General features: G+C 41.1%; 72 protein-coding genes, 1 tRNA gene, 2 pseudogenes and 1 riboswitch. Of the genes and pseudogenes, 20 read left to right on the top strand and 55 right to left on the bottom strand.

Annotation, left to right across the window (positions count from 1 at the left end):
• The coding region (locus LH47_RS04560) for a DMT family transporter (RefSeq protein ID WP_052585010.1) at positions 1 to 719 on the bottom strand (719 nt) is incomplete at its 3' end.
• 52 nt (positions 720 to 771) lie between these two features.
• Between LH47_RS04560 and LH47_RS04555 the strand changes: the two genes are divergently transcribed.
• The 3 genes from LH47_RS04555 to LH47_RS04545 all read left to right on the top strand — a co-directional run bounded on the left by LH47_RS04555 (position 772) and on the right by LH47_RS04545 (position 2,265).
• Positions 772 to 1,449, top strand: coding sequence for an MgtC/SapB family protein (locus tag LH47_RS04555; protein WP_043965058.1), 678 nt, complete (start codon positions 772 to 774; stop codon positions 1,447 to 1,449).
• 112 nt (positions 1,450 to 1,561) lie between these two features.
• Positions 1,562 to 2,146: an HD-GYP domain-containing protein gene (locus LH47_RS04550; protein ID WP_235341043.1), complete on the top strand. Its 585-nt coding sequence runs from the start codon at positions 1,562 to 1,564 to the stop codon at positions 2,144 to 2,146.
• Between the two features lie 46 nt (positions 2,147 to 2,192).
• Positions 2,193 to 2,265, top strand: a tRNA-Ala gene (locus tag LH47_RS04545).
• A gap of 33 nt (positions 2,266 to 2,298) precedes the next feature.
• Here LH47_RS04545 and LH47_RS04540 read toward each other — a convergent pair.
• Positions 2,299 to 2,478 (bottom strand): H-type small acid-soluble spore protein, encoded by a 180-nt coding sequence (locus LH47_RS04540; RefSeq protein ID WP_043965055.1) that lies wholly within the window; start codon positions 2,476 to 2,478, stop codon positions 2,299 to 2,301.
• 99 nt (positions 2,479 to 2,577) lie between these two features.
• On the opposite strand from LH47_RS04540, the gene LH47_RS04535 reads away from it, so the two are divergent.
• The gene (locus tag LH47_RS04535; protein WP_043965052.1) at positions 2,578 to 3,549 is read left to right on the top strand and encodes a potassium channel family protein; all 972 of its coding nucleotides are present in this window, start codon (positions 2,578 to 2,580) and stop codon (positions 3,547 to 3,549) included.
• On the opposite strand, the gene LH47_RS04530 is transcribed toward LH47_RS04535, so the two are convergent.
• The 3 genes from LH47_RS04530 to LH47_RS04520 form a co-directional block, all read right to left on the bottom strand.
• Positions 3,538 to 3,942 (bottom strand): YugN-like family protein, encoded by a 405-nt coding sequence (locus tag LH47_RS04530; RefSeq protein WP_043965069.1) that lies wholly within the window; start codon positions 3,940 to 3,942, stop codon positions 3,538 to 3,540. The two genes, LH47_RS04535 and LH47_RS04530, sit on opposite strands and share 12 nt — an antisense overlap.
• A gap of 77 nt (positions 3,943 to 4,019) precedes the next feature.
• Positions 4,020 to 5,369, bottom strand: coding sequence for a glucose-6-phosphate isomerase (locus LH47_RS04525; protein ID WP_043965050.1), 1,350 nt, complete (start codon positions 5,367 to 5,369; stop codon positions 4,020 to 4,022).
• Positions 5,370 to 5,479: 110 nt separating this feature from the next.
• Entirely contained in the window at positions 5,480 to 6,640 is a 1,161-nt protein-coding gene (locus tag LH47_RS04520) for an iron-containing alcohol dehydrogenase (protein WP_043965048.1), read from the bottom strand.
• 130 nt (positions 6,641 to 6,770) lie between these two features.
• Here LH47_RS04520 and LH47_RS04515 point away from each other — a divergent pair, with 130 nt between their 5' ends.
• Entirely contained in the window at positions 6,771 to 7,004 is a 234-nt protein-coding gene (locus tag LH47_RS04515; RefSeq protein WP_043965046.1) for a DUF378 domain-containing protein, read from the top strand.
• A 9-nt stretch (positions 7,005 to 7,013) separates the two neighbouring features.
• Here LH47_RS04515 and LH47_RS04510 read toward each other — a convergent pair whose 3' ends face one another.
• Positions 7,014 to 7,358, bottom strand: coding sequence for a CvfD/Ygs/GSP13 family RNA-binding post-transcriptional regulator (locus LH47_RS04510; protein WP_052585009.1), 345 nt, complete (start codon positions 7,356 to 7,358; stop codon positions 7,014 to 7,016).
• A 130-nt stretch (positions 7,359 to 7,488) separates the two neighbouring features.
• On the opposite strand from LH47_RS04510, the gene LH47_RS04505 reads away from it, so the two are divergent.
• On the top strand, positions 7,489 to 7,854 hold the full coding sequence (locus LH47_RS04505; protein WP_021093614.1) for a helix-turn-helix domain-containing protein: 366 nt from the start codon (positions 7,489 to 7,491) through the stop codon (positions 7,852 to 7,854).
• Between the two features lie 17 nt (positions 7,855 to 7,871).
• Here LH47_RS04505 and LH47_RS04500 read toward each other — a convergent pair whose 3' ends face one another.
• The 4 genes from LH47_RS04500 to LH47_RS04485 all read right to left on the bottom strand — a co-directional run bounded on the left by LH47_RS04500 (position 7,872) and on the right by LH47_RS04485 (position 10,393).
• Complete coding sequence (locus LH47_RS04500) at positions 7,872 to 9,038, bottom strand: aminotransferase (RefSeq protein WP_043965041.1); 1,167 nt, start codon at positions 9,036 to 9,038, stop codon at positions 7,872 to 7,874.
• The gene (locus LH47_RS04495; RefSeq protein WP_043965040.1) at positions 9,038 to 9,538 is read right to left on the bottom strand and encodes an Lrp/AsnC family transcriptional regulator; all 501 of its coding nucleotides are present in this window, start codon (positions 9,536 to 9,538) and stop codon (positions 9,038 to 9,040) included. The genes LH47_RS04500 and LH47_RS04495 overlap by 1 nt, the downstream gene beginning before the upstream one ends.
• A gap of 91 nt (positions 9,539 to 9,629) precedes the next feature.
• Complete coding sequence (locus LH47_RS04490; protein WP_043965038.1) at positions 9,630 to 10,142, bottom strand: superoxide dismutase family protein; 513 nt, start codon at positions 10,140 to 10,142, stop codon at positions 9,630 to 9,632.
• 53 nt (positions 10,143 to 10,195) lie between these two features.
• The gene (locus LH47_RS04485) at positions 10,196 to 10,393 is read right to left on the bottom strand and encodes a hypothetical protein (protein WP_043965036.1); all 198 of its coding nucleotides are present in this window, start codon (positions 10,391 to 10,393) and stop codon (positions 10,196 to 10,198) included.
• A 113-nt stretch (positions 10,394 to 10,506) separates the two neighbouring features.
• On the opposite strand from LH47_RS04485, the gene LH47_RS04480 reads away from it, so the two are divergent.
• The 3 genes from LH47_RS04480 to LH47_RS04470 all read left to right on the top strand — a co-directional run bounded on the left by LH47_RS04480 (position 10,507) and on the right by LH47_RS04470 (position 12,648).
• A complete protein-coding gene (locus LH47_RS04480; protein ID WP_043965034.1) occupies positions 10,507 to 10,935 on the top strand; it encodes an RING finger protein in 429 nt (142 codons plus the stop codon).
• 21 nt (positions 10,936 to 10,956) lie between these two features.
• Positions 10,957 to 12,282 carry an ArsB/NhaD family transporter gene (locus tag LH47_RS04475; RefSeq protein ID WP_043965032.1) on the top strand — a complete coding sequence of 442 codons (1,326 nt, stop codon included), beginning with the start codon at positions 10,957 to 10,959 and terminating at the stop codon, positions 12,280 to 12,282.
• A 69-nt stretch (positions 12,283 to 12,351) separates the two neighbouring features.
• The gene (locus LH47_RS04470; protein ID WP_043965030.1) at positions 12,352 to 12,648 is read left to right on the top strand and encodes a hypothetical protein; all 297 of its coding nucleotides are present in this window, start codon (positions 12,352 to 12,354) and stop codon (positions 12,646 to 12,648) included.
• On the opposite strand, the gene LH47_RS16415 is transcribed toward LH47_RS04470, so the two are convergent.
• Entirely contained in the window at positions 12,636 to 12,791 is a 156-nt protein-coding gene (locus tag LH47_RS16415; protein WP_167333766.1) for a hypothetical protein, read from the bottom strand. The two genes, LH47_RS04470 and LH47_RS16415, sit on opposite strands and share 13 nt — an antisense overlap.
• Before the next feature lie 105 nt (positions 12,792 to 12,896).
• Between LH47_RS16415 and LH47_RS04465 the strand changes: the two genes are divergently transcribed.
• Positions 12,897 to 13,481: a biotin transporter BioY gene (locus tag LH47_RS04465; protein WP_043965028.1), complete on the top strand. Its 585-nt coding sequence runs from the start codon at positions 12,897 to 12,899 to the stop codon at positions 13,479 to 13,481.
• Positions 13,482 to 13,499: 18 nt separating this feature from the next.
• Here the strand turns inward: LH47_RS04465 and LH47_RS04460 are convergent, their stop codons facing one another.
• The 4 genes from LH47_RS04460 to LH47_RS04450 all read right to left on the bottom strand — a co-directional run bounded on the left by LH47_RS04460 (position 13,500) and on the right by LH47_RS04450 (position 16,134).
• Positions 13,500 to 14,207 (bottom strand): 3D domain-containing protein, encoded by a 708-nt coding sequence (locus LH47_RS04460; RefSeq protein ID WP_043965026.1) that lies wholly within the window; start codon positions 14,205 to 14,207, stop codon positions 13,500 to 13,502.
• A 97-nt stretch (positions 14,208 to 14,304) separates the two neighbouring features.
• Positions 14,305 to 14,628 carry a YuiB family protein gene (locus tag LH47_RS04455; RefSeq protein WP_035020626.1) on the bottom strand — a complete coding sequence of 108 codons (324 nt, stop codon included), beginning with the start codon at positions 14,626 to 14,628 and terminating at the stop codon, positions 14,305 to 14,307.
• Between the two features lie 56 nt (positions 14,629 to 14,684).
• Positions 14,685 to 14,813: a YuiA family protein gene (locus tag LH47_RS16365; protein WP_161792573.1), complete on the bottom strand. Its 129-nt coding sequence runs from the start codon at positions 14,811 to 14,813 to the stop codon at positions 14,685 to 14,687.
• A gap of 94 nt (positions 14,814 to 14,907) precedes the next feature.
• On the bottom strand, positions 14,908 to 16,134 hold the full coding sequence (locus LH47_RS04450) for an NAD(P)/FAD-dependent oxidoreductase (RefSeq protein ID WP_035020625.1): 1,227 nt from the start codon (positions 16,132 to 16,134) through the stop codon (positions 14,908 to 14,910).
• Positions 16,135 to 16,427: 293 nt separating this feature from the next.
• Here LH47_RS04450 and LH47_RS04445 point away from each other — a divergent pair, with 293 nt between their 5' ends.
• A complete protein-coding gene (locus LH47_RS04445; protein ID WP_043965023.1) occupies positions 16,428 to 17,423 on the top strand; it encodes an NAD(P)/FAD-dependent oxidoreductase in 996 nt (331 codons plus the stop codon).
• Positions 17,424 to 17,438: 15 nt separating this feature from the next.
• Here LH47_RS04445 and LH47_RS04440 read toward each other — a convergent pair whose 3' ends face one another.
• From LH47_RS04440 to dapF, 3 genes are read right to left on the bottom strand one after another with little or no spacing between them, the layout of a single operon-like run.
• Positions 17,439 to 17,762 carry a LapA family protein gene (locus LH47_RS04440; RefSeq protein ID WP_043965021.1) on the bottom strand — a complete coding sequence of 108 codons (324 nt, stop codon included), beginning with the start codon at positions 17,760 to 17,762 and terminating at the stop codon, positions 17,439 to 17,441.
• 12 nt (positions 17,763 to 17,774) lie between these two features.
• Positions 17,775 to 18,137, bottom strand: a complete 363-nt coding sequence (locus tag LH47_RS04435; protein WP_043965019.1) for a HesB/IscA family protein — start codon at positions 18,135 to 18,137, stop codon at positions 17,775 to 17,777.
• A gap of 15 nt (positions 18,138 to 18,152) precedes the next feature.
• Entirely contained in the window at positions 18,153 to 19,007 is an 855-nt protein-coding gene (gene dapF, locus LH47_RS04430; RefSeq protein WP_043965017.1) for a diaminopimelate epimerase, read from the bottom strand.
• Between the two features lie 145 nt (positions 19,008 to 19,152).
• Between dapF and LH47_RS04425 the strand changes: the two genes are divergently transcribed.
• Positions 19,153 to 19,836, top strand: coding sequence for a DUF2225 domain-containing protein (locus LH47_RS04425; protein WP_043965014.1), 684 nt, complete (start codon positions 19,153 to 19,155; stop codon positions 19,834 to 19,836).
• Between the two features lie 4 nt (positions 19,837 to 19,840).
• Here LH47_RS04425 and LH47_RS04420 read toward each other — a convergent pair whose 3' ends face one another.
• On the bottom strand, positions 19,841 to 20,080 hold the full coding sequence (locus tag LH47_RS04420; RefSeq protein ID WP_021093632.1) for a YuzB family protein: 240 nt from the start codon (positions 20,078 to 20,080) through the stop codon (positions 19,841 to 19,843).
• A 166-nt stretch (positions 20,081 to 20,246) separates the two neighbouring features.
• On the opposite strand from LH47_RS04420, the gene LH47_RS04415 reads away from it, so the two are divergent.
• Positions 20,247 to 21,314, top strand: a complete 1,068-nt coding sequence (locus tag LH47_RS04415; protein WP_043965011.1) for an NAD(P)/FAD-dependent oxidoreductase — start codon at positions 20,247 to 20,249, stop codon at positions 21,312 to 21,314.
• Between the two features lie 158 nt (positions 21,315 to 21,472).
• A complete protein-coding gene (locus LH47_RS04410; protein ID WP_043965009.1) occupies positions 21,473 to 21,856 on the top strand; it encodes a hypothetical protein in 384 nt (127 codons plus the stop codon).
• Between the two features lie 11 nt (positions 21,857 to 21,867).
• Here the strand turns inward: LH47_RS04410 and LH47_RS04405 are convergent, their stop codons facing one another.
• Complete coding sequence (locus LH47_RS04405; protein ID WP_043965007.1) at positions 21,868 to 22,173, bottom strand: YuzD family protein; 306 nt, start codon at positions 22,171 to 22,173, stop codon at positions 21,868 to 21,870.
• A 94-nt stretch (positions 22,174 to 22,267) separates the two neighbouring features.
• Here LH47_RS04405 and LH47_RS04400 point away from each other — a divergent pair, with 94 nt between their 5' ends.
• Positions 22,268 to 22,504, top strand: a complete 237-nt coding sequence (locus tag LH47_RS04400) for a NifU family protein (RefSeq protein ID WP_003398276.1) — start codon at positions 22,268 to 22,270, stop codon at positions 22,502 to 22,504.
• A 51-nt stretch (positions 22,505 to 22,555) separates the two neighbouring features.
• Here LH47_RS04400 and thrB read toward each other — a convergent pair whose 3' ends face one another.
• The 5 genes from thrB to yutH all read right to left on the bottom strand — a co-directional run bounded on the left by thrB (position 22,556) and on the right by yutH (position 27,939).
• Complete coding sequence (thrB, locus tag LH47_RS04395; RefSeq protein ID WP_043965005.1) at positions 22,556 to 23,470, bottom strand: homoserine kinase; 915 nt, start codon at positions 23,468 to 23,470, stop codon at positions 22,556 to 22,558.
• Entirely contained in the window at positions 23,467 to 24,525 is a 1,059-nt protein-coding gene (thrC, locus tag LH47_RS04390) for a threonine synthase (protein WP_043965003.1), read from the bottom strand. The genes thrB and thrC overlap by 4 nt, the downstream gene beginning before the upstream one ends.
• Positions 24,525 to 25,826, bottom strand: a complete 1,302-nt coding sequence (locus LH47_RS04385) for a homoserine dehydrogenase (protein WP_043965001.1) — start codon at positions 25,824 to 25,826, stop codon at positions 24,525 to 24,527. Before LH47_RS04385 ends, thrC begins: the two co-directional genes overlap by 1 nt.
• A gap of 155 nt (positions 25,827 to 25,981) precedes the next feature.
• Positions 25,982 to 26,953, bottom strand: coding sequence for a 2-hydroxyacid dehydrogenase (locus tag LH47_RS04380; RefSeq protein WP_043964999.1), 972 nt, complete (start codon positions 26,951 to 26,953; stop codon positions 25,982 to 25,984).
• Between the two features lie 47 nt (positions 26,954 to 27,000).
• Positions 27,001 to 27,939, bottom strand: coding sequence for a spore coat putative kinase YutH (gene yutH, locus LH47_RS04375; RefSeq protein WP_043964997.1), 939 nt, complete (start codon positions 27,937 to 27,939; stop codon positions 27,001 to 27,003).
• Positions 27,940 to 28,072: 133 nt separating this feature from the next.
• Between yutH and LH47_RS04370 the strand changes: the two genes are divergently transcribed.
• On the top strand, positions 28,073 to 28,570 hold the full coding sequence (locus LH47_RS04370; RefSeq protein ID WP_043964995.1) for a phosphatidylglycerophosphatase A family protein: 498 nt from the start codon (positions 28,073 to 28,075) through the stop codon (positions 28,568 to 28,570).
• A 185-nt stretch (positions 28,571 to 28,755) separates the two neighbouring features.
• Here the strand turns inward: LH47_RS04370 and LH47_RS04365 are convergent, their stop codons facing one another.
• The 3 genes from LH47_RS04365 to LH47_RS04355 all read right to left on the bottom strand — a co-directional run bounded on the left by LH47_RS04365 (position 28,756) and on the right by LH47_RS04355 (position 30,742).
• Entirely contained in the window at positions 28,756 to 29,526 is a 771-nt protein-coding gene (locus LH47_RS04365; protein ID WP_043964993.1) for a TIGR01457 family HAD-type hydrolase, read from the bottom strand.
• A 92-nt stretch (positions 29,527 to 29,618) separates the two neighbouring features.
• A complete protein-coding gene (locus tag LH47_RS04360; protein ID WP_043964991.1) occupies positions 29,619 to 30,251 on the bottom strand; it encodes a helix-turn-helix transcriptional regulator in 633 nt (210 codons plus the stop codon).
• A 50-nt stretch (positions 30,252 to 30,301) separates the two neighbouring features.
• Complete coding sequence (locus LH47_RS04355) at positions 30,302 to 30,742, bottom strand: DUF86 domain-containing protein (protein WP_043965067.1); 441 nt, start codon at positions 30,740 to 30,742, stop codon at positions 30,302 to 30,304.
• A 115-nt stretch (positions 30,743 to 30,857) separates the two neighbouring features.
• Here LH47_RS04355 and LH47_RS04350 point away from each other — a divergent pair, with 115 nt between their 5' ends.
• Both LH47_RS04350 and LH47_RS04345 read left to right on the top strand, forming a co-directional pair.
• On the top strand, positions 30,858 to 31,124 hold the full coding sequence (locus LH47_RS04350) for a DUF3055 domain-containing protein (protein WP_043964989.1): 267 nt from the start codon (positions 30,858 to 30,860) through the stop codon (positions 31,122 to 31,124).
• Positions 31,125 to 31,161: 37 nt separating this feature from the next.
• Entirely contained in the window at positions 31,162 to 31,434 is a 273-nt protein-coding gene (locus tag LH47_RS04345) for a hypothetical protein (RefSeq protein WP_043964987.1), read from the top strand.
• A gap of 22 nt (positions 31,435 to 31,456) precedes the next feature.
• Here the strand turns inward: LH47_RS04345 and LH47_RS04340 are convergent, their stop codons facing one another.
• Positions 31,457 to 31,732 carry a YutD family protein gene (locus LH47_RS04340; RefSeq protein ID WP_003398297.1) on the bottom strand — a complete coding sequence of 92 codons (276 nt, stop codon included), beginning with the start codon at positions 31,730 to 31,732 and terminating at the stop codon, positions 31,457 to 31,459.
• Positions 31,733 to 31,844: 112 nt separating this feature from the next.
• Here LH47_RS04340 and LH47_RS04335 point away from each other — a divergent pair, with 112 nt between their 5' ends.
• Entirely contained in the window at positions 31,845 to 32,477 is a 633-nt protein-coding gene (locus LH47_RS04335; protein WP_043964984.1) for a YhcN/YlaJ family sporulation lipoprotein, read from the top strand.
• A gap of 46 nt (positions 32,478 to 32,523) precedes the next feature.
• Here LH47_RS04335 and lipA read toward each other — a convergent pair whose 3' ends face one another.
• Positions 32,524 to 33,438 (bottom strand): lipoyl synthase, encoded by a 915-nt coding sequence (gene lipA / locus LH47_RS04330; RefSeq protein ID WP_326938908.1) that lies wholly within the window; start codon positions 33,436 to 33,438, stop codon positions 32,524 to 32,526.
• Between the two features lie 125 nt (positions 33,439 to 33,563).
• Here lipA and LH47_RS04325 point away from each other — a divergent pair, with 125 nt between their 5' ends.
• Complete coding sequence (locus tag LH47_RS04325; RefSeq protein ID WP_043964982.1) at positions 33,564 to 34,535, top strand: M23 family metallopeptidase; 972 nt, start codon at positions 33,564 to 33,566, stop codon at positions 34,533 to 34,535.
• A 19-nt stretch (positions 34,536 to 34,554) separates the two neighbouring features.
• On the opposite strand, the gene LH47_RS15035 is transcribed toward LH47_RS04325, so the two are convergent.
• The 25 genes and pseudogenes from LH47_RS15035 to LH47_RS15030 form a co-directional block, all read right to left on the bottom strand.
• A complete protein-coding gene (locus LH47_RS15035; protein WP_021093650.1) occupies positions 34,555 to 34,659 on the bottom strand; it encodes a methionine/alanine import family NSS transporter small subunit in 105 nt (34 codons plus the stop codon).
• On the bottom strand, positions 34,659 to 36,170 hold the full coding sequence (locus tag LH47_RS04320) for a sodium-dependent transporter (protein WP_043964980.1): 1,512 nt from the start codon (positions 36,168 to 36,170) through the stop codon (positions 34,659 to 34,661). The genes LH47_RS15035 and LH47_RS04320 overlap by 1 nt, the downstream gene beginning before the upstream one ends.
• A gap of 187 nt (positions 36,171 to 36,357) precedes the next feature.
• On the bottom strand, positions 36,358 to 37,104 hold the full coding sequence (gene yunB / locus LH47_RS04315; RefSeq protein WP_043964978.1) for a sporulation protein YunB: 747 nt from the start codon (positions 37,102 to 37,104) through the stop codon (positions 36,358 to 36,360).
• Positions 37,105 to 37,155: 51 nt separating this feature from the next.
• Positions 37,156 to 37,458, bottom strand: a complete 303-nt coding sequence (locus LH47_RS04310) for a YunC family protein (RefSeq protein WP_043964975.1) — start codon at positions 37,456 to 37,458, stop codon at positions 37,156 to 37,158.
• A 53-nt stretch (positions 37,459 to 37,511) separates the two neighbouring features.
• The gene (locus tag LH47_RS04305) at positions 37,512 to 38,900 is read right to left on the bottom strand and encodes a bifunctional metallophosphatase/5'-nucleotidase (RefSeq protein ID WP_043965063.1); all 1,389 of its coding nucleotides are present in this window, start codon (positions 38,898 to 38,900) and stop codon (positions 37,512 to 37,514) included.
• Between the two features lie 23 nt (positions 38,901 to 38,923).
• Positions 38,924 to 39,742: a sulfite exporter TauE/SafE family protein gene (locus LH47_RS04300; RefSeq protein WP_043964973.1), complete on the bottom strand. Its 819-nt coding sequence runs from the start codon at positions 39,740 to 39,742 to the stop codon at positions 38,924 to 38,926.
• A gap of 13 nt (positions 39,743 to 39,755) precedes the next feature.
• Complete coding sequence (locus LH47_RS04295) at positions 39,756 to 40,604, bottom strand: DUF72 domain-containing protein (protein ID WP_043965061.1); 849 nt, start codon at positions 40,602 to 40,604, stop codon at positions 39,756 to 39,758.
• A gap of 78 nt (positions 40,605 to 40,682) precedes the next feature.
• Positions 40,683 to 42,080 (bottom strand): Fe-S cluster assembly protein SufB, encoded by a 1,398-nt coding sequence (gene sufB, locus LH47_RS04290; RefSeq protein ID WP_009362258.1) that lies wholly within the window; start codon positions 42,078 to 42,080, stop codon positions 40,683 to 40,685.
• A 17-nt stretch (positions 42,081 to 42,097) separates the two neighbouring features.
• Positions 42,098 to 42,544 (bottom strand): Fe-S cluster assembly sulfur transfer protein SufU, encoded by a 447-nt coding sequence (gene sufU / locus LH47_RS04285; RefSeq protein ID WP_009362259.1) that lies wholly within the window; start codon positions 42,542 to 42,544, stop codon positions 42,098 to 42,100.
• On the bottom strand, positions 42,534 to 43,754 hold the full coding sequence (locus LH47_RS04280; protein ID WP_043964971.1) for a cysteine desulfurase: 1,221 nt from the start codon (positions 43,752 to 43,754) through the stop codon (positions 42,534 to 42,536). The genes sufU and LH47_RS04280 overlap by 11 nt, the downstream gene beginning before the upstream one ends.
• Complete coding sequence (gene sufD, locus LH47_RS04275; protein WP_043964969.1) at positions 43,754 to 45,055, bottom strand: Fe-S cluster assembly protein SufD; 1,302 nt, start codon at positions 45,053 to 45,055, stop codon at positions 43,754 to 43,756. Before sufD ends, LH47_RS04280 begins: the two co-directional genes overlap by 1 nt.
• A gap of 18 nt (positions 45,056 to 45,073) precedes the next feature.
• Complete coding sequence (gene sufC / locus LH47_RS04270) at positions 45,074 to 45,853, bottom strand: Fe-S cluster assembly ATPase SufC (RefSeq protein WP_043964967.1); 780 nt, start codon at positions 45,851 to 45,853, stop codon at positions 45,074 to 45,076.
• A 182-nt stretch (positions 45,854 to 46,035) separates the two neighbouring features.
• Positions 46,036 to 46,380, bottom strand: coding sequence for a carboxymuconolactone decarboxylase family protein (locus tag LH47_RS04265; RefSeq protein ID WP_043964965.1), 345 nt, complete (start codon positions 46,378 to 46,380; stop codon positions 46,036 to 46,038).
• Positions 46,381 to 46,452: 72 nt separating this feature from the next.
• On the bottom strand, positions 46,453 to 47,277 hold the full coding sequence (locus tag LH47_RS04260) for a MetQ/NlpA family ABC transporter substrate-binding protein (RefSeq protein WP_043964963.1): 825 nt from the start codon (positions 47,275 to 47,277) through the stop codon (positions 46,453 to 46,455).
• Positions 47,278 to 47,294: 17 nt separating this feature from the next.
• The gene (locus LH47_RS04255; protein WP_043964961.1) at positions 47,295 to 47,963 is read right to left on the bottom strand and encodes a methionine ABC transporter permease; all 669 of its coding nucleotides are present in this window, start codon (positions 47,961 to 47,963) and stop codon (positions 47,295 to 47,297) included.
• A complete protein-coding gene (locus LH47_RS04250; RefSeq protein ID WP_043964959.1) occupies positions 47,953 to 48,981 on the bottom strand; it encodes a methionine ABC transporter ATP-binding protein in 1,029 nt (342 codons plus the stop codon). The genes LH47_RS04255 and LH47_RS04250 overlap by 11 nt, the downstream gene beginning before the upstream one ends.
• Positions 48,982 to 49,055: 74 nt before the next feature.
• Positions 49,056 to 49,161: riboswitch (SAM riboswitch) on the bottom strand.
• Positions 49,162 to 49,323: 162 nt separating this feature from the next.
• Positions 49,324 to 50,616, bottom strand: coding sequence for an O-acetylhomoserine aminocarboxypropyltransferase/cysteine synthase family protein (locus tag LH47_RS04245; RefSeq protein WP_043964957.1), 1,293 nt, complete (start codon positions 50,614 to 50,616; stop codon positions 49,324 to 49,326).
• A 64-nt stretch (positions 50,617 to 50,680) separates the two neighbouring features.
• The gene (locus tag LH47_RS04240) at positions 50,681 to 50,980 is read right to left on the bottom strand and encodes a hypothetical protein (protein ID WP_043964956.1); all 300 of its coding nucleotides are present in this window, start codon (positions 50,978 to 50,980) and stop codon (positions 50,681 to 50,683) included.
• Positions 50,981 to 51,109: 129 nt separating this feature from the next.
• The gene (locus tag LH47_RS04235) at positions 51,110 to 51,379 is read right to left on the bottom strand and encodes a thioredoxin family protein (protein WP_043964955.1); all 270 of its coding nucleotides are present in this window, start codon (positions 51,377 to 51,379) and stop codon (positions 51,110 to 51,112) included.
• Positions 51,380 to 51,387: 8 nt separating this feature from the next.
• Entirely contained in the window at positions 51,388 to 51,735 is a 348-nt protein-coding gene (locus LH47_RS04230; protein ID WP_043964954.1) for a toprim domain-containing protein, read from the bottom strand.
• Positions 51,736 to 51,832: 97 nt separating this feature from the next.
• Positions 51,833 to 52,072 (bottom strand): YusG family protein, encoded by a 240-nt coding sequence (locus LH47_RS04225; RefSeq protein ID WP_043964951.1) that lies wholly within the window; start codon positions 52,070 to 52,072, stop codon positions 51,833 to 51,835.
• A gap of 41 nt (positions 52,073 to 52,113) precedes the next feature.
• The gene (gene gcvH, locus LH47_RS04220; protein WP_043965060.1) at positions 52,114 to 52,497 is read right to left on the bottom strand and encodes a glycine cleavage system protein GcvH; all 384 of its coding nucleotides are present in this window, start codon (positions 52,495 to 52,497) and stop codon (positions 52,114 to 52,116) included.
• A 56-nt stretch (positions 52,498 to 52,553) separates the two neighbouring features.
• Positions 52,554 to 52,913: an arsenate reductase family protein gene (locus tag LH47_RS04215; RefSeq protein ID WP_021093669.1), complete on the bottom strand. Its 360-nt coding sequence runs from the start codon at positions 52,911 to 52,913 to the stop codon at positions 52,554 to 52,556.
• Between the two features lie 72 nt (positions 52,914 to 52,985).
• Positions 52,986 to 54,524, bottom strand: a pseudogene (locus LH47_RS04210) (acyl-CoA dehydrogenase family protein); the annotation flags it as partial.
• A 152-nt stretch (positions 54,525 to 54,676) separates the two neighbouring features.
• Positions 54,677 to 54,823 (bottom strand): annotated as a pseudogene (locus tag LH47_RS15030) (UPF0236 family protein); the annotation flags it as partial.

The raw sequence follows: 54,823 nt of genomic DNA, 5'->3' as shown, positions 1-54,823 counted from the left end.
ATGGATACCATTGCTGCATTTACCCATTTCATCGCCCAATTAAAAAGAGAATGCCCGAATAATGTCGGGATAACCGCCAGCAAAACGAAGCACCACCAGTCATTCGCACTATACGACAAAAATGAATAACGAAACAACGATACATATACACTTAATACGAGCGACGCAATGCCATAGACAATGTACGTATATGTAATTAGAGAAAATTGCTTTCGTAAATGTTGACCGACTAACCAATAGCCCGTGACCATAGCACATGCAATTAATGCAAGCATATCCCCATAAAGTGCTTCGCCACTTACGCGAAAATCCCCCCAGCTAATAATGACACTACCTAAAATTGCAAGTAGCGCACTTATCCATTCACTCATCGTCATCTTTTCCTTGAAAAAGAAAAATCCACCAACAAAAGCGAATATCGGCTGCAACGTAACTAAAACGACGGAGCTTGCAACAGACGTGTAACGAAGCGATTCAAACCAAAGAATGAAATGAAACGCAAGCAATGTTCCAGACAATACGGCAAAAGCCCAATCTTTTTTATTCATCTGTTTCGTTTCTCGTATATGTTTTACAATAAACAACGGAGTCATAAAAACAACTGCGAAAAAGAGGCGATAAAATGCGATAACAGCTGACGGAGCATCTGTAAATTTGACAAAAATCGCTGAAGTGGAAATGGAAATTGCTCCAATAATTAGTGCTATATATGCCTTCATGTTCGTCATCCTTTCGAATATACTTAATTACGAAGAAAAGGAGGAATGCCCCATGGACGCCCATGTACTTATGAAACTCGGAATCTCTGCTGTTCTCGGGCTCGTTATCGGTCTAGAACGAGAATTAAAACGAAAACCAGTTGGTCTTAAAACTTGCCTCGTTATTTCGATTGTCAGTTGTTTGTTAACCATCGTTTCAATTGAATCAGCATACACATTTCCAAAAAGCGACCATATAAATATGGATCCACTTCGCCTCGCTGCTCAAATTGTATCAGGTATCGGCTTTCTCGGCGCAGGTGTTATTCTTCGCCGCGGAAACGATAGCATTTCTGGTTTAACAACTGCCGCGCTCATTTGGGGAGCTGCAGGTGTCGGAATCGCTGTGGGGGCAAACTTTTATATCGAAGCGATATTGTGCGTTATCTTCCTTATCGCTAGCGTCGAACTTATTCCGCTTATAACAACCATTTTTGGTCCGAAACAACTAAGAGAAAAAGAACTTTCTGTGAAACTCACCGTGCTAGATGCAACGAAAATGTCTGAAGTCATCGATACGATTAAACAAAAAAATATTCGCATTAAAACAGTGCGCATAAAAGACTTAGATAATGGAAATCACTTTGTTGAATTAAAAGTATCTGTCGATCAAAAACGTGCAACAACAGATGTATACGAGTTTATTCATCAAATTCCTTCTATTCGTGGCGTCGATGTCGAAAATATTTAACTTGAAAATGATTCTCATTTATATTAGTATATATGATGAAAATTTCCTTCAAAACAAAAAGGTGGAGAACGACATGTCCTCTATTATAAAAAATATGGAGCTTTGTTTCCTTATGCGCCAGCTCTCAAAAAAGGACGAGCTAACTTTCCTTCATTCATATCGAGTAACGAAAATCGCTTTATCTTTTGCTTCGTTTTTGAAACTCAATGATGAAAAAAAGCGAGAGCTTCAATTTGGAGCACTCATTCACGATATCGGCAAATTACACATTCCTGTTCATATTTTAACAAAAAGAGGGAAACTCTCAGAAGAAGAATTTTCTCAAATGAAAAAACATCCACTATTCGGTATACAAATATTACAACATTACCACGTTTCATCTGAAATTTCTGATATTGTTTTATACCACCATGAACGATGGGATGGCAATGGATATCCGTATAACCAAAAAGGAGAGGACACCCCTTTTCTCGCTCGTCTCGTGGCGTTAGCTGATTCACTTGAAGCAATGACAGGCATTCGGCCATATCGCGCGTCACTTACATGGGAAGAAGCTTATGAAGAAATCAAAAGAGGAGCAGGAACACAATTCGATCCACAATTAACATCTTCCTTTTTAAAGTGGATGGAAAATACTGAGATTCCAATTGAGCAAAATAGCGAAACAATTATGCAAGCAATCCCCATGATTTCTTAATATCGATTGACGAAAAAACAAAATGTTTTTACAATATAAACGAAAAGGGGCATTAGCTCAGCTGGGAGAGCGTCGTGCTGGCAGCGCGAAGGTCACCGGTTCGAACCCGGTATGCTCCATCAAAAAACCCTTGCATCGCAAGGGTTTTTCTTTTACTCTTCTGTTAGTTCTTCCACTGGAACGATGTGGCGTTCATGTTCCTGTCCACGCATATGTACGGTAGCCGTTCGATTTGCTTCATCGTACCCATCAATCCAAACAGATTGACCGTGATAACATACCCGAATATCATCTGGCGAAGAAACAATTTGTTTCACGCGATGCATGTCCATCAGCGTCCCTCCTTTCGTTCATATTATTTTCTTTTTAAGAGAAAATATGTAAGAAATGCCACCATCTCGTCTACAATGATAAAACAGGAGGGAAAATAGATGAGATGGTATGAATTTCTCGCTTCATATTGGCGACTTTCTCCACTAATACGAATCGTATTCACCATTACAACAATCATCTGTTTATTTGGGATGATTATTCACATCGTCGAGCCAAAAACATTTTTAACAGCATTTGACGGCATATGGTGGGCGCTCATTACAACAACAACGATTGGTTATGGCGACCTCGTACCGAAAACATTGGGTGGTAAACTTGTCGCGATCACTCTCATTTTGCTCGGTACAGCTTTTGTCTCAGCTTATTTTGTCACACTATCTACAAAAGCAATTTCAAAAGAAAACGCTTTATCAACTGGTGAACTTCCTTATACAAAAGGGGAACATGTCATCTTAGTCGGATGGAATGAACGCATTCGCCAGCTACTTGCTCTCATGCCGCCCGACATTCCCTGTCTCGTGATCGATGAGACACTAAAACGTTGGGATGTTCCGAAACACGTTCATTTCATTAAAGGAAATCCGACGCATGACGATGTGTTGAAAAAAGCAAACGTATTTGAAGCCCGCACCGTCATTATTACTGCCAACCAACATAAAAACGAAACGGAGGCTGATTTAGCATCCATCGTCACCCTTTTAACAGTAAAAGCACTTCATCCATCCGTGTATACTGTTGTGGAAATATTAACAACCACTCAAGTGGACAACGCCAAGCGAGCAGGGGCAGATGAAACGATTGAAACAAATAAATGGATCAGCTTTTTAATGGCCAATTGCCTTTCATCCCCAAACGTGTTAAACGACGTCGAGCAATTCAAAAAACACCCGATCAAACGGCTAGCTGTGCGCGACGAATGGATCGGGATGTCTTTTGCGTCAATGCTCATGGAATTAAAAAAAGAAGATGTATTGCTTATCGGTGTTGCAAACAATCAACATGTTGTAATTAATCCACCGTCGCATACGATCATTCAGTCGACAGATGAACTTATCGTATTAGCGCAATAACCGTTCTTCTAAATCTTTGACGAGCATTTTCGCCATGGCTACATATTGATCAGGTACCGTTGCATCGGGATCTTCTGGCTCAGAAAATTGATTAAATGATGCGTTTATATTCCCAATATGCACATTGTCATCTAAGCCACGCTGATATTTATGGCATAAGACGTATGGGCGCTTCAATTCAACCGTTGCCCCATACGAATCCAGCTGTCCATCTATCGCGACGAATGGAAGGCGTAAAAATTGGTACCCAACATCATCCGCCATCTTATAGTCGAACGAACCGTGATCGTAATCCCAATTTCCACCGATCACATAGCCGAGAGGTTTTAATTCCTGTTCTAACACATTTAATAAAAATGTTTTTCCTTCTAATGCAGATGGAATTTCAATCATATCGATCACTCCTCCTCTATTTGTTATCATGCCCAAAAAAAGAGCTTTCCCTGCACACAGGAAAAGCTCTTTTTTCATTATTTCAATCGTTTTTCAAGCTCAGCCTTTTTCTCTTCGTATCCAGGCTTACCAAGAAGAGCAAACATGTTCACCTTGTATGCTTCTACACCCGGTTGATCAAATGGATTCACTCCAAGTAAATATCCGCTCATCGCACATGCTTTCTCAAAGAAGTAAACGAGATAACCGAATGTATATTCATCTAATCGTGGGAGTGTGACGACTAAGTTTGGTACACCACCGTCTGTATGTGCTAACAATGTTCCTTCAAACGCTTTTGTGTTAACAAAATCAACTGTTTTTCCTGCTAAATAGTTTAATCCATCTAAATCATTATCTTCTGACTCAATCGTCAATTCATGACGTGGTATTTCTACTTTTAATACAGTTTCAAACAAGTCGCGACGACCTTCTTGCACATATTGTCCTAACGAATGAAGGTCTGTCGAGAAGTTTGCAGAAGCTGGGAAAATACCTTTTTGATCTTTTCCTTCACTTTCACCAAACAATTGCTTCCACCATTCAGCAAAATATTGTAGCGCTGGCTCGTAGTTAATAAGCATCTCAATCGTTTTTCCTTTGTTGTATAGCACATTACGTACAGCAGCATATTGATAAGCAATGTTTTCTTCTAGTTCCGATTTGCTGAAATCTTCGCGAGCTTGGGCAGCCCCTTTCATCATCGCTTCAATATCCGCTCCGCTTACGGCAATCGGCAATAAACCGACCGCTGTTAAAACAGAGTAACGGCCACCTACATCATCTGGAATAACAAACGTTTCATATTCTTCTTCAGTCGCTAACGTCTTCAACGCTCCACGCGCACGATCTGTCGTGGCGTAAATGCGTTTGCGTGCTTCTTCTTTTCCGTATTTTTCCTCAAGTAGCTTACGGAAAATACGGAATGCAATGGCTGGTTCTGTCGTCGTTCCTGATTTCGAAATGACGTTAATTGAAAAATCTTTTCCTTCAAGTAAATCCATAACATCGCGCATATATGTAGAACTGATGTTGTTGCCGACGAAAATAATTTGTGGTGTTTTTCGTTTTTCGCTCGGGAGTGCGTTGTAAAAAGAATGTTGCAGCATTTCAATCGCTGCACGAGCACCAAGATAAGAACCACCAATGCCGACGACTAACAATACATCAGAGTCTTCTTGAATTTTTTTCGCTGCTTGTTGAATGCGAGCAAACTCTTCGCGATCATATGCGACTGGAAGATCAATCCATCCTAAAAAGTCGTTTCCTTGTCCTGTTTTCTCATGAAGGGCATGATGCGCCACTTTCACTGCATCACGCAAATACGTTAATTCATGTTCACCAAAAAAAGACAACGCTTTTGAGTAGTCAAACTGAATATGCGTCATGTACGTTTCCTCCTCAATGATTGTATCCTCTTTCACTTTAGCGAAATAAACATCGAGAATCAAGTTCACGAAAACAATGTAAACGGATTCATTATGACATTTTTCGCACTTTACAATGAGGCTTGTAAAATCGACATGACATCATGATGATGTAACTTTTTAAAATTACCAAATGGGCCGAACGCCATCGCTTTTTCTACTATTATTGACAATGATTCTTCACCGATATGATAATCTGCTAATCGACAAGGAGCGCCTAAGCTGTTCCAAAAAGCCCGAAGCTTTTCAATTCCTTCTAGCGCGATTTCCCGATCTCCTTTGCCTTCTGGATAAACGTTAAACACCCGAACAGCTAGCTGCTTAAAACGATCGATATGTTCATCAAGCACGTGCTTCATCCAGTTCGGGAATAAAATAGCTAGCCCACCTGCGTGCGGAATGTCATGCACTGCTGACACAGCATGCTCAATATTATGTGTCGCCCAATCACCGCGTAGCCCCATGCGTAAAATTCCATTTAAAGCCATTGTTCCACAATATAAAATCGTTTCACGATGATCAACATTTTGTAAATCTTCTATGAGTTTTGGTGCAGTTTCAATGACTGTTCGTAAAATGGCTTCGCACATTCGATCTTGTAAAGGCGTATTTGGCGCATGGTGAAAATATTGTTCTAATACGTGCGACATGATGTCAACGATGCCATACACTGTATGATCTTTCGGAACAGTTGTTGTATAAACAGGATCTAAAATCGAAAATTGAGGGAAAACAGCTGGACTACTCCATCCGTATTTCTCCTTCGTTTCCCAATTTGTAATAACGGAATTTGCATTCATTTCCGATCCGGTCGCAGCTAGCGTTAATACTGTTCCAATTGGCAGCGCTCGCTCAACCGTCGCCTTTCGCGAAATAAAATCCCATGCCTCTCCATCATACAATGCACCTGCCGCAATGGCTTTGGCACAATCGATGACACTTCCTCCGCCTACTGCTAAAATAAAATCGACTTTCTCTTCACGGCAAATGTGAATTCCTTTTTGAACAGTAGATAAACGAGGATTTGGTTCGACACCCGCTAGCTCGGACCAAGACTTATTCAATGAACGCAAAATAGATACGACATCATCATATACGCCGTTTTTCTTAATGCTTCCTCCGCCATATACGATTAAAATGTGTTCATACGAATGAAGTTCCTTTTTCAAATGTTCAATTTGTCCTCTACCGAAAATTAATTTCGTTGGATTATGAAAAATAAAATTTTCCATGTTCATCCCTCCTTCCTTTCATTATTTCCAAAAGAAACAAAGAAGTAAAGAAAATTGCATTTTTTTATGCATACTTCTCTCAAAATGATTCATTCTATAAGTGAATACGATATTTTAAAGGAGGATGAACATGAGTACGTTACAACGAATTGCACTATTGCTTACTGTTATTGGAGCGCTGAACTGGGGGCTCATTGGCTTTTTCCGTTTCGATCTTGTAGCAGCCATTTTCGGCGGTCAAGCCTCGGCGTTTGCACGCATTGTTTACGCTCTCGTCGGAATTGCGGGGCTCATTAACCTCGTATTACTGTTTAAACCAGCGGAGGAACTCGGACGTACGGAACCAAAAATGTCGAGAACATAAACATACAACTCACCGATCACTCGGTGAGTTGTACGTTTTTTTCGCTTCCGCAATCCATTTTTCTAGTTGCATTTTTAACGGTTGAAATCCTAAAGGAGTCTCAATATTTGTTGTGTCATGATCAACGTCACGCAACGATAAGCTAATTCGCTTCGTTTTTTCATCGATCGCGATAATTTTCACACGAACAGACTCCCCCACATCCACATAATCATAAATATTTTTTACATACCCATCTGTAATTTCTGAAATATGAATGAGTCCTTGAGTTCGTTCGTCAAGCGATACAAATATCCCATATGGCTGTATTCCCGTCACAACACCCGTAACAATCGCACCTTCCTTCCATTCCAAATGAAACACTCCTCGTTTTTTGAAAAATTGTAACATAATTCACTTAAAAAGTGTTAATTTTGTGCACGAGGATAAATAGGAACATGGTATGATAAATATGTAAACGAATTTTGGAGAGGTGGGAGAATAAATGAGTACAATCGGTGAAAATATTCGCATGTATCGAGAACAGCGAAATATGTCACAACAAGAGCTGGCGATGAAAGTTCGGGTAGGGGTAGCAACAATTCAAAAATACGAATCTGGGGAACAAGTCCCTGACACACCAACCATTTTAAAACTTTGCACTGCTCTCGATGTCCCTGCATCTGAATTATTAGAGCGTGCCGATTTATCGAATTCATCTAGTATCGATCCAGAAATCGAATATTTAATTAAAGACATTGGCATTAAGCGCGCAAAACTTATTTTGCGAAAAGCGAAAGAATTTAGCGAAGAAGATTTTTTACGCGTCATGCAAATGTTATATGAACTGAAATACAATAAAGAAAGCTGACAACGCGTCAGCTTTTTTTACAGTCGTTCAAGAAATCGCTTCATGCGCCGAATAGCCTCTTGTAATTGTTCGAGCGATGATGCATATGAACAACGAATATATCCTTCCCCGCTTCTCCCGAACACATGGCCGGGAACGACAGCTACTTTTTCTTCTAACAATAAACGCTCCGCAAACTGCTCTGATGTCATGCCCGTTGACTGAATGGACGGAAATGCATAAAACGCTCCTCCCGGCATATGGCAAGAAAGGCCGATTTCGTTTAATGATTGAACAAAGAAGTTGCGTCGTTGCCGATAGCTTTTTTTCATTTGTTCGACATCAGCTGCTCCATTTTGTAATGCTTCAATGGCAGCATATTGCGCCATCGTCGGTGCACACATCATCGTGTATTGATGAATTTTTAACATCGCCGTAGCGAAATCTCTCGGTGCAGCAATAAATCCAAGGCGCCATCCTGTCATCGCAAAGCCTTTCGAAAATCCATTAATTAAAATCGTTCGCTCTCTCATGCGATCAATTGCCGGAAAACTTGTGTATTGTTCGTCGTAACATAACTCCGCATAAATTTCATCCGAAATGACAAGCAAATCATGCTTTTCTACAATGTGCGCAATTTGCATCAATTCTTCCGCGTTCAACACCGCTCCTGTCGGATTATTTGGCGAACAAATGATTAACGCTTTCGTTTTCGGCGTCACAACTTGCTCAATTTGCTCTGGTTGCAATTTGAATTGATGCTTTCCACTCGTTTGAATGGGAATTGGCACACCTCCAGCTAATGAAACAAGCGGTGCGTACGAAACAAAACTCGGCTCAACAACAATGACTTCATCACCTGGATTCACAATGGCTCTAAGCGACACATCGAGCGCTTGACTTGCCCCAACCGTCACAATTATTTCATCAGCTGGATCATATAACACATGAAATCGACGCGCTAAATAGTCGCTAATTTCTTTTCTTAACTCCCATAAACCTGCGTTCGCTGTATATGATGTATAGCCTTGTTCTAATGATAAAATGCAAGCTTCCCGCACACTCCAGGGGGTAATAAAATCCGGCTCGCCCACTCCAAGTGAAATGACCCCTTCCATACTTGCCGCTAAATCAAAAAAGCGACGAATACCAGACGGTTTTAAACGTGATACAGTGTCAGATACGTACGTTTTCGTCTTTTGCATCACGGTGCCACCACGATTCTTCGATCTTGATCACCTTGCTCAAACACGGTGCCATCATGCTTATATTTCTTTAAAATAAAATGAGTTGTCGTTGAAATGACGGAATCGAGCGTCGATAATTTCTCAGAAACAAAATGAGCAATTTCAGACATGGAACGTCCTTCAATGACAACAGATAAATCATAGGCACCGGACATCAAATAGACAGACTTAACTTCCGGGAAGCGATAAATACGTTCAGCTACCTCGTCAAATCCAACACCACGCTTTGGCGTCACTTTTACATCGATCATTGCCGTCACACCTTCATGGCCATCTACTTTCCGCCAATCCACGATCGTTGCATACTGTACAATCACTTTCGCTTCTTCTAATTTTTTTATTATATCCTCTACTTCTGAAACGGAGAGAGAAACCATTTTCGCCATCGTATCAATCGGCAGACGCGCGTGTTTTTCCAACAATTCAACGATTTCAATTTCTTTTTCAGTTAGTTTCATGCAAATCCCCCCTGACATAAATTTTCACACAATTTAGAAAAAAATGCACGCCTTTTTTCAAAAAAAATAAGCAAGACGACATCGCTTGCAACTACGGTTTTTTTATCACACCGCATGCGATTCGCTTGCCTGCATTTCCCGCTGGCTGAGACATCCCATCATCTTTTCCTTCGTGGATGACAATCGATGTTCCGTTTTTGGTGAATAAGCCGTTTTTCTCTTCTGATAAATTGACATTTCGAGCCATCAATTGTACTTTCACCGTTCCATCTTCTTTCACAATTAAATTCGGTAAATCGCCTGCATGCGCCCCTTCCGGATGAAGGAGACCGTGCTCTTTTCCTTCTGGATTGAAATGTTCTCCAGCTGATTGAAATGTAGGTGGTTCACATGTTCCTTTGTCATGAATATGGATCGCATGTTCCCCTGGAGACAGTCCTTTTAAATCAATATCGAGTTTCACCCCTTCAGGTTGCTGCGACATTTTAATCGTCCCAACCGAATCACCATCTTCATTAATCATATTGACATCGACGTTTTTCACTTTCTCTTCCATACATCCGCTCACAAGCAATAAGACGACACATATAATTATTTGACGCACAATAAGCCCTCCAACTACATATTTACAGCTTATTATGCCCCGTTTGTATTCATTTAATCGTTTATTTGTTGTTTTTTCAACTGTTCTTCTAATCGCTTCGCTTTTTCTTCTTGACGTTTTGAAATTTTTATAATTGCCCGCATCGTCAATACAGCCGCAATAAAAAATGCCGTAAACGAAATGGCAGCAGGAATGTACTCTGTTTTATCTTCTGGGAAGTATAAAAACAATCCAAATATAATGTTAGTCATGCAATCAACCTCTCCATATATCTTCTCACTCATTATATCATAAAGACAATTGTATCGCTTCGCAAAAAGGAATATAATTGAATTCGTAAACAAAAAAGGGGAGGCGTATTCGCTTGAAAAACGTCGTGATCCACAAAGTCATCACATTCGTATTTACAGAAGCGCAGTTAAGGGGGTATTGGAACGAACAAAAACAAAAAATTCCATTCGAATCTTTGACAAATGAACAGTTGATGTCATTAGCTGAAGATATGTTAGCAAACTCTTCTCATAGCCAACTAGAGCAACATATTTTAGACCATGGTTGGCGCGTCAAAGAAGAAACAGAAGGACAAGTGCTTGCGGAAGACGATTCCCGTGAGCATGTTCATGTGGAAGTTATCGACACAACGAAACAAGGGTCACCGTCCACAAAATTGTTTATCGATCGCCTATCACAAATCGAATGCGCGAACTGCGGGTTTTCTTTTTATGTTCGCAATGTAAACGCTGACACGACGCATTTCACATGTCCAAGCTGCTCCCAGCCACTAAAAAAGTAAAAAAGAAAGGAATGACAGATCGTGCATGAGGCAATCACTCATGAAGTAAGCAATTTTCAATACTATGCGGCCATTGCAATCTTTTTGATTACATACGCCATCATCATCTCAGAAAAAGTGAATCGTGCTGTCATCGCTTTATTAGGTGCCGCTTTTATGATCATTTTCGGCATCGTTGATTTACATCAAGCGTACACTCATCATATCGAGTGGGGGACGATTACGCTTTTAATCGGAATGATGATTCTTGTTAGCATTACGAGTAAATCAGGCTTTTTCCAATATGTTGCGATCAAAGCTGCAAAAATGGCGAAAGGAAGCCCAATTAACATTTTAGTCATTTTATCTTTGCTGACAGCTGTTCTTTCCGCCTTTTTAGACAATGTAACAACCGTTCTGTTAATTGTTCCGGTCACGTTTTCGATTACACGTATGTTAGAAGTAGACCCTGTTCCGTTTTTAATTTCTGAAGTGCTTTTCTCAAATATTGGGGGTACAGCAACATTAATTGGAGATCCGCCAAACATTATGATCGGCTCCGCCAATAAACATTTAACGTTTAACGACTTTTTATTTAATTTAGGTCCTGTTGTTCTCGTTATCATGGCTGTTGTTATTGCTATTTTGTACGTGTTTTATCGCAAACGTCTTCAAGCAAATGCTGCGCTCATCGAACGGCTCATGAAACTCGATGAAAAACAATACATTAAAGATGCTGCACTATTGAAGAAATCCGTTTTTGTGCTCGGATTAACAATTTTAGGGTTTATGCTCCATTCAGTGATCCACGTCGATGCAGCAGTCATCGCAATGACAGGGGCTGTCATTTTAATGATGATCGGGGTAAAAGAACACGACTTAGAAGAAGTATTCGCTTCTGTTGAGTGGACAACCATTTTCTTTTTTGCTGGATTGTTTACGCTTGTTGGCGGCCTCGTCGATATCGGTCTTATTAAAAGTTTGGCGGAGAAAGCATTGGAAATCACAGGGGGCGATATTCAATTCGCATCTTACTTAATTCTTTGGATATCTGGAATCGCATCAGCAACCATTGACAACATTCCGTTCGTTGCGACGATGATTCCACTCATTCAAGATATGGCTGTCGGCATGGGATTATCTCCAGACTCAGCACAAATTGACATCTTATGGTGGTCGTTAGCGCTTGGCGCTTGCTTAGGTGGAAACGGAACGTTAATTGGAGCTTCTGCAAACGTCATCGTTGCAGGGATTGCTTCACGTGAAGGTCATGGGTTTAGCTACTTTGATTTTCTAAAAATCGGAGCACCGCTTACGCTCATTTCCTTGCTTATTTCACACGCGTATATTTTCATTCGTTACTTATAAAAACGCTCAAGGTTCGCCTTTGAGCGTTTTTTTCTTTTCATCATATACTGCTTCCAAGGAGGGAGAATAATGTATCCAAACGTTGATATTACACAATTTACACAATCAGCAAAAGCGATACAAAAGCTATTGAAAGATGCCACGACCATTTCGACAAAAATAGCAAACGATCCTACTTTCGCGAAGCAATTAATGGAAAAAGCTCAACAATCAAAACAAGAAGAAGTACAAAAGCAACTTCAATCCATCGGCATTGAATCGGAAATGAAAATCTCTTTTAATCCAAATACGATCCATATTACACTTTCACCAAAAAAAGGCGAGTCGCCTTGTTGCCAACTCACCTTCTTTCTTTACTGGCGATAATTCGGTGCCGCCATCTGCTTTTCACCTATATAGGCTGCATCGCGCAAATCATGTCCATCATCCGTTTCACTGACATGAATGATGTCTTCTTTTGCACCTAATCGATTTGCGCGAAGCAATTGTTCCTCTTCCCTCATTGTCATCCCCTCCGTATTGTTATGTTGCACAAGTACGTTGCACTTATGTATTGACATGTTTTGTTTTATCATATACCATTTCGTTAACAAATAAAAAAAGGAGGTTAACAAATGCGAGCGAAAGATTTAACGTTTATCGCCATGTTTGCAGCGTTAATGGCGATCGGTGCAAACATTACATCGTGGGCTCCTTTTCTCGTTATTGGTGGAGTTCCAATTACGTTACAAACATTTTTTTGCGTATTAGCTGGCGCCATTCTTGGAGCAAAACGAGGAGCAATAGCAATGACTGTATATATGCTCATCGGGTTATTCGGCGCACCTGTTTTCGCTCGGTTTGGCGGGGGGTTTTCAACGATCGTTTCCCCAACATTTGGCTTTATTCTTTCTTTTATTCTTGCAGCATACGTCACTGGTTTACTTATTGAAAAAAGTGCAAATCGTTCCGTAGCACGCTTTATCACAGCAACTATCATCGGCATGATAATTAACTACGTTGTCGGCACAAATTGGATGTATGTCGCGTTTAAACTATGGGCTGAAGCACCAGAAGGCTTTTCGTATACGATGGCGTGGAGCTGGATGCTCGTTCCGCTTCCAAAAGACATCATCTTATCAATCGTTGCGGGGGTCATTGCACCACGCATTTATAAAGCATTAAACCAACATCAAACATATAATAAATACGTTGCATAACAAGAAAAGGAAGTTCGGTTATAGACCAACTTCCTTTTCCTCTTTCTTTATATATTGTTGCCGAAACACTTGCATCGATTCATTTTCATTTAGTGCAACCATCTCTTGCTCAGATAATGTTCCATCTCCGCGTTTGACGACATATACGTTCACTTTTTTCTTTCCCCAATGTTTATACACATCATCTACTGTTTCGTAATATAAATCAATTTTATGGCCTTTAATCGCTGATCCTGTATCTGCGACAACACCATATCCGTATCCCGGAATGAATAAAATCGTTCCAATTGGGAAAACGTTTAAGTCTGCTGCGATCGTGGAATACAAATCACGTTTCACACGCACACCTGAATATGTGATCCCATAACTCGGATGATCAGGCGTTTTTCCTGTTGATTCCACTCCAGCCGTATATCCTGTTGCTACAACAGTGACGGACGGATATTGCGACCAATCAAATGCTTCTTCTAACGTCAACGATTCGTTTGTTGTTTGTTGGGATGATAGTTGTGTCACTTGCTTCTCATTTTTTCGAAAACGATCTGCTACATACTCATACGTATCCGTTGAAAACAACGACTTGAACGAGAAAAAAGAAAAACGTGAAGGTGAAAACCAATCAGATAGCATCTTCGCTTCAACGCCTGATATCGATTGAAATGTCGTCATGAACGCACACATAAACAATACAACCATGGTCGTTCGTCTTAACCATTTTATACTCATTTATTCACTCCTCCCACGGTTGTATTTCTTTCCAACATTCAAAAAAAATATACATCCACCGCAAGAGAAATAAAAAAACCTCCACGATCGTGAAGGTTTAAAACATACGATATCCTTTTTTCCGGAGCGTCTGGATAACGACACCTGAGACAATAGCACCAACAATACCGCTACTTAAAATAATTAAATCGGCGCTTGCTAATGATTCGATTCGCTCTTTCACATGGGCGAGCGAAGCGGATGGACTTGTCACGTAGTCCATTACAGAAATTTGATCAATCCACAATAATAAAACAAATGGACTTAATATCGCCATTGTCCACGTCGTCCGCAAAATCATATTTAATAAAAACCCGATACCGAAAAATAAAACGAAAAACAATAAAACAGAAATGAATAAAACCGGGATGCTCATCTCCATACGTTTCACCTCCAATACACCATTTTTAGTGTACTGAAAGCGAAAACATCAGTCAATTATTGCTTCATGACTACTTCATCTTTCACTACACCTGTTCCCTCACAATAATGGCATGTTTCAGACCCACCAACCGCAACATGAACATAACCGTTTCCTGCACAATATTGGCACGTTGTTTTATTCATATCCCTCTCTCCTTTTTCTTAATTTTCAGATAATTATACATAAAAACATATCATCTGTAAAGAAAAAACGAGCGAAAAGTCGCTTCGCTCGTTTTTATAATAGCTTAAATTTTCCTTTTTTCGCAACAAGTGTTGGACCACCAATTAAGTAAAGGGCACGGTTGTCAATTACTTTTTTCATGACGCTTGCTTTGGCTCCCCAAATTTTCTTGCCAAATACGACGCCGATGGCATCATCGTGACCGAGCGAACATACCGTTCCTTTTAAGTCTGGTTTAAACGGCTGTAGTTCACCCTGTCCACGAATTAATACAGCTAAGTTTTTCGCACACACTTCCCCTTGTTGCATGGCAATTTGCGCTGTTGGCGGATATGGACGGTTTGTTTCTTCGTTAATAATTAACGCACAGTCTCCAACAACAAACACATCTTCATGTCCTGGGGCACGTAAGAATGGATCGACTTTCACACGACCGCGCATCGCTTCAAATCCTGATTCATCAATGACGCGACTTCCGCGCACTCCAGCCGCCCATACAACTGTTCCTGCTTTAATTTCTTCTACTTGATCGTCTTTACTAACGATAATGCCTTCTGGTGTACATTCTTTAATCGCTGTACCAATTTTAAATTCGACACCTTTTTTCTCAAGAACATTTACCGCATACTCAACAAGTTCTGGGTCAAAACCAGGCAGAACTGTAGGTGCTGCTTCTACGCAGATGATGCGCACTTTATTTGGATCAACGTCATATTCACGGCAAAGTTCTGGGACGCGGTTTACAAGCTCACCTAAAAATTCGATACCTGTGAATCCTGCACCACCAACGACAATCGTCAAACGCTCATCACGTTTTTCTTCTTCTGTGCTATATGTCGCAAATTGGTATTCAATATGCTCGCGAATTTGACGTGCAGCGTTGACGTTTGCAATCGAGAAGGCATATTCTTTTAAGCCTTTAATGCCAAACGTTTCAGATTCAAATCCAAGAGCAACAACTAAATAATCATACGTTAGCGGCTCATGATTTTGAAGCAACACTTGTTTTTGTTCGAGGTTGATTTTTTCAACCGTATCTTGAATAAATTTTACTTTACTTTGATCGATGACATCTGCAATCGCATAGCGAACGCGCTCGTGATGCAACGTTCCTGCAGCTGCCTCATGCAACCATGTTGATTCATAATGGTAATCATGTTTGTTGACAAGCGTAATACTTGCTTCATTGACGCCAATCATCTTTTGTAAACGCGTCACTGTCATTAATCCACCATAACCTGCACCTAATACAACAACATTTGGCTTTTTCAAGCGAATCACTTCCACCTTTTCTTATTTTTTTTAGCTTGTGCTTGTTGAACGATTTTTATCGTTTAAAAAGTTTGTGAATTTATTCACGAAATAGACCAAAAAAATACAACGTTTTGTAACAAAGTTGTCATTTCTACGTTAACATCTTATTCTTTTTTTCTCTCTTTTTCAAGAGTTATTTGTTCAATTTTTGGTCATAATTTTCGCCGAGTTCATGTCGAAATTTTCAAAACAACAAAAGCGTTCAACCATTTTTTATGGTATGATAATACGTGAGAATTTACGTTTTAGGAGGAATGAACGTGAAAGAAGATCAAAAACTGTACGATATTACTGTAATCGGTGGAGGACCTGTTGGCTTGTTTACCGCGTTTTACGGAGGAATGCGACAAGCAACGGTGAAAATTATCGAGAGTTTACCGCAGCTTGGTGGACAACTTTCTGCACTTTACCCTGAAAAATACATATATGATGTAGCGGGATTTCCAAAAATTCGCGCTCAACAACTGATTGACAATTTAAAAGAGCAAATGAGTAAATTTAACCCAACCGTTTGCTTAGAACAGTCTGTCGAAAAGTTAGAAAAATTGGAAGATGGTACATTTAAACTAACAACAAATAAAGAAATTCATTATTCTAAAGCGGTCATTATTACTGCGGGAAATGGCGCGTTCCAACCCCGTCGATTAGAACTCGAAAGTGCTGTACAGTATGAAGGAAAGAACTTACATTACTTTGTTGCCGATTTAAATCAATTCGCTGGTCAAAATGTGCTTGTATGCGGTGGTGGCGACTCTGCCGTTGACTGGGCACTTATGCTTGAGCCAATTGCTAAAAAAGTAACGATCGTGCATCGACGCGATAAATTCCGCGCCCATGAACATAGCGTTGAAAACTTAATGAACTCGTCTGTCGACGTCAAAACACCGTTCGTTCCTGTCGAATTAATCGGGGATGAAAACGGTATCAAACAAGTCGTTTTAGAAGAAGTAAAAACGAAAGCGCGCGAAATCATTGATGTCGATGCTGTGATCGTCAACTATGGCTTCATTTCTTCGCTCGGCCCGATTAAAGAGTGGGGATTAGAAATCGAGAAAAACTGCATTAAAGTAAACTCCAAAATGGAAACAAACATTCCAGGTGTGTATGCAGCCGGCGACATTTGCACATACGAAGGAAAAGTCAAGTTAATCGCTTGCGGATTCGGTGAAGCGCCAACAGCGGTCAACAACGCAAAATCATACATTGATCCAAGCGCAAAAGTACAACCGCTTCATTCTACATCGATGTTTGAATAATGAGAAGCCCTTCTCTTAAGAGAGGGGCTTCTCATTATTTTCATTTGTCACATTTTGAATCGTAGTAGCCACTTCATCATTTGGCAAAGATGATCGCAATTGCTCCACCTCTATCTGCAACTTTTTTGTATAATTTCTCATCTTCACAAACTTCCATCCACCAACAAAAAAAACAATGAGCGCTCCAAGAGTGACAGAACCTAAAATGACAATAACTAATGGCGTTTCAAAATAGCCAACGATATAATTGACCTCTACATTTTGAATATTGGCAATAGAGAATAGTGCCACAAGTAATGCAAACACAAGAGCAAGGATAATATTTCTTTGTCCCTTCATATCCTATCCCCCTTAACATTCTTCTGGCGTACCAGCATGAGTCGCTGTACGGAACGATGAACCGCAGCCGCACGAAGCAATGGCATTCGGATTGTGAATCGTAAATCCACCACCCATCGCCCCTTGTTCGTAATCAATCGTCGTTCCTTTTAATACAAGCGCACTTTCTTTATCGACTAATATACGCAAACCGTCTTGTTCAAACTCATGATCTTCTTCACGCTTCTGATGATCAAACCCCATCGCATAAGATAATCCGCTACATCCTCCACCATAAACACCGACACGAAAATAAACGTTTTCTTCCCCGCTTTCTTTCATCATCTGTTTCACTTGCTCCGCCGCTTTTTCTGTGAGTATCACAATTTGTTCCATTGAACTTCACTCCTTTTAATAATAGTATACACCTGTACAAATCGTTTCTGCGGCACCGCGCATCAACACATCGCCATTTTCTTTCCACGTAATATACAAATCTCCACCAGCTAAATGAACAACCGTTTCCTCATTTCGCTTCGTTTTTCCATTTAGCACCGACGCCACAACCGCTGCACATGCCCCCGTACCACACGCTTCGGTCACTCCAGATCCCCGCTCCCATACACGAAAATGAAGCTCACGTTCATTCACCACTTCTACAAACTCGACATTTATTCCCTCTGGAAAGCGCTCATCTTTTTCAACGATCGGTCCAAGCGTCGTTACTGGCGCCTCCTCAATACGATCAACATAAAATACCGCATGAGGATTCCCCATCGATACACCTGTCATATAATACGTATGCCCTGCAAAATCCATTCGTTCGTTAATAACTACATCGTTTTCTTTTCCGACCATCGGTATTTCTCCACGAGATAAACGAGGTTTTCCCATATTGATTTCCACACTATTGACTTTTCTGTCTTCTACAAAAACGCGAGCTTGAACAAGACCTGATAACGTTTCAATCATAAACTGTTTCTCTTGAACGATGCCATGCTCATATACATATTTCGCTACACATCGCAATCCGTTGCCACAATTTTTCCCTTCCGATCCATCGCTATTAAAAATTCGCATTTTCACCGGTGCCACATCAGATGGGCAAATTAAAATCAGTCCATCTGATCCAATCCCTGTATGTACATTTGCCACTCGCTTTGCGATATAAGATAATTCCTCTTCTGCTAAACGCTCTTTAAACATATTGACATAAATATAACTATTTCCTAATCCATGCATTTTCGTGAACGAAAAACTTCTCATACTGTCCCTCCCCATACATGTTTAATAACACTATACATCGTTGCCATGAACGTGACAACTTTTTTACAAATATATAAAAAGTCACAGGCAATCCGAGAAACATATAGTATAATATGACTATCAATCATACAAGGCAGGGAACATAATGGATATTTTATATGATCGTACCGTCACATGTCTTGTTTGTAAACAAACATATACAACGAAAAAAGTTCGTTCGCGTTTCATTCGTCCCATCCGGCACGATACTGACTTTTGCTCATATTATGCGAGCGAAGAAGCGAATCCGCTTTTGTATTATGTACACGTTTGTCCACATTGCGGATTTGCAGCAACAGAAGAATTTTCAACATATTTCCCACCACGAACGCTTGAGGCCATTCAACAAAACATTTGCGCCAATTGGCGTGGAAAAAATTACAGTGGGGCTCGTACATTTGCTGAGGCCATTGATACATACAAGCTCGGCATTTATTCCGCCACATTGAAAAAAGAAAAACATATTACGCTCGCTGGACTTTATATGCGTCTTGCATGGTTATATCGTGCAAACGAAAAAAGCGAAGAAGAACGGCGATTTATGCGATTAGCGCTCGAGCAATATATCGCTTCTTATGAAGCAGATGATTTTGTTCACACACATATGTCCGAAGTGCGCTTATTGTATTTAATCGGAGAATTGTATCGTAGGCTAGGAAAAGAAAAACAAGCAATCATTTATTTTTCGCGCGTGATTGCTAGAAAAAAAGAGACGATTGAAAAAGGAATTGTCAATATGGCTTACGACCGTTGGCAAGAAATTCGTGAAGAAAAAAGGGGGGCACAATAGCCCCCTAAAACATTGGATTTTCTTCAATATATTCATACACTCGCTCAACGAGCTGCTCTGCATCCTCTGCTGTAACAATATCCCCATTTACCATCGCAAATAACATATTGGCACATTTTCCACAGTATCCCAAACATCCGTATTCAACAATGTCTAAATTCGGATCTTTTTCAAGTTGCTCTAGCGCGCGTTGTGAGCCATTTGCCAAATTACTTATACAAAATTCAACGATCGGTTTCAACAATGTATTCACCTCAATCTTATTATTATAACACTTTCAACAAAAATGATGTAATATTGACATAAGAAAAACATCTTAATTATTCATGTTTCTCGAAAAAATGTTGTTATTTTGTCACAATTTCGCTATACTTTTAGTGGTCGAATTTTATCAAAAGGGGAAAGCTTCCATGAGAAACCTCGTGCTACTTGGCGGCGGATACGGAAATATGCGCATCTTACTCCGCATCCTTCCGAATTTACCAGAACATATCCATATTACATTAATTGATCGTGTTCCATACCATTGTTTAAAGACAGAATATTATGCTTTAGCTGCTGGGACGATTAGTGACCAGCACATTCGCGTTCCATTCCCAGAACACCCTCGCCTATCTTACGTTTTTGGCGAGGTCCAAAAAATTGATTTACATCATGAAGTTGTTCATCTTCAAGACGGAACGTGTATTCCGTATGATGACTTAGTCATCGGATTAGGTTGCGAAGATAAATATCACGGTGTACCCGGTGCAGACATTTTTACTTATAGCATTCAAACAATTGATAAAGCAAGAGAAACGTATCAAAAACTAAGCAATCTCCCACCACATAGCATCGTCGGTGTCGTCGGTGCCGGGTTAAGCGGTGTAGAATTGGCAAGCGAATTAGTTGAAAGTCGTCCAGATTTACACGTGAAACTATTTGACCGCGGCACACGCATTTTATCTATGTTTCCTGAACGTCTAAGCCATTATGTAGAGCAATGGTTTCATTCGCATGGTGTAGAGCTCATTCGTCAATCAAATATTACAAAAGTTGAGGAACATACGTTGTATAATCACGACGAAGCAATCCATTGCGATGCGATTGTATGGACTGCCGGCATTCAACCGAATCGTGTCGTCCGCGAACTCGATGTAGAAAAAGACGGTCAAGGGCGTGTCATATTAACACCTCGACATCATATTCCAAATATAGAAAATGTATATGTTGTTGGCGATTGCGCAAGCTTACCGCACGCTCCGAGCGCCCAACTTGCCGAAGGACAAGCAGAACAAATCGCTCAAGTATTACAAAAAAGATGGAAAGACGAAGAACCACCAAGCGAATTTCCGCCAATTAAGTTAAAAGGTATTTTAGGATCATTAGGCAAAAAACATGGCTTTGGCCTCGTTGCCGATCGCCCACTAACCGGACGGGTTCCACGCCTACTGAAATCAGGCGTCTTATGGATGTACAAGTACCATAATGGATATTAATTGCCTACATTTTTCGTACAAACATATGCTGTTTTTTGTTTGACACTATGGTATGATAAGCATAGCATAATAAAATAATGATCTTCCCATGCCGAAAACACCTTAGATTTTATTAAGGTGTTTTCTTTATACACATAACCAGCAGAAAGGAGGGATAAGTGTTGGAAGCGGTTCTCCAGCAAGTCCTCACAAAGTTAAACGAACTTCAAGCAGAAATGAATAACATGAGACAGACAATGGCTACAAAGCAAGATCTTGAAAACATGGCTACAAAGCAAGATCTTGAAAACATGGCTACAAAGCAAGATCTTGAAAACATGGCTACAAAGCAAGATCTTGAAAACATGGCTACAAAGCAAGATCTTGAAAACATGGCTACAAAGCAAGACTTGAAAATGATCCAACAAGCTGTACTTGAAACGAATGAAATCGTCAAAAATATTGAAGCAAATCAGAAAAGACAAGAGCGTATTTTAGATGTACTCTCTAAACGTTCCATTGAACATGAAGCCCAAATTACTGATTTGCGTTGTGTAAAATGAATGAGGGCGAGTTACTTCGCCCTTTTTTCAATCGCTTTATAAATGTTTTTTAATTTCGGATTTCCTTCGTCAACAATCTCCCCATCAATGACAACAACAGGATAAAATAAGTCTTCGTCAATGACCTTTTGTGCTAATTGACGTTTTTCTTCATCTTCTGGTGGATGAAAAATATCGACATACACAAATTTAAATGAATCGTTCGGATATTTGCGCGAAACAGCAGCTTGAAGCCATTCATACGTATCCTTTGATGATGGTGCACCGACACAAGAAGCACAAATCATATCCGCCCCATACACACATATCTCAATCATATTTATTCTCTCCCCTGGAAAAAAGTTAAGTAACGTTGATAGATTTTTTTCATCATGATGATTATAATAAAATTAGTGAAAGGAGTCGATGAAAATGGCAGATCAAGATATTAAACAACAAGTGCAAGAAGTATTAGATAAACTTCGTCCATTTTTACTTCGCGATGGCGGAGATTGTGAATTAGTCGATGTAGAAGACGGCGTTGTTAAACTTCGCCTTCTCGGTGCGTGCGGAAGCTGCCCAAGCTCAACGATCACATTAAAAGCTGGTATTGAGCGCGCATTACTTGAAGAAGTTCCTGGCGTTGTTGAAGTTGAACAAGTGTTCTAAAGAAAAAGGGGGGTGCAAAAAATGCACCCCTTTTGACATGAAGAAAATCATTTATTTCTCTAACGCCATTTTATATACACAACTCCCCTTTGTTTCTACTGACAACATTCGAACATCACAATGTAGAAATGTTGCCACAAGCGCATCGTATACTTCTTTCCCTCTCCCTTGTTCAGAAAAACAAAGGACAGTCGGACCAGCACCGCTTAGCGCTACCCCAAATGCCCCGTTCCGTTTCGCTACTGTACGCACATGTGGCAATTCAGGTACGAGACATTCACGATATGGTTGATGAAATAAGTCGGCATCCATCATCTCACCAACGAGCGACCAATGGTTTGTAAGCAATGCCGCCACAAGCACGTTGCTAATTGCGCTTGCCTCAACGGCTTGCTCGCGCGTAAATGCGCTCGGAAGAACAGTGCGAGACTTTTTCGTTTCCAATTCATACGTCGGAATGACAGCAATTAAATCAACTGGGATGGAAGGAATGTGTACAATATGTGTACGGTCTTTCAAATGACTTCCAATGACTACTCCCCCATATAAAGAAGCACCGACATTGTCAGGATGACCTTCATATACGCTAGCTACGCGCATTTTTTCCTCTTGTGACAAATCAAGACCCCCAAGCTCATTTGCTAACTCAATAGCTGCTACAATCGCCGCTGCGCTACTACCTAGCCCTCTCGTAAATGGGATATTACTTGACACAAACACGCGACACGGAGGCAACGCCACACCATACTGACGAGCTAGTTCATTTGCTACTTGATAAATTAAATTGCTTTCGTCCGTTGGAATACTTTTCACTTCACTTGTTTTTGGGACAAATTCCCACATTTCCGCACGAACAACTTCTAAAGTTAAATGCAACGATACAGCTAATCCGATCGAATCAAAGCCAGGCCCAAGGTTGGCCGTACTTCCTGGGACAACAATTTTTAACATTTCTCCATCGTTCATTGAAGGACAGCTCCTTGAATGTGCGCAAACACCGCTTCTTCATCATTTGGCAAGACGATCGGTTGAATATTCGTTGCGTCCATCGCTACATTTGGATCTTTCAATCCATTTCCAGTCAACACTGCAACGATTCGACTTCCTTTTGCAATTTCGCCGCTCTCGACCTGTTTCATTACACCAGCAATCGACGCACATGAGGCAGGTTCTGCAAAAATTCCTTCTTCTCTTGCAAGTAAACGGTACGCATCTAAAATTTGGGCATCTGTCACTTCATCAATTTTTCCTCCCGATTCGTTCGCGGCCTGAACAGCATATTCCCAGCTTGCGGGGTTACCGATTCGAATTGCTGTCGCAATCGTTTCTGGATTTTCAATCACTTTGTTACGAACAATTGCTGCCGCTCCTTCTGCTTCAAACCCGCGCATTTGCGGCAATGTTGTTCCATGCTTTTCATGAAATTGTTTAAATCCTTTCCAATATGCTGTAATATTTCCTGCGTTTCCGACTGGAATAGCGAGAATATCAGGGGCTTGCCCGAGTTGCTCACAAATTTCAAACGCTGCTGTTTTTTGCCCTTCAATACGATACGGATTGACTGAATTGACAAGCGTGACCGGAGCCATTTCGCTTAAACGACGCACCATTTTTAATGCGTGATCGAAATTTCCTTGAATCGCAACAATTTCTGCCCCATACATGACCGCTTGCGCCAACTTTCCGAGCGCAATTTTCCCGTCGGGAATGACGATAATGCAACGCATATTTGCCCGTGCAGCATACGCAGCAGCAGCGGCAGACGTGTTGCCTGTCGAAGCGCAAATAATTGTATCGCTTCCTTCTTCTTTTGCCTTAGCAACAGCCATTACCATCCCACGATCTTTAAAAGATCCTGTTGGGTTTGCTCCCTCTGTTTTAACGTATAATTCTACACCGAGTCTTTCCGACAAATGAATGAGCGGAATGAGAGGTGTATTCCCCTCATTTAACGATAACATCGGTGTTTTATCTGTCACCGGTAAATAGTCACGATAATGATGCAACAATCCCCTCCACATTACAACGCACCTTCCCCTTCTACTCGATACGAACTTTTCACTTCTTCGACAACTTCTAAATCGCGCAACTGTTGCAACACATCACGGTAATCTTTTAAAGATGCTTGATGCGTAACGAGAACAATTTCTGCCAAATCTTTTTGTTTTAAAGGCAATTGTAAAATTTTCTCAAAACTTACTCCACGCTCTGAAAAAAGTGATGTAATTTTCGCAAACGCTCCAACTTGATCTTTTACGTGAATGCGTAAGAAATATTTAGAGTATATTTCGCTATCGTCTTTTAACTGCTTATCGTATTGTGGGGTAACTGCGCTTCTCCCATTTACCCCAAGGCGCATATTTTTCATTACAGCAACTAAGTCCGACACAACGGATGTTGCTGTCGGTAAGCTTCCTGCTCCCGGACCGTAAAACATCGTTTCTCCAACCGCTTCTCCGTAAACGTAAACGGCATTATACTCATCATTGACAGACGCAAGTGGGTGTGTTTCTGGTAACAATGTCGGTTGCACACTCACTTCTACTTTCTCTCCATCTCGATGGGCAATACCAATTAATTTCATCGTATAACCAAGTCGTTTGCTGTAATTTAAATCTTCTTCCGTAATTCCAGTGATCCCTTTGACGTATACATCTTGCAAATCAATGTTCATCGAAAAACCAAGACGAGCTAAAATCGCCATTTTTCTTGCTGCATCTAGTCCTTCTACATCTGATGTCGGATCCGCTTCAGCATAACCGAGCGCCTGCGCTTCCGCCAATACTTCTTCATATTTTTTATTAAATTTACTCATTTTTGTCAAAATATAGTTTGTTGTCCCGTTTACGATGCCCATCATTTTTGTAATTCGATCGGAAGCTAATCCGTCTACAAGGCTGCGTAAAATCGGAATTCCCCCTGCGACACTTGCTTCATAAAACAAATCGCAACCATGCTCAGACGCAACAGCAAGCAACTCTGTTCCATATAGTGCCATTAAGTCTTTATTTGCTGTCACAACATGTTTTCCGTTCTTTAACGCCTGTAATATATATCGTCGCGTTTCTTCAATGCCTCCCATGACTTCAATGACAACATCGATGTCTGGGTCATGAATGACTTCTTCTACGTTTGTCGTTAATACTGCCTCTGGCAAAACGACATCTCTTTTTTTATCGCGATCACGCACAGCAACTTTTTTTATTTCAACAGGGCAACCAATTTGATGCATTAATTTATCTTGATGGTTTTTAATAATTTTCACAACTCCACTGCCAACCGTTCCTAATCCTAATAATCCAACTGATACACTTTTTATCATCTTCCCCCACCTCTTGTTTCTCTGTAATGAACATTTGTTTTTTTATAGTAGACATTATAGAGGATCTCCATTTCTTTTACAATCCTTATTTTCATTATCGTACCATATGAAAACGTTTTATGTTTAAAAATTTTCTAAAAAAATAAAAAAAGAGCCTATTGGCTCTGCACAGGTGTATAAGGCTCCTTACCTTCTAGCACGGCTATTACGTTGCGACAACATAGTTGCATCATCGCGTACCGCGTTTCTTTCGTCGCACTCCCGATATGCGGCAAAGCAACAACGTTCGGCAATTGTAACAGCGGATGATCCGAACGAATCGGCTCTTGTGCAAATACATCTATCCCCGCACCAGCAATATGTCGGTTGATTAACGCATCATATAACGCTTCTTCGTCCACAACTGCCCCGCGTCCCGCGTTAATAAAAATAGCTGATCGCTTCATTTTCATAAATGCTTCGCGGTTAAACAAACGATACGTTTCATTCGTTAACGGAGCTAAACAGACGACAAAGTCTGCTTGTTCAAGCAACGCATCAAACGAACAATACGTCGCATCAAGTGTTCGTTCGGCTTCGATATTTCGTGAACGATTATAGTATAATACGCGCATATGAAATCCTTTTGCCCGATGCGCAACGGCTTGCCCGATTTTCCCCATACCGACAATTCCAATCGTTTTATGGTGAACATCCGTCCCTGCAAGTAAAAGCGGACTCCAACTTTCCCATTTTCCTTCTTTTATAAACTCGGCTGCTTCAACCAATCTTCTTGCCGTTGCTAACAGGAGAGCAAATGTTAAATCCGCTGTCGTTTCTGTCAATACATCAGGCGTGTTACAAACAATGACCCCTCGTTTTGTCGCTGCCTCTACGTCAATATTGTCGTAACCGACGGCTACATTCGCAACGACGCGAAGTTTCGGGCTTTGTTGTAATAACTCCTCATCAATGCGATCACATAACATCGTAATTAATGCTTCCGCTCGGCTTGCTTCTTGAAGTAGCACATCACGCGGAACAACAAGATGCTCATGTGGCCACATGTTCACATCATATTTGTCATATAACGGTGCAACGACATCATCTGGTAGTTTTCTTGTAATGAAAACATATCGTTTTCCCATACCCTCGTCCCCTTTAACATATCTTTATCCGCTTTATTGTACCATATTTATAACCAGTCGAGACGAGGAATAGAGACAGTAGTCATATCATGAAAATGACGAAGTTTTTGTTCATATACGTCAGTTTCTTCAAAGACTTGTCGTAATTGTTGCGCATAGCGTTGTCTCATGTCACCTTCTGATCCATAGTAGTTTTCAATCGACTGAAAGTAATGAAGCGGAAATAATAATCGAGCATAAATCATTCGCCAAGAAAAGCGGCTAAGCGATTGCACATGTTCATACGTTTGTAAAAAACGCTCAATCGTTTCATCTGATTGTTTCGTTAACCACTGCTTCCGGATCCATTCCGCAACATCGCGACTTGCGTGGTCAAACACCCAATCCGTTGGTATTTTCCCTATCTCCCATGTTTCGGGCGGAAATTGTTCATGACAAATCGTCGGCATATCGCTGCGCATCGGAACTTCATCTAATTGCGTATCCATCACATATTGAACCGCATTTTCGGCAACACCTAAATAGTAAGGAAATGTTTCAACAAATTGTTTATCCACCTCATTTTTTTCGGAAGATCTCACTTGTAATTGCCAAAAATGTTCTAATTGATCGATTCGTTGTCCCCATAGTTCTCCCCATTTGCCAAATCGACTTCGGGCGGAAACATCATACGGATATGTGCGACCACGCTGATGAAATAATGCGAGTTGTTGCGCGGCATCTCCTGTTTTCATTCGGTTTTCCATTTTCCATACACTCACTCGCTTTCCTTGTAACATACCAATAAAACGTCCTGTTTTCGTTGGAAGCAACGTTGCAATCGTTTCGTCACCTTGTGTTCGCATATACATTGCCATGTAATATAACTGATGAATGTCGCTTTCTTTCTCATTCGTCGGTACTGCAATATATATGTCATTTCCACTTCGAACGAAAAAACGATCACCTATTTGCTCCATATGATCAACTCGAAAATAATAATCCATACACATCCCTCCTTCCCTTATGTATATGTTTGAAAAATACGTATAAACTTCATAAGAGAGAGGAAATGAACGCACGTTTCATAAAAAAGTCACATACATTGTAAAAAATAAAAAACGAAATAGGTGAAGTTGGATGGAGGAAAAGAAAATAGGAAAAATGGAACAAGTCGCACGAAAATGGCTCGCTGATCGCGGGGTAACAATCGAACATATTGCTGAACTCGTTTATTATTTACAATCCAAATATCATCCAGACTTACAAATGGACGAATGTATTCATAACGTGAATCGCGTGATCGCTAAGCGTGAAGTACAAAACGCACTATTTACCGGCATTCAGCTCGATATTTTAGCAGAGAAGGGTTTACTACAAGAGCCTCTCCAATCATTTATCGCAAAAGACGAAGGATTGTATGGGGTAGATGAAATTTTAGCTCTTTCGATCGTCAACGTATACGGTTCTATCGGTTTTACGAACTACGGATACATCGATAAACAAAAACCGGGCATTTTACACCAATTAAATGATAAATCATCCGGTCAATGCCATACGTTTTTAGATGATATCGTTGGAGCGATCGCTGCTGCTGCTTCAAGCCGTTTAGCGCATCGCGCCGCCCATGTCGAATGAATACAAGACAAGCGAAAAGCGCCCGCCTATCGGCGAAGGGCGCATAAGCCCCACCGAGGAGGCTGTCGCCGCCGCAGTGTGGGACGGAGCGAACCGAGCCGATGGCGCTTGAAGCTAGACAGCTCTTTTAATCCAAACTTTTATACTTTCTTGTCTTATGAAAAAGGTGCCCAACTAGGCACCTTTTATATGCGTTCGATCCATTCTTTTAACGAGTCAACGACATACGTCGGTTGTCGATCATAAGTTTGCAACATTTCTTTCGTCGTCACTCCTGTATGAACGAGAAGTGTATCAATTCCCGCATTCATCCCTGCCATAATATCCGTATCATAGTTATCCCCGATCATTAACGTTTCTTCTTTTGGAACACGAAGCACTTCAAGCGCTTGCTCCATAATAATTTTTTCTGGCTTACCGATAAAAATCGGCTTCGTTTGTGTCGACACAGCAACGACAGATGTAAGCGACCCGTTTCCGGGTAAAAGTCCGCGCTCCGTAGGAATCGCAATGTCCCCGTTTGTCGAAATAAACATTGCCCCATTGCGAACAGCTAAACAAGCAGTCGCTAATTTTTCGTAATTAATACTACGATCAATCCCCATCACAACGACTTCCGCATCTTCATTTGCAAATGTAAATCCTTTTTCTTCAAGCGCACGTCGAATACCGTCTTCTCCAATCACATAAACAGAAGCGTTCGGCTTCTTTTCATAAATGTAGTTTGCCGTTGCTTGACTTGTTGTAAATACTTGCTCTTTCGTTGCAGGGATACCAAATTTCCGCAACTTTTCTGCCACTTGTTCGGGCGTGCGGGAAGAATTGTTTGTTACAAATAAATACGGAGTGCCCTTTTCATGAAGGCGGTGCACAAAAGCGCACGCTTCTTCAATTCGTTCTGTCCCACGATACATCGTACCGTCTAAATCAATTAAATATCCTTTATATGTTTTCACTTTTGCCACTCCTTTTGACAATTTGCACGTTCAAACTTTAACGCAAAACAACTGTACTTGTCAAAAAGAGCACAACGAATGTCAACGATTGTTCATTTTTTTCGCTTAATATGGTAGCGACACGCATCATCACCGTCAGCTAAACACGTTTTCGGAACAATTTCAGCTTCATGAATGAGGGTTTCAAACAGCTGTCGCTCACATTCACAAGCAATCGGATACGCTTGAGCTACTTCTGCAATCGGGCAGTTATGTTCAACTAACTCAAACGAATCATCGTCGTGTTGTACTAATTCCGACATATACCCATGCTCATTTTGCACCGCAACAAGCTCTTTGATCTTTTCATCAAACGATTTATCGCCAAATTGTCGTTCATACAACTTTTTCATCCGTTCTTGCCGATTTTGAAACAACTGCGCAACCATTTGCTTTCCGCCCATCCGTTCTAAATCAGCTAAAAAATCGAGCATCGTTTGCTGATAGTGGCGCGGAAAACGTTGATGTCCTTTTACACTTAATCGATACACATTTGTCGGCCTTCCCATCGGTTGACGAACAAGCGTCGATTCAACAAGTTCTTCGCGCTCTAACGCACTTAAATGACGGCGGACAGCCATTTCCGTAATTTGTAGTTGCTCCGCCATTTCACCCACTGTTAGCTGCTTTTGCACTTTTAGCATTTTTAAAATTTGCTCTTTCGTGGAAGAGGTTTTTTTTCGCATCACGTTTCACCCTCTTCCATTTTATACGATTTTCCCTATACACACAATTTTTAAACATTTTCATTTAAAAAAGCGGACACAGGCCCAAGCTCATGATGTAAATACGTGCGAATAGCAGCTGGAAAAGATTGAAGAACATGGCGATAGTTTTGCAATGCGTTCAATAATTCGCCATGCGGTACGTCGATGTATTGTTGAACAAGCTTTTTACGGAAATGGATGATTTGTTTTAATGCTTCGCCATCTTCATCCGAAAGAACACGTTCATCGACTAGAATGTCAATAATGTCCTCGTAACTTCCGGGATCGCGCATAATAAAGCCGTCAATCATCGCATTTCCAACGTCAATGATTGATTCAATAATAACATGTCCTATCCGTTCAAGCGCTAGCTTCTCGATTGGCGTATGAAACGGTTGTTGGACATAAGAGACAACTTCCTCCATATATTTCAATGTTTTCTCGATTTTTTGACGATCAACAAAATACATCATTCATCTTCCTTTCTGCTTTTTATTTTATTGTAGCATAGCGCTTTCTTTTACACAGCTAACAGAAATTTGTTAAGATGAAGAAGCAACGATACACGATATGGAGGGATACAATATGGAACGTTTCTTTTTATATGACGATACAGTAGATACAAAAACTCGATTTGTTAGCTTCGCTGGAAAAAATGAACGGTTTGATTTAGCAATCGTCCAAACAGATCGTTTTTATGGCAAAGCGCTCGTACTCGATTTACAAAGCAATCGATATGCGATTATCGGTTCAGATGACTTGCAACAGCCTGGGTATATTGAACACATATATAACTTAAATGAAGAAGATGCAAACGAGTTGCGAAGCTTTTTACATGAAATCGTCGGTTAAGTGGTACGCTATGTAAAAAACGAAAGGAAGAATTCACATGACCGATGAAACGTATCGTGATTTTTCAACTGTGGAAGCGATGAAAAATTTTCTCGTACCAGAAACGTTGCCCGAAGGTCCATACGGTTCCCCACGTGGCGAACATGAACCCGTTCAAAATAAAAGTACCCCATGGCGAAAAGGACAGCGATATTACAGCGCATTTAATTACGAGTATAAATCGCTTCACCAAAACATCCCGCGCCAAGATCCAGGCGCACATCCTGTTCACGATGATCCGAGCGAAAATGACCAACAACCATACTCATGAAAAATAGGTCAGACGTCCTGACCTATTTTTTCACTTTACGTAACACAAAATAAGCGCAACCAAAATTGCAATATTCAAACAAATATTCGGATAATGTACTTATTTTCGTATCATATGTCGCTTTTTGGTTATGGTCATCAAAAAAGCCACGAAGGCGAAGCTGATTATATCCCCAATCGCCAACAATGTAATCATATTTATTTAAAATATCCGTATAGCGCGCACGAAACGCTTCTTCGTTAAAGCCGTTGCGCACATTTTCTACAAGCTCGTAACATGTATTGTGAATGCAAATCATATGTCCTCACCTCTTCTTTCCATTTCTATCATAAAACATGTCTTTCTCCCAAGCAATCACCATTATAACGCTTTGAATAAAACGAATAATAAAAAAGAAGGGGGGATTTGTTTTGCGGAATACATGGTTACTGACAGGCATTAGTACAATCGCTTTATTATCTGGGTGCGCAGGAATGAACGAATCGACATCTTTGTATGAGAAAAGCGGAACAACGATCAACGTTCGTTCAAGAAACGATTTATACAACGAACATGGTGTCCGAAACGGAATGGATTCGAGATTAACGAATTTCGGTTACGTAAGACATCAAAAAAGCCCAATTCCGGGTGATACAACACAGTATGCGACAATACCTGTATTAAATCGCGAAAATGTCGCGGATTTAATTAGCAAACTGTGCACCCAACTTCCGAACGTTCATGATGTTGGGACGCTCGTCACAGACGATACAGTGTTTGTCGTTTACAAGACAGACAGTACAAATCGGTTTGAAACAGCCGATCAAGTGAAAAAAACAGCTATTTCTGTCGTTCCACGTTATTATCACGTATACGTTTCAGACAATCCGCGCATGTTTCAAGATATTGAACGATTCGGCCGTTTAGATTCAAATAGTCAAAATATCGATCAAGTTTTACAACAAACGATTAAAGAAATGCTCAAATCGCCACAAGGTCGAAAAGTGAGCAATGGAGAAAATGAAAACGGTGTGCAACGCGAAGAAATGAACATGATGCAATAACGAAAAAGGATGTCCCATATACATGAAAGGGGCATCCTTTTTTTGTTTACTCATTCGCTTTTGCCGATTGTACTTGCTCATCAGCATGATAGGAAGAGCGAACGAGCGGACCAGACTCACAATGACTAAATCCTTTCGCTAACGCAATTTCTTTTAACTCCATAAACTCATGAGGATGGTAATATTTCTCTACCTTTAAATGTTTTTTTGTCGGCTGTAAATATTGACCGATTGTTAAAATATTCACTCCGACTGCCCGTAAATCGTCCATCGCTTCTAAAATTTCTTCTTTCGTTTCACCAAGACCGACCATTAAGCTTGATTTTGTTGGAATATCAGGCTGCATTTCTTTTGCGCGGCGCAAAAATTCAAGTGAACGTTCATACGTTGCGCGCGCACGAACGCGCGGAGTGAGGCGACGAACCGTTTCAATATTATGATTTAAAATGTCAGGACGAGCGTCCATTAGCGTTTTCAAGTTTTCATATACACCCCCCATATCAGATGGCAATACTTCAATCGTCGTTAACGGATTTTTCCGTCGGATAGCACGTACCGTTTCAGCAAATACAGCTGCACCACCATCTTTTAAATCATCGCGCGCAACAGCAGTCACAACAACGTGTTTTAAATTCATTAAACGAACGGATTCAGCCACACGCTTCGGCTCTTGCCAATCTAGCTCCGTTGGCAATCCTGTTTTAACAGCGCAAAAACGGCAAGCGCGCGTACATACATCGCCTAAAATCATAAACGTCGCTGTGCGACGAACGGCCCAACATTCATGAATATTTGGACAACGCGCTTCTTCGCACACCGTATGCAATTGGTTTTCTCGCATCATTTTTTTCAAGCCTGTATAATGTTCATTCGTATTTAACTTTATTTTTAACCACTCTGGTTTGCGAAGGTGCTGTTCTTTTGTTGACATCATTTTCACGCTCCACTCGTTAATGTACATTACCCATTATACGAGTTATTGCCTTACAATACAAAGCAGTTTGTTTTTCCAACATTTTTTATTTATGAAAACAGTCGATTACCTCAAACTAATGATATGAACATCGGAGAAAGGAGAAAGAATGCGTGAAAACATTATGGTGCATAATCATTTTTCTTTTCATTCCGTTCCAATCATTCACTGCTGCACCAAATGATTTGTATGATCAACGAATGGAACTTTATAAAAAAGCAGAAGCCATCTCGCTCATTCCTTGGTACTACTTCGCAGCCGTTGACCAATATGAGCGGAGCATTCGTCAAGCGCGTCGCGATTTACCAAAACCAACTGGAGTCATCGGCATTTACATTCCCCCTGAACGATGGGCTGGACCACTCAATAAAAATAAAGAAGATCAAAACCCATTTACAATTAGCCAATTTGGTGGCATGGGGATAGATGGAAATGGCGATGGTATCGCGGATCGAACAAACGACGAGGATGTATTATTTGCTTTCGCTCGCTTTTTGCGGTCATATGGCACAGATCATACGCATATTAAAATGGCGCTATGGGATTATTATGAGCGAAGCAAAACCATCGATATTATTTTAGGCAAAGTGAAACTATATAAACATTTTGAAACGCTACAACTCGATCAATACGCTTTTCCAATTCCAAGACGATTTGAATATAGTTATCGTAGTACGTGGGGAGATGCACGCGGATGGGGCGGACGGCGTATTCATGAAGGAACAGACATTTTTGCACATTACGGTACCCCTGTTCGCTCAACATGTTACGGTATCGTGGAATTAAAAGGATGGAATAAATACGGAGGTTGGCGCATCGGCATTCGTGATATAAACAATACGTACCATTATTTTGCACACTTAAACGGATTCGCTAACGGCTTAGAGGAAGGAACGATTGTAGAGCCCGGCATGTTGATCGGTTCAGTCGGAAGTTCTGGTTACGGACCGCCCGGTACATCGGGTAAATTTCCGCCGCATCTTCACTACGGCATGTATAAAGATAACGGCTATACGGAATGGTCGTTTGACCCATACCCTTACTTAAAACAGTGGGAAAGACAAGAACGCATGAAAAAAAGATGAGGCATATGCCCCATCTTTTTTATGATTGCCGACTTTTCTTTACTGCATGAGCGACGCTCGCAGCAAAACCTCCCCAAATAATTCCCATACCGACAAGCATCATAATAAGCGCACTTGTTTCCATTAGCTCGAAACCTCCTTATCTGTCGGAACGGAAAGTACTCCATCTTTCCAACGTTTTACTGAAAGAACAAAACCGAGAACGATAACAAGCGCCGCAACAATCCATCCGTATTTCACAACGAATAACGTATCGTATCCACCATAATTTTCTTTCACGTTTGTTTTAATGCTATCAAACATCATGTATCCTAAAACAATTGGTGTGACAACAGAGAGCGAAATTTTCCACCACGCGCCTACCATAATATCTGACACGCTATTTGCATGGGCTTGAAGGGCATTTAGTTCTTTTAGCACCCATGCAATGACAACTACTTCAACTAATCCAACGAGCGCAACACCAAAGTTGTTAATGAAATAGTCAACAACATCTAAGAAATATAATCCGCCGTTTGAAGCGAATACTAATGCGATGAGCGCCGCTGCTCCTCCCCCGCCGAGAACAGCTTTCGTTCGAGATATACCAAATTTTTCTTGAATTGCCGAAACATACGTTTCTGAAATAGAAATAAGCGATGTCAGTCCTGCTAATGTTAATGAAAGGAAAAATAATACCCCGAAAAGCTCATTAAACGCAGGAAACTGATTAATAATTTGTGGGAAGACGACGAACGCCAATCCAACGCCACCTTTAACAACTTCGCTTACTTCTACGCCTTGTTGTTGTGCTAAAAAACCAAGGACGCTAAATACGCCGATACCAGCTAATAACTCGAATCCTGAGTTTGCAAAACCTGTAATAAATGCGTTATTCGTAATGTCAGATTTTTTTGGTAAATAACTTGAATAAGTAATCATAATAGCGAACGCAATCGATAAGCTAAAGAAAATTTGGCTATATGCCGCAAGCCATACTTTTCCGTTCATAATTTGATCCCAATTTGGTTTGAAAAATGCATTTAATCCTTCGATCGCTCCGTCTAACGTCACAGCGCGAATGACGATAATAAAGAAAAGAACGATAAGCGTTGGTAAGAAAATTTTATTTGCTGCTTCAATTCCTTTACGAACACCTTTATACAAAACGGCTAAGTTAATGATCCAAACGAGAAGAAGTGGAATCAAAACAGCTGGAACTAAACTTCCGAACGTACCCGGTGTTTCTGCTAATTTCAAATACTCACCGAATAAAAAGTCCCCTGTATTTTCCCCCCATTTTGATGTGAAAGCAAAATACGTATAAGACATCGCCCATGCAATAACGACGGAATAATACGTTGAAATAACGAATGAAATAAGGACTTGCCACCAACCAATCCATTCTGTTCCTTTGCTTAGACGGGCGAACGTTAATGGCGCTGAACCGCGATACTTATGTCCAAGCACAAATTCCAATATAAGAATTGGAATACCCGCTGTTAATAATGCAAATAAATACGGAAGAAAAAATGCCCCTCCACCATTTTCATATGCAACAGCCGGAAACCTCCAAATGTTTCCCAATCCAATTGCCGAGCCAGCAGCTGCTAAAATAAAGCCGGCGCGTGTGCCCCATTGTTGACGACTCTCCATAATGAAATACCCTCCTCAGTCAGTTTTTGATTTTTTCATATCGTTACGTAATAAAAAGATGAACACCTCCTCGTTCGATTATTTTAATTTTTCAGACTTTTTTGTTTCATTTTAGTTTTAAGTATATCAACGGACAAGCTTTTTGTCAAAATAATATTTCAAAAAATAAAATTTTCAGAATTTTTTATTATTCAACTGGAATTTCAATTGACGTATTTCCTTCCCCACCTTGATTATAAAATTGTGGAACTTCCCCTTGAATAATTTGAATCGCTACAGGAATGTCGTTTTGAATCGTTGCTGTTTTTGTAGCAAATGGAATAATAATTTGCACGTTAACTTCAATATGAATTGCTATTTCTATTAAAGCATTATTTATGCCAAACGGACGTATATTTTTATTTACGTCCGAATGAACATCCCCAATGACGTAAAAACGAACCGGGATGTGCGGTCCTAAATTTCCTAACAATACGTTATTCGTTGCTTGTCCGAGCGGGATATAATAGACGATTCCTTGTTCTTTTTCCGTTTCAATTTGAACATCTGGAAACTCAAGCGCCGATAGTTTTCCTTCTGATGCCGCTTTTAAATTTCGTTGAACTCGATTTGTCGTTTTAGCTAATACACGATTCACAACGGTAGCATTAAAATCTATTGCGGAAATTTTCCCATGCTCATCTTTTTCAATTTTGATAAAATTTTCAACTCGAAAGTCGTCTTCAGCAATTTGTTGATTAATCGCATTATTTATCACTAAATTCGCTAAGCGGCGCGTTTCTTTTTCGGCGATCGCCATCAGCGTTGGTTCAATTCCTCTATTAATAAACCAAAGGCTCGCAACAGTCGAAATGATAAAAAAAATAAAGGTAATTAAAAAAATATAGCGGATGGGTAGCGGTTTTCTTCTTTTGCGTAGTTGTTGATACAACAAAAATCCCCCCTCTCACGCTATATGTATGCGATCAAGCAGGGGATTATTATTTTATTTCATCAGGAGCAAGGCGTCTTTTCCTTTCATTCCACGTGAAATACCTAATTGTTCAGCAGCAAGCGTAACAGACTCAAGCGGTGCTTCTAACAATTGATCAATTGTCCGCACCCCTACCGCTCTTCCAGCTACAATGCCACGGTCGCGCAACTTTTCGTTTAATAAAGCCACATCTAACGCCCCACACATAATATATCCTTTATCATTAGCAACAGCTAACAACGTCGTTTTAGGCAACTGAACAGAAATGGCTGTAAACGGCTCTCCGTCAATCCATAACGGCTTTAATTCAATCATATATTCACGCTCCTTTCTTTTATTCAATGTATGAATAAAAGATCGAAGCGTGCCTATTGATACATGTTTTTTAGCTTCCACGCAAGCACATCCCGCAACATTTCGGGCATGTAATATTGCTTTTTCGCACGATATATTTCAGGATATAAGTGTCCGAACGTAAACATATCAATCGTCGCGACCGCATACGTTTTTTGCTCATCAATTGGCTGATGATGAATAAAAATGCGACGCACATGTGCTTGACCGTCCGACATTGTCTCTTTCTCGATCGTGACGCCATCGTACACCATTTGTCCCATCACTTCGCCGCGAAATCCGAATCCCCTCACCCGCAACTGTTTTATTTGTTCCGTTTCCGCTTGCAAAATGACTTCTTTTAATTCGCTTCCGCGCAAATATACTTTGCACGGATTAATTGGGTGCGGGCAAATGCGATGGATATCCCCTTTCGTCACAACGCCTTTTGGCAATGATGCAAGCAAAACACCCGCATTGACCATCGCTATATCACTTTCACACCATTCGTTCAACGCTTGGGCAAGAAGCGACGCAAATGGGGAAGGGGAAAACCAGTCCATATGTAACGGTTCAGGCAAATGCACAATCGGTTGTGCCAATGCATTTGTTGCTTGCTCAATCATATGATTTAATTTTTGTTTCGTTTCCGTACATTCATCTTCTAATGCATCGGTATGTTGGACATATGCGCATGCCTCAACTTTCCGGCTATTTTTATCGATTGACAATGTTAAACATCCGACATATTCCGCAAACTTCCCTGCTCCACAAAGCAAAGTTTCATTCACTCGTTTGCCATGTTCAAATACGTGATGTGTATGCCCACCTAAAATCGCAGTCAATTGTGGAAACATATGAGCCATTTTTTCATCATCATTTATCCCTAAATGAGACAATAAAACAATTGCATCCACTTTTTCTGAAAGTTGTTCAATGAGTTGAGCAACCGTGTCAAATGGATCGGCAACACGCCATCCAAGCAATTCATAAAACGTCTGAAACGGAACAGTCACTCCAATAAACGCAACACGAACATGTCCAAACGTCATCATAACATATGGCTTCATCCAGCGCGGGCGCTCTCCGTTTTCATAAAAAATGTTCGCCACGATGACCGAAAACGTAGCGTTCGTGTACAACGTATCGAGCTGTTCATGGCTAAGCGTAATTCCTTCATTATTCCCAATCGTGATCGCATCGTATGCGACATCGTTTAAAAGAATGACGTTTGCCTTTCCTGCTGACGCTTCAGTAAGGGGATGAAAACGATCGATAAAATCACCAATATCAAGTAAAACCATATGCTCGCGATTTTGTTGATGCTTTTTTCTTACTGTTTGTAAATAGTGAACAACTTTTGGCCATCGCTCAAAATGGCTATGCACATCGTTTGTATGATAAATATGTATCGTCTCCCTCAACGCTTGCAACACACCTTTCTTTTTTACGATCCAAGTCCTTGCATAATTAAACGAACACCAAGTAAAATAAGTACAATTCGTAATAACGTCACGACCGTTTTTCCTTTTAATCGTCGATTAAGCCACACCCCACATTTCGCCCCAATCCATACGCCCGGAATAAGCGAAAGGGCAAACGTCCAAGCGACATTCCCCATAAAGACGTGCGTCATTGAACTAACAATAGATGATAAAAAGACGATAAACATCGATGTCGCAACGGCAACGTGAGGAGGAAATAAAAATAATAGCATCATCGCAGGTACCATAAGCGACCCACCACCGATCCCAAAAAATCCACCAACAAACCCGACAACAAACGCAATGAACGTAGCGCTAAACGGATGATATCCATACGTCACTTCCTCCCCTTCATTCGTGACGTATGTACGCACAACTGAAAACGTGCGCTTATTAGACGGGGACAGACGCGATTGGAACATAAGCAAAAATGAAACAGCAATGAGAAATAATCCAAAATAAAGTGAAAAATGATGCATATGTACATGTTGATTCACCCACGCGCCAAGCATCGCCCCTGGGCCACTACCGATGAAAAAAAATAAACCGCTTTTATAGTCAACCATCTTATGCTTCATATACGTTAAAGTTGATGACAATCCATTAAAAATAATGACAACAAGCGATGTCCCAACAGCCACTTGTGGTGAAATGGTCGGCAATACGTGCGCAGCACTTAAAAAAAGAAGCGCGGGAACGATAATGACCCCTCCCCCTAAACCGACAAGGCTACCAATCGTCCCTGCTAAAAGACCGATGATTAAAAGAAATACATATTCCATTTTTGATCCCCCATTATGAAAACAAATCTAATTGTCGCGGTGCTAAATTTGTATACTCAATGCCTAACAACTGCAATAACTGTTTTGCATTATGAGCGGCATCTCCTCCTGAGTTGTTGTTAAATAGTACGTAAATGTGTTCACATTTTGTTTGTAACATACGAATATGTTGTGCCCACTCTTGTAGCTCTTGCTCGTTGTAGCGATATAAATAACGGACGGCACGCCAATTTTCGTCATCTCTTTTATTCCAGCCAGCGACATTGCGTCCGTGTAGACGAATGAGCGTTTTCTTTCGATCTGTTGGATGAAGAACAGTCGGTACCGATCCTTCCCCCGCTTGCGGTTCATCGCAAATGCTATGAATCCATCGCTCTTCCTCCATAAAACGCAATGTCTTTTCATAAAACGGAGGGGAAAACCACGATTGATGACGAAATTCAAGCGCTACAGGAATATCTTTCATTCGCTCCCGACACCAACGCAAATAGTGAACATGCTCTTTTTTACAATCGAACCACGGCGGAAATTGAAACAATACCATGGCGAGCTTATTTCCTTGCCGAAACGGCTCAATCGATTGGAGAAATGCAGTAAACATTTCTTCTTTGTTCGCATATGGAATGTCCCCTCGTTGATGCCCTGTCATTCCTTGATACGCCTTCACGATAAATTGGAATGACGCAGGCGTTTCCGTTAACCATTTTTCAACGTTTTGGCGCGGTTGAATGGCATAAAAATACGCATCAACTTCAACGGTTGGAAAGTGGGCCGCATACGCTTGTAACTTATCTTTTGACGCAAGACGAGACGGATATAAACTGTCATGGTCGCCCCATCCCGTTAGTCCGACATAAATCATATTCATCACCTACATTCATCTTACCACAACATACAAAAAAAGCCGATGATCTGCATGGCGCAGATCATCAGCTATTCGTTATCCAATGCTACCTTCCATTTCAAATTTGATGAGACGGTTCATTTCAACCGCATATTCCATCGGCAATTCTCTCGTAAACGGCTCAATAAAGCCCATCACGATCATTTCTGTCGCTTCTTGTTCGGAAATGCCGCGGCTCATTAAATAAAATAGTTGTTCTTCCGATACTTTCGATACTTTTGCTTCATGTTCAAGAGAAATGTTGTCGTTTAAAATTTCGTTATATGGAATCGTATCGGATGTCGATTGATTATCCATAATGAGCGTATCACACTCAATATTTGAACGGGAACCGTCCGCTTTTCGTCCGAAATGAACGATACCGCGATATGTGACTTTTCCACCTTGTTTTGAAATGGATTTGGATACGATCGTTGATGACGTGTTTGGCGCTAAGTGAATCATTTTCGCCCCTGCATCTTGATGTTGCCCTTTGCCAGCAATCGCAATCGAAAGTGTCAATCCACGCGCACCTTCTCCTTTTAAAACGACTGCTGGATATTTCATCGTTAATTTCGACCCAATGTTTCCGTCAATCCATTCCATCGTTGCGTTCTCTTCACAAACCGCGCGCTTTGTAACAAGGTTAAAGACGTTGTTCGCCCAGTTTTGAATCGTCGTATAACGGCAATACGCGCCTTTTTTCACGATAATTTCAACGACTGCACTATGAAGCGAGTTTGTCGTATATACAGGCGCCGTGCAGCCTTCGACGTAATGAACATGCGCCCCTTCATCGACGATAATTAACGTCCGTTCAAATTGTCCCATATTTTCAGAGTTAATACGGAAATACGCTTGCAACGGCGTATCAACTTTTACACCTTTTGGCACGTAAATGAATGAGCCACCCGACCAAACAGCTGAGTTTAGCGCCGCAAATTTATTATCCGTCGGCGGAACGACTTTTGCCCAATGCTCGCGGAACAAATCTTCATTTTCTTTTAGCGCCGAGTCTGTATCTTTAAAAATGACACCTAATTTTTCTAGATCTTCTTTCATGTTGTGGTATACAACTTCCGATTCGTATTGAGCCGATACCCCTGCTAAATATTTTTGTTCTGCTTCTGGAATACCGAGTTTATCAAACGTTGCTTTAATTTCTTCTGGCACTTCATCCCATGAACGTCCAGATTTTTCTGATGGTTTAACGTAATACGTAATTTCATCGAAATCTAAGCTCGATAAATCGCCACCCCATTGTGGCATCGGCATGCTGTAAAAAATATCTAACGCTTTTAAACGAAATTCAAGCATCCATTGTGGTTCATTTTTCATTCGCGAAATTTCTTCTACAATTTCGCGCGTTAATCCGCGCTCAGCGCGGAAAACTGATACGTCTTTATCGGCGAAACCGTACTTATATTCACCGATTTCTGGCATTTTTTTTGCCATCCCGTTCGCCTCCTTTTTTATGACTGTCCTTGTTGCCCGTGCAACCCTTTCTCCATCGCTTTCCAAGCTAGCGTTGCACATTTAATGCGTGCAGGAAATTTGGATACGCCTTGAAGCGCTTCAATATCTCCTAAATCGATTGAATCGTCATAATCTTTCCCTTGCATCATGTCGGAAAAAATCGTTGATAACTTCAACGCTTCTTCGATCGTTTTTCCTTTAATCGCCTCTGTCATCATCGATGCAGATGACATCGAAATAGAACAACCTTCTCCTTCAAATTTCGCATCGACAATTTTTCCGTCTTCTACTTTTAACGTTAAATGAATACGGTCGCCACACGTCGGGTTGTTCATATTTATATCGACGTGTTCCCCTTCTAATACCCCGCGATTTCGTGGGTTTTTATAATGATCCATAATCACTTGCCGATACAACGTATCTAAATGGCTATTAAAAGACATAGCTAAAATACTCCTTCGTTTTCTTTAATGCTGAAACGAGTGCGTCAATTTCTTCTTCTGTATTGTATAAATAAAAGCTTGCACGTGCAGTTGCTGTCACGTTTAGCCATTTCATAAGTGGCTGCGCACAATGATGACCAGCACGAACAGCAATGCCTTCCGCATCTAAAACCGTCGCTACATCATGCGGATGCACACCATCTATATTGAACGTCACAAGCCCTGCCCGCTCTTTCGGACCGTAAATCGTTAATCCTTCAATCGTCGCCAGCTGTGCAAGCGCGTATTGCGCCAAACGATGCTCATGCTCAGCGATATGATCTAATCCGACTTGCTCAAGAAAATCAATCGCGGCTCCTAAGCCGATCGCTCCAGCGATAATTGGTGTGCCACCTTCGAATTTCCACGGGAGCTCTTTCCATGTTGACTCATACAAACCGACAAAATCAATCATTTCCCCACCGAACTCAACAGGTTCCATTTGCTCAAGCAAATGTTTTTTGCCATATAACACACCGATACCTGTCGGACCGCACATTTTATGGCCTGAAAACGCATAAAAATCGCAATCGATGTCTTGCACGTTTACTTTCATATGCGGTGTACTTTGCGCCCCATCAACAACAACAACCGCACCGTTTTTATGAGCAATTTGGGCAATTTCTTTTACCGGATTGATCGTGCCAAGCACGTTTGATACGTGCATCACCGCAACAATTTTTGTGTTGGGAGTGACAGTTTGTTCTACATCTTCTAGACGAATCGTTCCGTCAGGCTGAAGCGGAATATATTTTAATGTCGCACCTGTTTGTTTTGCTACTTGTTGCCAAGGGATAATGTTGCTATGGTGTTCCATATACGTAATAACGATTTCATCGCCTTCACGCACGTTTGCTCGACCGTAGCTTGCCGCCACTAAGTTAATCGCTGTTGTCGTCCCGCGTGTAAAAATAATTTCTTCCGTCGAGGCAGCACCGATGAAGCGGCGCACTTTTTCGCGCGCCCCTTCGTAGGCATCGGTCGCCTTTGTGCCAAGTGTATGCACACCGCGATGAACGTTCGAATTGTATTGACGATAATAATTGTCAATCGCTTCAATAACCGGCAACGGCTTTTGCGATGTTGCCGCGCTATCTAAATAAACGAGTGGTTTGCCATTGACTTGTTGATCTAAAATCGGGAATAGTTGACGAAGTTCTTTTACGTTCATCACTTAACTTTCCTTTCGATCACTTCAATTAATTGTTTTTTCACACGCTCAATTGGAATTTCATTAACGACAGGTGCTAAAAAGCCGTGAATAATTAATCGCTCTGCTTCCGTTTTCGGAATGCCGCGGCTCATTAAATAATATAATTGCGTTGGGTCAACGCGACCGACCGATGCCGCATGGCCTGCTGTCACGTCATCTTCGTCAATTAATAAAATCGGATTCGCATCTCCGCGTCCTTTTGGACTTAACATAAGCACACGCGATTCTTGTTCCGCATTCGATTTCGATGCCCCGTGCTCAATTTTACCAATGCCGTTAAAAATCGATGTCGCTTCATCTTTGACAACGCCATGTTTTAAAATGTAGCCTTCTGTATGTTTTCCGTAATGAATGACGCTTGTCGTAAAGTTTTGCACTTGCTCACCGCGGCTCACAACGACTGTCTTCGTATCGCCTACTGATCCATCACCGATTAAGCGCGTAATGTTTTCTGAAATCGTATTTCCATCATTCATTAAACCGAGCGCCCATTCGATGCGCGCATGACGTCCTGTCACACCGCGGCGGTTGACATAGACGGTCGTTCCCTTTGCCAAATTGTCTACCGCACCGAAAAACACTTGCGCATCATCTCGTGCAAACACTTCTGTAATGATGTTGACGATCGCTTCCGAACGTTCACATGTTGAAATGTAGTTTTCCACATACGTTACTTTACTGCCCACATCCGCAACAATAATGACGTGATTAAACAACGCTTCCGCTTTTTCATGCACATATACCGCCTGCAAAGGGACGTCAATTTGTACATGCTTCGGCACGTATACAAATACCCCGCCGTTCACAAGGGCAGCATGAAGCGCTGTCAGACGATGCTCATTTACTTTCACACCGTCCATAAAATATTTTTGCACAAGGTCGCTATGCTCGCGGACAGCTGTCGCTAAATCAGTAAAAATGACGCCTTTTTCTTTCAACTCATCCGCAAGCGATACGTACGCACATGTATGATCGCGTTGCACATATACATTTTTTTGCTCCTCAGCTATATCGATGAGCACTTTTACTTGTTCAGGTAGCTCTTCTAGCGAAGAAAGCGGCGCGCTTTCAACAAGATGAGCAGAAAATTGTGTAAAGTTCCAACGATCGATTTTCGTTTTGTCTGGCTTTGGTAATGGCAATTGTTCCGCTTGTGCAAGAGCTTGTAAGCGAACGTTTAAAAGCCAGTCCGGTTCTCCGCGCCCTTCAGAAAATGAGCGCACATACTGTTGGTCGAATGGTAGTTTCGTCTCAATCATCCTAAATCCTCCTAACGCTTACGCTTCTTGCTCAACGACTTCATCTTCAATGCCTAACTCTTTTTTAATCCAATCATATCCTTCTGCTTCAAGACGTTGTGCTAATTCTGGACCGCCTGATTTTACGATACGTCCTTGCATCATAACATGCACATAATCTGGTGTAATGTAGTTTAATAGGCGCTGATAGTGAGTAATAATTAAACAGCCAAATTCGCTGTTTCGCATTTCATTTACACCTTTTGCAACAACTTTTAATGCATCGATGTCAAGACCTGAGTCGATTTCGTCTAAAATTGCAATTTTCGGTTGCAACATCATGAGTTGTAAAATTTCGTTTCGCTTTTTCTCCCCGCCCGAGAATCCTTCATTCAAGTAGCGATGAGCCATATCTGAATTCATTTCTAAAAACGCCATTTTTTCATCTAATTGACGAATGAATTTCATTAATGAAATTTCATTTCCTTCTCCACGACGTGCGTTAATCGCTGAACGAAGAAAATCAGCATTCGTCACACCGCTAATTTCGCTCGGATATTGCATGGCTAAAAAGAGACCAGCACGAGCACGTTCATCTACTTCCATTTCTAATACGTCTTGCCCGTCTAACGTAATGCTCCCTTTTGTTACTTCATATTTTGGATGACCCATAATTGCCGCCGATAATGTCGATTTTCCCGTTCCGTTCGGTCCCATGATGGCATGGAACTCACCGCCTTTAATTTCAAGGTTGACCCCTTTTAAAATTTCTTTTCCATCAATTGCAACGTGAAGATCTTTAATCGTTAATGTTGCCATAAAAAAATACCTCCAGTTTCGCTTATGTTCATAAAAACGTAATTCTCATTTTATTCTCATTACAATTTTATAACAGATGAAAAGTATTAGCAACCTTATTGCAAGTATTTTGATACTTTTTTGTTTAGAAAGTTTGTTTACTTTATCACATATGTAAAAAAGGATAGGAGATTCCTATCCTTTTAGTGCATGCGAGTGAATTCATCGATACATTGGCGAACGAGCGTAACCGCTTGGCTCATCGTCGCCCCGCCAGCTAAAGCGGCTGCGACCGCACATGCTTCAAATATTTGTTCTTCTGTCGCCCCTTCATCGATGCATCCTTTCGTATGATAAATGGTGCAATATTCATCTTGTTTGGCAACGCTAATTCCTAACGCGATCAGTTGTTTTTCTTTTTTTGATAAAGCCCCTTCCGAAAAACAAGCTTCTGTAAATGCGTTAAATGCTCGTCCAACACTAGGCATTTGTTGCGTAAATGTTCCTAATCCTTTTTTATATTCGTGCAAAAACTGTTCCATCGACATATACACTCCTCCTTCCTTTTTATCATGCGTCGTTTTCCGAAAAATATAAAAAGGATGCCCGAATGGACATCCTTATTTTGTCGCTGGAATGACAGCACCGTTATACTTTTCTAAAATGAAGTCTTGAATTTCTTTGGATTGCAACACTTCAACAAGCGTTTGAATTTCTTTACGTGTTTCGTCACCTTTACGAACTGCAATAATGTTCACATAAGGGTTGTTTTCCGGAGACTCTACCGCAATTGGATCTTTAGCTGGATCTAAGCCAGCATCTAACGCATAGTTGGCGTTAATTAATACCGCATCTCCCTCGTCATTTTTATATACTTGAGGAAGTAAACCTGCTTCGACATCTGCTTCAAACACTAAATTTTTCGGATTCTCAACGATATCATCAACTGTCGCTTTCGTTTTATCAACACCATCTTTTAATTTAATTAAACCTTTTTCTTCAAGCATTGATAAAATGCGACCGTGGTCTGCAACAGAGTTACTCATAATAATTTTTGCCCCGTTTGGTAGTTCTTCAAGGCTTTTATATTTTTTAGAGTATACGCCAATTGGTTCAATATGAATACCGCCAGCATTAACAAAATCATAACCATGTTCTTTCATTTGTGCTTCTAAGTAAGGAATGTGTTGGAAATAGTTTGCATCTAACTCTTTATCCGCTAACGCTTTATTTGGTAACACGTAGTCTTGGAACGTCACGATTTCTAATTCAATCCCTTTTTCTTTTAAAATCGGTTTTGCTTGCTCTAAAATTTCCGCATGTGGCACGTTTGATGCACCAACGACAAGCTTATTTGTTTTTTCTTCTGCACTTTCGCTTTTTCCGCAAGCAGCAAGCGCTAAAACAACAATTGCAGCAACAAGTAGAGAAAACCATTTCTTCATTTGTTTCTTCCTCCTTTTTATCGTTTATCTATTTTAGAAGTGACAAAGTCACCAATAAACTGAATAATAAAGACAATGACTAAAATGAGCACAGTTGCAACAAACGTCACATCGTTATTGTTGCGTTGGAACCCTTCTAAATACGCTAAATTTCCAAGCCCTCCAGCACCAACAACTCCTGCCATCGCTGTATATCCAACGAGCGCAATCGCTGTGACTGTAATTCCAGATACGAGTGCAGGAAGCGCTTCTGGGAGGAGCACTTTCCAAATAATTGTCGATGTCGTCGCCCCCATCGCTTTTGCTGCTTCAATGACGCCTTTATCAATTTCACGAAGCGCAATTTCTACCATGCGCGCATAAAACGGTGCGGCACCGATAATGAGTGCTGGCAACGCAGCGTTTGCTCCAAGAATCGTGCCGACGACAAGTTTTGTAAACGGAATAAGCAAAATAATTAAAATAATAAACGGAATCGAGCGGAAAATGTTGACGAACGAAGCAATGGCACCGTTAACGAGACGATTTTCCCATATGTTTCCCTTAGACGTTAAAAACAGCAATAGACCAAGTAAAATGCCAAGTACAAACGTTGCTACAACAGAAACCGCGGTCATATACAATGTTTCCATCGTCGCCGCCCATATTTTATCCCAAACAACGTTCGGAAATAGTTCATTCCACATTCGCCAACACCTCCACTTCAACTTCTTGCTGGCGAATAAAAGCGAGCGCTCGCTCAATTTCTTCATTCGCACCGTCTAAATGAATGAACAGCACCCCATATGAACCGTGATGCGTTTGCGAAATTTTTCCTTGCAAAATATTCACATTTAGATTAAATTGGCGAATAAGCTGTGTAATGAGCGGTTGCTCAGCCGCTTCGCCAACGAATGTAAGCTGGACAACTTGACCGTTCGGATATCGTTCAAGAAGATGCAACATTGCTTCTTTCGTTTCTTCCGGCTCCGTCACTTGTTGAACAAATCGTTTCGTAATCGGTTGCTCAGGCTTACGGAATACATGAAGCACTTCGCCCATTTCAACAATTTTTCCGTTTTCCATGACCGCTACACGATCGCAAATTTTACGAATGACATGCATTTCGTGTGTAATTAACACGATCGTTAAACCGAGACGTTTATTAATATCGACGAGCAAATCTAAAATAGAGTCTGTCGTTTGTGGGTCAAGCGCTGACGTCGCTTCATCACATAACAACACTTTTGGATTGTTCGCTAACGCACGCGCAATGCCGACGCGCTGTTTTTGCCCTCCGCTCAATTGCGACGGGTATGCATTTTCTCTTCCTTGCAAGCCGACAAGTTGAATGAGCTCATCGACGCGCTGCATCCGTTCCTCTTTCGGCACACCCGCAATTTCTAATGGGAAAGCAATATTTTCACGCACCGTTCGCGACCAAAGTAAGTTGAAATGTTGGAAAATCATACCGATTTGCTGACGTGCTTGTCGTAATTGTTTCCCACTAATTTTCTCCATATTTTTCCCATCGACAATGACTTCACCGCTTGTCGGCTTTTCTAATCCATTTAACAATCGAATGAGCGAACTTTTCCCCGCTCCGCTATAACCGATGATGCCGAAAATTTCTCCTTCTGCAATATGCAAGTTTACATGATCGACCGCAGTCACATGTCCGCTTGCCGCTCTGTATACTTTCGTTACGTTTGATAAAGTAATCACGTCGCTGTCACCTTCCTTCCATGAAAAAAGCCTTTCTGCTCAAGAGAACAGAAAGGCGTTATTATCCATTCTGTCTCTTATCTCTCAAAGCAAACGCTTTGTGTGAATTGGCACCATTTCAGCAGCGCTGACGGTTGCCGGGTTTCATCGGGCACATCCCTCCACCTCTCTTGATAAGAGCGCTTTTAAACGCTTTATTCAGTTAACGTTTTAATGTATTCAAGAATGATGTTGAACTACGAATGTGAGTATATCATCGAAAGAAGGACGATGTCAACGAAAAATAATAAAAAATTTTTCGGTATAAATAAACAAACGTGCTAGCTATATAAAGCTAACACGCTACACTTCCGAATACATCGACCGTACACCTGTTGCCGCTTCGATCGCTTGTTCTAAGTCTTCGATTAAATCATCCACATTTTCAATGCCGACCGATAAACGAATCATATCTTCTGTTACACCAGATGCTTTCAAATCTTCTGCGCTTAGTTGTTGATGCGTTGTGCTTGCCGGATGAATAATTAAACTTTTTGCATCGCCAACGTTTGCCACATGTGACCAAAGCTTCACATTGTTAATAAGTGCAGCTCCTGCTTCCCTTCCGCCTTGAATGCCAAAAACGACGACTGCTCCTGCCCCTTTCGGCATATATTTTTTCGCTAGCTCTTTCGCTGGATGGTTGTCATGTTCAGGATACAACACCCAACGGACAGCTGGATGATTATCTAAATATGCAACAATTTTTCTTGTGTTTTCAATATGTTCTTTCATGCGCACGTGCAACGTTTCAAGACCTAAATTAAATTGAAAGGCGTTGAACGGGCTAATGGCTGGTCCTAAATCACGTAACAACTGCACACGTGCTTTCACAATATACGCTGCTCCTCCGATGTCTGCATAGATGAGGTTATGATAGCTCGGATCTGGTGTCGTAAAAGCTGGAAACTTTGGCGAGTTCCAGTCAAATTTTCCACCGTCGACAATGATGCCCCCTAGCGTCGTCCCGTTGCCAAGCAACCATTTCGTCGCAGAATGAACGACAATGTCTGCTCCATGTTCAATCGGTCGGCAAAGATACGGCGTCGCAAACGTATTATCGATAATGAGCGGGACACCTGCTTCGTGAGCAATGTTTGCAACTGCTTCAATATCTAACACATGCAAACTCGGATTGCCGACCGTCTCCGCAAAAATAGCTTTCGTTTTCGGTGTGATCGCAGCGCGGAAATTTTCTGGGTCAGATGGATCGACAAAATGAGTTGTAATGCCGTATTTCGGCAACGTATTCGCAAACAAATTGTACGTCCCTCCATACAGCGTAGAAGCAGACACAATATCATCCCCAGCTTGAGCGACGTTTAAAATGGCCATCGTAATCGCCGCCATGCCGCTCGCCACTGCTAAAGCCCCTATACCACCTTCAAGCTTTGCTACTCGTTCTTCAAATACAGTCACCGTCGGATTATGAATGCGCGTGTAAATGTATCCCGCTTCTTTTAATGCAAATAAGTTTGCCGCATGCTCTGTGCTATCAAACAAATACGCATTTGACTGATAAATCGGTACCGCACGCGCTTTCATTACCGGATCGGTTTGCAGTCCCCCGTGCACAGCAATCGTTTCAAATTTCATCATTTCTCCCCCTGAACGAATAATTGTTGAATATTTTGAATTTTAACACGATAAAAACCGCTCGTCAATGAACAAGATCGTACGGTTTAGCAAGAAAGAAAACTGACTCTAATAATAAAATGTGGCGAAACGATGCTGTGACGGACAATTCGTTTAAGCGAAGTTGTTGCTGAAGTTTTAACGATCCTTGTAGTAGTGACATAATGGCCTGTGCCGAACCACGAATCGATATGATCCGATCTCCGCTCGCTTTTTCAACGCGTTGAATTCCTTCTTTTGATATGCTTAATAAAATTTGCCCGCTTTCCCATTGCAATTGAATATATAAACCGTCATTTGGTAAAATTGGTGTTAACATATTCATACAACCGCCCCCGTCCCATGTATTGTCGTATTCATTATTTCCATACGAAGACGGTGAGTTCCTTCTATAACTGCTCGACAAATGTCTTCCTTCCTCGTCAATTTCCCAAGAAATATGTCGAAAGCTGGCTTATTCGGCCAGCTTTCGCAACGTTTCATATACATGTGGAACAGAATGGAAGGCGTATATTTTTTTCACGAGTTTGCCGTGCTTAAAAATAAGTAAGCATGGAACGCTTTCAATATGCCATTCGATCGCTTTGTCAGGCACATAATTTAAGTCTTGACGTTCAAACGTAATATTTGGCAGTAACTGTTCAAGCACATCAACCATACGGCTTGCCACTTGACACGTGCCACATAATGGCGTGTACATATAAACGACCTTCACAATCATCACACAACTTTCTACAAATATTGTGCGTGTACATCGATATTTGCGCTTAATAATACGACCGCAATATGATGTTTCGGAGCAGCTGCGACTTCACGATACATTTTATCAATATATAAATGCTCAGCTTGCGGAAACTCACAGCGAAGTTGGCGCCTCAATTTTTCTCCCGCCTCGTCGGAGTCAACTAAAATGTACACATCCTTATCGTACAAAGCATCGATTAATTCATCAAGTTTGGCGGTACCGAGCGTTCCGTTTGTGCATATAATTTCTACTGGCTCACTAATAATGCTCTCGATCTTTTTTTTATCTGACCGCCCCTCGACAATAATTACTTTTTCCACCTCAATAATCGCCATCGTCATCACCTTGCACATTCATTTATGTATATTATATTCGTTGTCGTTCACTTTTTCTCCTTTTATGAAATCGAAAAGGACAGCGATGTCGCTGTCCTTAACACCAACCACCTTCTGTGTCGCAATCCACATATTTTGCATCCGGATATTCAGTGACTGTCACAGTTTTCAAAATGCGTCCTTGTTGTTCCGCATATCCGCTTTTCAGCTTGAACTCGTTCGTTTCCTGAACAAATTCTCCAACACATTCGTTGTCATAAAACAGATGAAAACCTCCATGCTTATTTAATTTCCCAACAACATCGTTTGTAATATCTATTGTTTTTTGTTTCAACAAAAAGACACCCCTGTGTTGTAGGGTGCCCTGCGATTTGTTTTTTAGTCTTGGTTAATCATTTGTTCGTATTGTTCAGCAGTTAGTAAGTTGTCCACTTCGCTCATATCGCTCGGCTCGATGACGATCATCCATGCTTTGTCATACGGTGATTCATTCACGTACTCTGGGTTGTCGTTTAATTCTTCATTCACAGCTACTACTTTGCCGCTGATCGGTGCATATAGTTCAGATACTGTTTTTACTGATTCAACGCTACCAAATGGCTCGTTTGCTGTCAGTTGTGCTCCGATTTCTGGCAATTCAACGAATACGATGTCGCCGAGTTCCGATTGGGCAAAATCTGTAATACCAACGCGAACCGTATTCCCTTCGACACGCACCCATTCATGTTCTTGTGAATAACGTAGCTCTTTTGGAATGCTCATCGTTGTCCCTCCAAACATTGTTTTCCTTTTCATCATACACGATTTTTGACATGATTTCACGATAATTTAAACATTTCATGATATTTTTGTTCGTCAAATCCGACAATGACTTGCTCTCCATTTGTGATGATTGGACGCTTAATTAACATGCCGTCCGATGACAACAACTGTAACATTTCTTCTTCTGTCATCGTCTTTAATTTGTCTTTTAATCCAAGTTCTCGATACTTCATGCCACTTGTATTAAAAAATTTTTTCAAATCAAGCCCACTTTTTTCATATAACGTCCTCAACTGCTCTTTTGATGGAGGCTGTTCTACAATATGTACAGCTTGTACGGAAATGTTGTTATCATCTAACCATTTTTTTGCCTTGCGACATGTGCCGCATTTTGGATACCAATAAAATGTCGTCATTTTCTCACCTCATCATCCTTATGTACAATAACAAAGCGAAAGTACCAGACGACTTGTCTGGTACTTCCATTATTACACAACATATCGTTCTGCTTCAATTAACGCTACTGCCGCTTCGCGTTTTTTCGCAATGACGTTGATTGGCGTATGACGCGTTAATTTCCGCAATGCAGACAACATCATGCGCAACATGTCACCATGTTCCACAGCAACGATCGTTTCTTTCGCATGCGCTTCAATTTCGTTAAACGCCTCTTGGCAGAAAATTTGTGTATACAATACTTTTTGTTTATTTTTCTCCACTCCAGATTGCGCAATTGCCTTTTCCGTGCGCAATAGTGCTGACTCCATCGCATACACGTTGCTAACAATATCCGCAATATTTACAAGCACTTCTTGTTCTTTTTCAAGTTTCGGACCGAATTTTTGAGCCGCTAATCCTGCGATCATTAAAGCAATTTTTTTCGCGTTGCGAACAAGATATTTTTCTTGTTCAAGCACGCCATCGCCTACTTCTTCAGGCATAAGCATCATTAACTCTTCTTGCAGTTGTTGCGCTTTTTGTAAAAGTGGCAATTCGCCTTTCATCGCCTTGCGCAAATACATACCTGGCACAAGGAGGCGGTTAATTTCGTTCGTTCCTTCGAAAATACGATTAATGCGCGAATCGCGGTACATGCGCTCAATTTCGTATTCTTGCATGAAACCATAGCCACCGTGAATTTGTACGCCTTCATCTACGATGTAATCGAGCATTTCTGTCGCAAACACTTTATTTAATGAACATTCAATCGCATATTCAGCGATCGCTTTTGCTGTTTCTTTTCCATCTTTTGCTTGTTCATCTGTTAGTTGTCCCATGCGCGCTTCAAATAAACCGACTGTGCGATAAACGGAACTTTCAGCTGCATACAATTTCGATGCCATTGTTGCTAATTTTTCTTGTGTTAACGAAAACTTCGAAATTGGCGTTTTAAATTGTTGACGTTGATTTGCATATTGAATCGTCACTTCAAGCGCACGTTTTGCTCCACCGACAGCACCAACACCGAGTTTATAACGACCGATATTTAAAATGTTAAACGCAATGACGTGACCTTTTCCAATTTCGCCAAGTACATTTTCTTTCGGAACGAGGGCATCTTGTAAAATTAATGTGCGCGTCGATGAGCTTTTAATGCCCATTTTCTTCTCTTCCGCCCCTGTCGATACGCCTGGGAAGTCGCGCTCAACGATAAATGCTGTAAAATGTTCACCGTCTACTTTTGCATACACAACGAACACATCAGCAAATCCAGCGTTTGTAATCCACTGCTTTTCTCCATTTAAAATGTAATGCGTACCTTCCGCATTTAATTTCGCTGTCGTTTTTGCACCGAGCGCATCCGAACCCGAACCTGGCTCAGTTAACGCATAAGCTGCAATTTTTTCTCCTGTCGCAAGGGCTGGTAAATATTTTTGTTTTTGCTCTTCTGTTCCGAACAAGACGATTGGAAGCGAACCGATTCCGACGTGCGCACCGTGTGAAATCGAGAAACCACCAGCGCGAGCCATTTTTTCAGCAATTAATGCCGAGCTAATTTTATCTAAGCTCAAGCCGCCGTATTCTTCCGAGTCAGTCAAGACTTTGTGGAGAACATTTTTTCGGTTCACTACGGGTGTTGTCAATCACTAGTTAGCGAACCATTTTCAGGAATTGATATCGTAAGCGCTTTTGGACTCTCATCCCTCATCTTGAAGTGATGATATTGTATTCCATTTTTTTACACCCAACCAAAATCCCGAAGCGCCGACAACGCTTGATGGATCGGCGTCCCGGATGACCGCTGCAGACACGGTAGATTCTGACGCACCACATCTGCCCACAACCGTCCTGCCTTCCGTTTGGCCTGTTCAACCCGCTTGGACTT

Source organism: Anoxybacillus thermarum, assembly GCF_000836725.1.
Taxonomy (GTDB): Bacteria; Bacillota; Bacilli; order Bacillales; family Anoxybacillaceae; genus Anoxybacillus; species Anoxybacillus thermarum.
This window is presented reverse-complemented; position numbering and strand designations above follow the sequence as displayed.

Excerpts from the sequence above, each read along its gene's own strand:
- LH47_RS04555 (WP_043965058.1), top strand. The coding sequence starts at position 772 with ATGGACGCCCATGTACTTATGAAACTCGGAATCTCTGCTGTTCTCGGG.
- LH47_RS04550 (WP_235341043.1), top strand. The coding sequence starts at position 1,562 with ATGCGCCAGCTCTCAAAAAAGGACGAGCTAACTTTCCTTCATTCATAT.
- LH47_RS04540 (WP_043965055.1), bottom strand. The coding sequence starts at position 2,478 with ATGGACATGCATCGCGTGAAACAAATTGTTTCTTCGCCAGATGATATT.
- LH47_RS04535 (WP_043965052.1), top strand. The coding sequence starts at position 2,578 with ATGAGATGGTATGAATTTCTCGCTTCATATTGGCGACTTTCTCCACTA.
- LH47_RS04530 (WP_043965069.1), bottom strand. The coding sequence starts at position 3,942 with ATGATTGAAATTCCATCTGCATTAGAAGGAAAAACATTTTTATTAAAT.
- LH47_RS04525 (WP_043965050.1), bottom strand. The coding sequence starts at position 5,369 with ATGACGCATATTCAGTTTGACTACTCAAAAGCGTTGTCTTTTTTTGGT.
- LH47_RS04520 (WP_043965048.1), bottom strand. The coding sequence starts at position 6,640 with ATGGAAAATTTTATTTTTCATAATCCAACGAAATTAATTTTCGGTAGA.
- LH47_RS04515 (WP_043965046.1), top strand. The coding sequence starts at position 6,771 with ATGAGTACGTTACAACGAATTGCACTATTGCTTACTGTTATTGGAGCG.
- LH47_RS04505 (WP_021093614.1), top strand. The coding sequence starts at position 7,489 with ATGAGTACAATCGGTGAAAATATTCGCATGTATCGAGAACAGCGAAAT.
- LH47_RS04500 (WP_043965041.1), bottom strand. The coding sequence starts at position 9,038 with ATGCAAAAGACGAAAACGTACGTATCTGACACTGTATCACGTTTAAAA.
- LH47_RS04495 (WP_043965040.1), bottom strand. The coding sequence starts at position 9,538 with ATGAAACTAACTGAAAAAGAAATTGAAATCGTTGAATTGTTGGAAAAA.
- LH47_RS04485 (WP_043965036.1), bottom strand. The coding sequence starts at position 10,393 with ATGACTAACATTATATTTGGATTGTTTTTATACTTCCCAGAAGATAAA.
- LH47_RS04470 (WP_043965030.1), top strand. The coding sequence starts at position 12,352 with ATGTATCCAAACGTTGATATTACACAATTTACACAATCAGCAAAAGCG.
- LH47_RS16415 (WP_167333766.1), bottom strand. The coding sequence starts at position 12,791 with ATGACAATGAGGGAAGAGGAACAATTGCTTCGCGCAAATCGATTAGGT.
- LH47_RS04465 (WP_043965028.1), top strand. The coding sequence starts at position 12,897 with ATGCGAGCGAAAGATTTAACGTTTATCGCCATGTTTGCAGCGTTAATG.
- LH47_RS04460 (WP_043965026.1), bottom strand. The coding sequence starts at position 14,207 with ATGAGTATAAAATGGTTAAGACGAACGACCATGGTTGTATTGTTTATG.
- LH47_RS04455 (WP_035020626.1), bottom strand. The coding sequence starts at position 14,628 with ATGGAGATGAGCATCCCGGTTTTATTCATTTCTGTTTTATTGTTTTTC.
- LH47_RS16365 (WP_161792573.1), bottom strand. The coding sequence starts at position 14,813 with ATGAATAAAACAACGTGCCAATATTGTGCAGGAAACGGTTATGTTCAT.
- LH47_RS04440 (WP_043965021.1), bottom strand. The coding sequence starts at position 17,762 with ATGAAGGGACAAAGAAATATTATCCTTGCTCTTGTGTTTGCATTACTT.
- LH47_RS04435 (WP_043965019.1), bottom strand. The coding sequence starts at position 18,137 with ATGGAACAAATTGTGATACTCACAGAAAAAGCGGCGGAGCAAGTGAAA.
- dapF (WP_043965017.1), bottom strand. The coding sequence starts at position 19,007 with ATGAGAAGTTTTTCGTTCACGAAAATGCATGGATTAGGAAATAGTTAT.
- LH47_RS04425 (WP_043965014.1), top strand. The coding sequence starts at position 19,153 with ATGGATATTTTATATGATCGTACCGTCACATGTCTTGTTTGTAAACAA.
- LH47_RS04415 (WP_043965011.1), top strand. The coding sequence starts at position 20,247 with ATGAGAAACCTCGTGCTACTTGGCGGCGGATACGGAAATATGCGCATC.
- LH47_RS04405 (WP_043965007.1), bottom strand. The coding sequence starts at position 22,173 with ATGATTGAGATATGTGTGTATGGGGCGGATATGATTTGTGCTTCTTGT.
- LH47_RS04400 (WP_003398276.1), top strand. The coding sequence starts at position 22,268 with ATGGCAGATCAAGATATTAAACAACAAGTGCAAGAAGTATTAGATAAA.
- thrB (WP_043965005.1), bottom strand. The coding sequence starts at position 23,470 with ATGAACGATGGAGAAATGTTAAAAATTGTTGTCCCAGGAAGTACGGCC.
- thrC (WP_043965003.1), bottom strand. The coding sequence starts at position 24,525 with ATGTGGAGGGGATTGTTGCATCATTATCGTGACTATTTACCGGTGACA.
- LH47_RS04385 (WP_043965001.1), bottom strand. The coding sequence starts at position 25,826 with ATGATAAAAAGTGTATCAGTTGGATTATTAGGATTAGGAACGGTTGGC.
- LH47_RS04380 (WP_043964999.1), bottom strand. The coding sequence starts at position 26,953 with ATGGGAAAACGATATGTTTTCATTACAAGAAAACTACCAGATGATGTC.
- yutH (WP_043964997.1), bottom strand. The coding sequence starts at position 27,939 with ATGGATTATTATTTTCGAGTTGATCATATGGAGCAAATAGGTGATCGT.
- LH47_RS04370 (WP_043964995.1), top strand. The coding sequence starts at position 28,073 with ATGGAGGAAAAGAAAATAGGAAAAATGGAACAAGTCGCACGAAAATGG.
- LH47_RS04360 (WP_043964991.1), bottom strand. The coding sequence starts at position 30,251 with ATGCGAAAAAAAACCTCTTCCACGAAAGAGCAAATTTTAAAAATGCTA.
- LH47_RS04355 (WP_043965067.1), bottom strand. The coding sequence starts at position 30,742 with ATGTATTTTGTTGATCGTCAAAAAATCGAGAAAACATTGAAATATATG.
- LH47_RS04350 (WP_043964989.1), top strand. The coding sequence starts at position 30,858 with ATGGAACGTTTCTTTTTATATGACGATACAGTAGATACAAAAACTCGA.
- LH47_RS04345 (WP_043964987.1), top strand. The coding sequence starts at position 31,162 with ATGACCGATGAAACGTATCGTGATTTTTCAACTGTGGAAGCGATGAAA.
- LH47_RS04340 (WP_003398297.1), bottom strand. The coding sequence starts at position 31,732 with ATGATTTGCATTCACAATACATGTTACGAGCTTGTAGAAAATGTGCGC.
- lipA (WP_326938908.1), bottom strand. The coding sequence starts at position 33,438 with ATGTACATTAACGAGTGGAGCGTGAAAATGATGTCAACAAAAGAACAG.
- LH47_RS15035 (WP_021093650.1), bottom strand. The coding sequence starts at position 34,659 with ATGGAAACAAGTGCGCTTATTATGATGCTTGTCGGTATGGGAATTATT.
- LH47_RS04320 (WP_043964980.1), bottom strand. The coding sequence starts at position 36,170 with ATGGAGAGTCGTCAACAATGGGGCACACGCGCCGGCTTTATTTTAGCA.
- LH47_RS04310 (WP_043964975.1), bottom strand. The coding sequence starts at position 37,458 with ATGATTGAATTAAAGCCGTTATGGATTGACGGAGAGCCGTTTACAGCC.
- LH47_RS04300 (WP_043964973.1), bottom strand. The coding sequence starts at position 39,742 with ATGGAATATGTATTTCTTTTAATCATCGGTCTTTTAGCAGGGACGATT.
- LH47_RS04295 (WP_043965061.1), bottom strand. The coding sequence starts at position 40,604 with ATGATTTATGTCGGACTAACGGGATGGGGCGACCATGACAGTTTATAT.
- sufB (WP_009362258.1), bottom strand. The coding sequence starts at position 42,080 with ATGGCAAAAAAAATGCCAGAAATCGGTGAATATAAGTACGGTTTCGCC.
- sufU (WP_009362259.1), bottom strand. The coding sequence starts at position 42,544 with ATGTCTTTTAATAGCCATTTAGATACGTTGTATCGGCAAGTGATTATG.
- LH47_RS04280 (WP_043964971.1), bottom strand. The coding sequence starts at position 43,754 with ATGAACGTAAAAGAACTTCGTCAACTATTCCCGATTTTAGATCAACAA.
- sufD (WP_043964969.1), bottom strand. The coding sequence starts at position 45,055 with ATGATTGAGACGAAACTACCATTCGACCAACAGTATGTGCGCTCATTT.
- sufC (WP_043964967.1), bottom strand. The coding sequence starts at position 45,853 with ATGGCAACATTAACGATTAAAGATCTTCACGTTGCAATTGATGGAAAA.
- LH47_RS04265 (WP_043964965.1), bottom strand. The coding sequence starts at position 46,380 with ATGTCGATGGAACAGTTTTTGCACGAATATAAAAAAGGATTAGGAACA.
- LH47_RS04260 (WP_043964963.1), bottom strand. The coding sequence starts at position 47,277 with ATGAAGAAATGGTTTTCTCTACTTGTTGCTGCAATTGTTGTTTTAGCG.
- LH47_RS04255 (WP_043964961.1), bottom strand. The coding sequence starts at position 47,963 with ATGTGGAATGAACTATTTCCGAACGTTGTTTGGGATAAAATATGGGCG.
- LH47_RS04245 (WP_043964957.1), bottom strand. The coding sequence starts at position 50,616 with ATGAAATTTGAAACGATTGCTGTGCACGGGGGACTGCAAACCGATCCG.
- LH47_RS04240 (WP_043964956.1), bottom strand. The coding sequence starts at position 50,980 with ATGAATATGTTAACACCAATTTTACCAAATGACGGTTTATATATTCAA.
- LH47_RS04230 (WP_043964954.1), bottom strand. The coding sequence starts at position 51,735 with ATGGCGATTATTGAGGTGGAAAAAGTAATTATTGTCGAGGGGCGGTCA.
- gcvH (WP_043965060.1), bottom strand. The coding sequence starts at position 52,497 with ATGAGCATTCCAAAAGAGCTACGTTATTCACAAGAACATGAATGGGTG.
- LH47_RS04215 (WP_021093669.1), bottom strand. The coding sequence starts at position 52,913 with ATGACGACATTTTATTGGTATCCAAAATGCGGCACATGTCGCAAGGCA.